This window comes from Salmonella sp. SAL00653, assembly GCF_046552515.1.
GTDB classification, from domain to species: domain Bacteria; phylum Pseudomonadota; class Gammaproteobacteria; order Enterobacterales; family Enterobacteriaceae; genus Salmonella; species Salmonella enterica.
Genome location: NZ_JBGDTY010000009.1, coordinates 57,458 through 115,128, shown reverse-complemented (window position 1 = coordinate 115,128; position 57,671 = coordinate 57,458). Strand labels below are relative to the sequence as shown.

Genomic DNA, 57,671 nt, shown 5'->3' with positions numbered 1-57,671 from the left:
GAGTTCGAAAGAAAAAGAACTCGCATTGCTTGCCGAAGAAATAAATATTCTCTCCCCACTGGTAAAAAAAGGAATTAGCCCATATACCAATTTTCTTAACAAGAAACAGGCGTATATAAAAGTTAAGTCTGAAATTAATGATATTGAAAGTAGCATCACTTTAAAAAAAGATGATATTGAGTTGGTTGTTAATGATATTGAGGCGCTTAATAATGAATTGCGACTATCTTTATCTAAAATAATATCTAAAAATCTTCAGGAACTTGAGGTTGTTAACTCTACATTAAAAGTAATAGAGAAGCAGATAAATGAGGAGGATATCTATTCACCGGTTGACGGTGTAATTTATAAAATCAATAAAAGTGCCACTACTCATGGTGGTGTGATTCAGGCGGCGGACTTACTTTTTGAAATAAAACCAAAAGTAAGGACTATGCTGGCCGATGTGAAAATATTACCCAAATACCGTGACCAAATATATGTAGATGAAGCCGTTAAACTGGATGTGCAGTCAATTATCCAACCAAAGATAAAATCGTATAATGCGACTATCGATAATATTAGCCCTGATTCCTATGAGGAAAATACCGGAGGAACAATTCAGCGTTATTATAAAGTAATTATTGCATTCGATGTTAATGAAGATGATTTACGGTGGTTAAAACCAGGTATGACTGTTGACGCCAGTGTAATTACCGGAAAACACAGCATTATGGAATACCTGTTATCTCCCTTGATGAAAGGCGTGGACAAAGCCTTTTCAGAACCAGTTAATACTAAACGATTAGATACACCTTGAGAGTGAATATAATATTATGGGAAATAAAAGCATACAAAAGTTTTTTGCCGATCAAAATTCTGTAATTGATTTATCTTCTTTGGGTAATGCCAAAGGCGCAAAAGTTTCTCTTTCCGGGCCAGACATGAACATTACCACGCCGCGTGGTTCAGTGATCATTGTCAATGGCGCTCTTTATTCAAGTATCAAAGGCAATAACCTCGCTGTTAAATTTAAAGATAAGACTATTACCGGCGCTAAAATTCTGGGCAGCGTAGATTTAAAAGATATTCAACTGGAGAGAATTGACAGCTCATTGGTTGATTCTGCTCAGGTAGAAAAGAAAGGTAATGGCAAACGACGAAATAAGAAGGAAGAAGAGGAATTAAAAAAGCAGCTTGACGATGCTGAAAACGCAAAGAAAGAAGCTGATAAGGCGAAGGAAGAAGCAGAGAAAGCTAAGGAGGCTGCAGAAAAAGCGCTCAATGAAGCGTTTGAAGTACAGAACTCGTCAAAGCAAATTGAAGAAATGCTGCAGAACTTTTTGGCTGACAATGTAGCAAAAGACAATCTGGCTCAGCAAAGCGATGCTTCCCAGCAAAATACACAGGCTAAAGCAACGCAGGCTTCTAAACAGAACGATGCTGAAAAAGTTCTTCCTCAACCTATTAATAAAAATACCAGTACTGGCAAAAGTAATAGCAGTAAAAATGAGGAAAATAAGCTCGATGCCGAGTCTGTTAAAGAGCCGCTTAAAGTCACATTAGCGCTTGCGGCCGAGAGTAACAGCGGTAGCAAAGATGATAGTATAACTAATTTTACTAAACCTCAGTTTGTAGGTAGCACTGCTCCCAATGCCACGGTTATTATTAAAATTAATGGTATTGCTGTCGGTCAGGCTGTAGCGGATAGTTTGGGTAACTTCACCTTTACAGCGCCTGAAACATTGACTGATGGAACATATAATCTGGAGGCAGAGGCCAAGACTGCTGATGGGAGCGGTAGCGCCAAACTTGTCATTACTATCGATTCCGTTACCGATAAACCAACATTTGAGCTTTCGCCTGAAAGTAGTGTGTCCGGTCATAAGGGCTTAACGCCGACCTTGACGCCTTCAATTGTTGGTACGGCGGAAGAGAATGCTAAGGTTGACATTTATGTAGATAATAAACTGGTTGCCAGCGTTGATGTCGATAAAGATGGAAACTGGAGTTATGAATTTAAGGATAATGAATTATCTGAGGGCGAAAATAGTATAAAAGTCGTTGCTGTAGATAAAGCAGGTAATAAAAACGAAACGACGGATAGTATCATAACCGACACCATTCCTCCGGAAAAGCCGACGATTGAGCTGGATGATAGTAGTGATTCCGGCATTAAAAATGACAACATTACAAATAGCACCCTGCCAACATTTATTGGTGTGGCGGAACCCGGTTCTACAGTCTCTATTTATCTTGGACTTAAACATCTTGGTGAGGTCATTGTTGCTAAAGATGGGACATGGAGCTATACGCTTACTACGCCGCTCAAGGATGGCGAATACAATATAACAGCAACAGCTACTGATATTGCCGGGCATACATCAGCGACGGCAAATCTGCCTTTTACTATTGATACACGTATCAGCTATTTCAGCGCTGAGATTGAAACGACGAATGATAGCGGTATTGTCGGAGATAACGTTACTAACAATACTCGCCCAACCTTTACAGGTAAAACTGAGCCAAATGCTATTATCAGTGTCATAAATAGTGAGACTGGCGAAGAGGTTATTTTTAAAGCGAATGACAAGGGCGAATGGACGTTCAATTTCACTTCCGACTCAGTGGAAGGGATTAACAATCTTACGTTCACTGTTGAAGATGTCGCTGGCAACAAAAAGGATTTTTCCTTTAGTTACGTTATCGATACTATTGCCCCTGTACCTCCGACGGTTTCTTTGGAGGACTTTGTTGTTTTACCGAATGGTATAATTTTATCAGGGAATGATTTACCGGCTTTAGTCGGTACGGCAGAGCCAAAGTCTACCATCTTATTGATGCGAGATGGTAAATTATATGACAGCATTGAGGTTGACTCAAACGGGACCTGGAATTATCAGTTTAGTAATAAATTTCTTCAGGGCGCCTATGATATTGAAATCATTTCTCAGGATGCCGCCGGCAATAAATCCTCTACTGTTAAATATTCTTTTACTATTCAAACTGAAGTTGTACCTCCAAAAGCGGAACTCGATGCCAGCGATGATTCCGGTGCAAAAGGCGACTGGATTACCAATAAACATAATGCTCTGACATTACTGGGAACAGCGGATAGGTTTGCTACCGTAAATATCCTTATTGATGGTAAAACGATAGGCGTGACGACTGCGGATGCAGACGGTAACTGGAATTTTGATATTTCCCGAAATCTGTCTGACAATGTTTATAAGATTACGGTTGAATCCATCGATCCTTTAGGAAGAACGTCATCTGTAGATTATCAGCTTACCATTGATAGCTTTACGCCGATCCCTACTGTTATGTTGCATGATAGCGCTGATTCTGGCGTTAAAGGCGATATGATTACTAAAATTAATACGCCGTTGTTTACCGGGATGGCTGAAGCTAATGCTAAGGTTTCCATCTATGTTGACGGTGTGTTAAGTGGTGAGGCTATTGCTGGCGATGATGGTGTATGGAATTTTCAATTTACCACAGCGTTATCCGATGGCTCGCATGACGTAACGGTAAAAGTAGAAGATATTGCCGGTAATACTGCCTCCTCATCAGCGTATAATTTCCAAATCGTAACGCAAACGCAAAAACCAACAATAGAGTTGGTCAACGATACGGGGGTTGATAATACAGACCATATTATTAATGAAAAGAATCCTGCACTGACAGGAACCGCTGCACCCTATTCAACGGTTAAACTCTATATTGATGGCGCACTGATCGCTGAGGTCAGAACAAATAAAGATGGCAGATGGGAGTATACCCTGAAAGCCGATCAAGGTTTGGTTGATGGCGATCATAGAATAACCGCTTCAGTTGAAGATATCGCTGGCAACATTGCCCATTCGGATCCTTTCTTAATTAGCGTCGATACTGCTATTTCAATACCGATAGTTTCATTGAGCCCGGATTCAGATTCGGGAATTGCAGATGATAATTTAACGAATATCGTTAAACCTACCTTGCACCTAAAAGATATTGATCCGGACATTATCAGTGTTCAGGTATGGGATGCCATGTCTGATACGCAGATCGGTGTTGCCACGCAACAACCTGATGGTTCATGGGCCTATACCTTTACTTCAGATTTAACGGAAGGCTTGCATCAGGTTTATGTCAAGGTTGAGGACATTGCGGGTAATAAAGCGAACAGTGCGGTATTCGATTTTACTATCGATACCACAGTATCAACGCCGGTGATTTCCCTGCTTTCTAAGGATGATACGGGGGTTACAGGCGATAACCTGACCAATATCAATAAGCCAGGTTTTGCTATTTCCGGTGTTGATGCTGATGCGCATCGGGTCGTCGTACAGGTGATGCACAATGGCGTGAGCGAAGAGATCGAACTTTCCCACCTCAATGGTAGTTGGTTATTTATACCAGGGAATACGTGGGCGGATGGCAGCTACACGTTAACGGTGAAAGTAGAAGATAAGGCAGGAAATACCAACTACTCAGCGCCGCTGACGGTCGTTATCGATACCCAAATCGCCATTGATGGGGTGGAACTGGTCAACGATAGCGGCGTGAAAGGCGATAATATGACCAACGACGACCGTCCCCACTTTCGTGTGACGGTACCTACGGATGTCAATGAAGTCCGTCTGAGCATTGACGGTGGTAATTCGTGGGTTCAGGCAACTCCGGGCGTGGCAGGAAGCTGGGAGTATATCTGGCCGACAGACCTGGCAGATGGTCAATACACGCTAACGGTGGAAGCGACTGATAAAGCAGGCAATACAGTGACGAAGACCATCGATTTCGCGGTGGATACCACGCTGTCAGTGCCGGTCATCGTACTGGATAGCGCGGACGACACCGGCATCCAGGGCGATAACATGACGAATAGCACCCAGCCGACATTTGCCCTGCAGCATATTGATGATGATGCCGTTCGCGTTACGGTCAGCGTGGAGCATGGCGGCGTCACCACCACATTTGACGCCACGAAAGGCACAGGCGGATGGAGCTTTACGCCGACAGGGGCGTGGGCGGATGGTGATTATACCCTGAGTGTGTCAGTCGAAGATAAAGCGGGGAACACCAGCCATTCTGCATCGCTGACGGTGACGGTGGACACGCAAATCGCCATTAATAACATTGAACTGGTCAATGACAGCGGTATTCCCAACGATAATCTGACTAATAATGTGCGTCCGCACTTCCAGGTGACGGTACCGACGGATGTCAACGTGGTGCGCCTGAGCATTGACGGCGGCAAGACGTGGTTCAACGCTACCCAGAGCGCGACGACGGGCGTCTGGGATTATATCTGGCCGGATGATGTGGCCGACGGGGGCTATACCCTGACGGTAGAAGCGACCGATGAGGCGGGAAATAAGGCAACACAGACGCTCGATTTCACCATCGATACCACTCTGTCTGTGCCGACCCTCTCGCTGGACAGCGCAGATGACAGCGGCATCGCGGGCGATAATATCACCAGTGTTAAAACGCCGGGCTTTACCCTCAACAATATTGATACCGATGTCAGCCGGGTGATAGCGGAGGTAATGCACAATGGCATTAAACAGGAGGTACCACTGGTTCAGACCGGCGGACAGTGGCGCTTTGCGCCGACCAGCGACTGGGCGGACGGCGACTATATCCTGACGGTGAAGGTAGAAGATAGGGCCGGAAATGTGAAGCAGTCCGCGCCGTTGACGGTGACAGTGGACACGCACATCGCCATTGACCGTATTGAACTGGTTAACGACAGCGGTATCCCCGACGATAATCTGACCAATGAAGCGCGCCCGCACTTTCAGGTGACAGTACCGGCGGATGTTAACGGAGTAAGACTGAGCATTGATGGCGGCAAAACGTGGTTTGACGCCACGCAGAGCGCGACGTCGGGCGTCTGGGATTATACCTGGCTGACGAATGTGGCTAACGGCCCTCACACCCTGATGGTGGAAGCAACCGACAAGGCGGGAAACAAAACGACGCAGAAACTGGACTTCATCATCGATACCCTGCTGTCAGAACCGACTATTACCCTGGACAGTGCGGATGACAGCGCCGCTGGCGATAACATCACCAACGTTAAGATGCCAGGCTTTACCCTCGGTAATATCGACGCCGATGTGACCAAAGTGGTGGTGACGGTGGCGCATGATGGTAAGAACCAACAGATAGAGTTGATTAAGAACGGCGGTGTGTGGCGCTTTACGCCGGGCGCAGCCTGGACCGATGGCGACTATACGCTGACGGTAAAGGTAGAAGATAAGGCGGGTAATACAAATTATTCTGCGCCGCTGACGGTGACTATCGATACGCAAACGTCTATTGATCGCATTGAACTTCTTAATGACACGGGTATTGTCGGGGATAACCTGACCAATGAAGCACGTCCACAGTTTCATATTACGGTACCGACGGACGTGAACTCTGTGCAACTGAGTCTTGATGGCGGCATCAACTGGGTTAACGCAACGCTGACGTCTGACGGCGTTTGGGAGTATATATGGCCGACAGATCTGGTCGAAAATACGTATACCCTGACAGTGAAAGCAACCGATGTTGCAGGCAACACGGCGACGGAAACGCTCAATTTTATCATTGATACCACATTGTCGACACCGACCATCACGCTGGATAGCGCAGATGATAGCGGCACCGCCAACGATAATAAGACTAACGTTAAAACGCCGGGTTTTATTATCGGCGGTATTGATTCTGACGTGACTCAGGTCGTCGTGCAGGTGATGCGCGATGGTCACAGCGAGGAGGTGGAGCTGACGCAGACTAACGGGCAGTGGCGTTTTGTACCCGGCAGCGCGTGGACTGATGGCGACTATACGCTGACGGTAACGGTGAAAGATGAGGCGGGTAATATTCGCCACTCAGCGCTGTTGACGGTCACCATCGATACGCAAATCGCCATTGACCATATTGAACTGGTCAATGACAGCGGTATTCCCGACGATAATCTGACTAATAACGTGCGTCCGCACTTCCAGGTGACGGTACCGACTGATGTCAACGTGGTGCGCCTGAGCATTGACGGCGGTAAGACGTGGTTCAACGCTACCCAGAGCGCGACGCCGGGCGTCTGGGATTATACCTGGCTGGCTGATGTGGGAGAGGGTAAGCATACCCTGACAGTGGAGGCGACCGACAAGGCGGGAAACAAAACGACGCAGCAACTGGACTTCATCATCGATACCCTACTGTCAGAACCGACTATCGTGCTGGACAGCACGGACGACAGCGGAACAAAAGGCGATCACCTGACCAACGTAAATAAGCCGACGTTTTTACTGGGCAATATTGACGCAGACGCGCGGTATGTCACGGTTGAGGTACAGCATGGCGGCACGAAAGAGGTGCTGACGGCCACCAAAGACGCGACCGGCAACTGGAGCGTGACACCGACCGGCACATGGGCAGATGGCGACTATACGCTGACAGTGAGGGTGGAAGATGAGGCGGGGAACGAAAAACACTCAGCGTCGCTGACGGTCACTGTTGATACCCAAATCACCATTGATGTTATTGAACTGGTTAATGATAACGGTATTCCCGGCGACAATATGACTAACGACGCCCATCCGCAGTTCCGCGTGACGGTACCGGGGGACGTTAACGAAGTCAGTCTGAGCATTGACGGTGGCGTGACCTGGGTTAAGGCGACACAGAGCGCGACGCCGGGCGTCTGGAATTATACCTGGCCGGGCACCGTGCCGGATGGCGACTATACGCTGAATGTGAAAGCGACTGACAATGCGGGTAATACGGTGACGGAGACACTCCACTTCACTATTGATACCACGCTGTCGACGCCGGTCATCGTACTGGATAGCGCGGACGACACCGGCATCCAGGGCGATAACATGACCAATCGCACCCAGCCGACATTTAACCTGCAACATATTGATGATGATGCCGTTCGCGTTACGGTCAGCGTAGAGCATGGCGGCGTCACCACCACATTTGACGCCACGAAAGACGCAGGCGGATGGACCTTTACGCCGACAGGGGCGTGGGCGGATGGTGATTATACCCTGAGTGTGTCAGTCGAAGATAAAGCGGGGAACACCAGCCATTCTGCATCGCTGACGGTGACGGTGGACACGCAAATCGCCATTAATAACATTGAACTGGTCAATGACAGCGGTATTCCCGACGATAATCTGACTAATAATGTGCGTCCGCACTTCCAGGTGACGGTACCGACGGATGTCAACGTGGTGCGCCTGGGCATTGACGGCGGCAAGACGTGGTTCAACGCTACCCAGAGCGCGACGCCGGGCGTCTGGGATTATACCTGGCTGGCTGATGTAGGAGAGGGGAAGCATACCCTGACAGTGGAGGCGACCGACAAGGCGGGAAACCAGACGACGCAGCAACTGGACTTCATCATCGATACCATGCTGTCAGAACCGACTATCGTGCTGGACAACACGGACGACAGCGGAACAAAAGGCGATAACCTGACCAACGTAAATAAGCCGACGTTTTTACTGGGTAATATTGACGCAGACGCGCGGTATGTCACGGTTGAGGTGCAGCATGGCGGCACGAAAGAAGTGCTGACGGCCACCAAAGGCGCGACCGGCATCTGGAGCGTGACACCGACCGGCACATGGGCAGATGGCGACTATACGCTGACGGTGAGGGTGGAGGATGATGCGGGGAACGTAAAATACTCAGCGCCGCTGACGGTCACGGTTGATACCCAAATCACCATCGATGTTATTGAACTGGTTAATGATAACGGTATTCCCGGCGACAACCTGACCAATGACGTTCGTCCACACTTCCGTGTCACGGTGCCAGGGGATGTCAACGAGGTACGTCTGAGTATCGACGGCGGTAATACGTGGGTTCGTGCAACACAGGGCACGGCAGGGATCTGGGATTACACCTGGCCGAAAGATGTGACCGACGGGCTACATACCCTGACGGTAGAAGCGACCGATAAGGCGGGAAATAAGACGACGCAGACGCTCGATTTTACCATTGATACCCGGCTGTCAACGCCTACCATCGCTATGGATAGCAGGGACGATACAGGTGCCATTGGCGATCATATTACGAGCGTCAAAAGACCGGGCTTTACCATTGGCAATATTGACGCCGATGCGCACTCGGTCATTTTGCGGATCACACAGGGCGGCAATAGCCAGGAAGTGACACTAACCCAGGTTGGAGGACAGTGGCGCTTTACGCCAGATGCTGACTGGGCGGACGGTAGCTATACGCTAACGGTAGAAGTCCAGGATAACGCGGGGAATGTTCGCCAGTCCACACCGCTGGTGGTGACGGTGGACACGCAAACCAGCATTACTGATATTACATTGGTCAATGATCATGGCGTGCCTGATGACAATCTAACTAACAGCACCCGTCCGCAGTTTGAGATCACGGTGCCGGCGGATGTGAATTCTGTGCAACTGAGCATTGATGGGGGCGCAAACTGGGTGAGCGCGACGCAGGGTATCGAAGGCGTCTGGGGCTATACCTGGCCAACGGATATGGGCGATGGAAAACACACCCTAACTGTCATGGTCACCGACAGAGCGGGCAATACGGCGACGCAAACGCTTGAATTTTTCATCGACACCCGGTTGTCGACGCCGACCATTGAGCTGGATAGCACGGATGATACCGGTACGCCTGGCGATGATATGACCAATCGCACCCGGCCAACTTTTATTCTGCAGAATATCGATTCGGATGTTATCAACGTTACAGTCAGCGTCACGCATAATGGAACGACAACCTCGTTTACTGCGACACAGGGGGCTGGAGGATGGAGCTTTACACCGCCAGCGCCGTGGGGCGACGGTGATTATACGCTGACGGTGACAGTGGAGGATCGGGCGGGAAATACGCGTCCGTCTACGCCGCTGACGGTGACAGTGGATACGCAAATAGCCATTGATCGTATTGAATTAGTCAACGATAGCGGCGTCCCTGGCGATAATGTGACAAAACATGTGCGTCCGCAGTTCCAGATCTCGGTACCGGATGATGTGGAAAAGGTTCTTCTGAGTATTGACGGCGGCACGACCTAGGTTACTGCAATCAAGAGTTCGACGGCTGGCATTTGGGATTACACCTGGCCGACGGATATGCCAGAGGGACAGCATACCCTGACCGTGGAAGTGACTGACGGTGCGGGTAATAAGATGACGGAGACGCTCAATTTCACTATCGATATCACGTTGTTAACGCCAACCATTGAGCTAGCGCCCGATCAGGATACCGGACAGAATAAGAACGATAATCTGACCAGCGTCACTCAGCCGGTATTTGTGTTGGGGAGTATCGATAAAGATGTTCGACACGTGGAATTGAGTATTGAGCATAACGGCACGTTTAAAACGGTGGTACTCACCGAATCAGCCGACGGCTGGCGCTATCGACCGGATTCTGCTTTGGCGGACGGTAGCTACACATTCACCGTGACGGTAACGGATGTGGCAGGCAACCAGCAAACATCCGCGCCTTTAAAGGTGACGATAGACGGTACGTTGACTACGCCGGTGATTGAACTGGCAGCTGGCGAAGATAGCGGTACTGTTGGCGATCGCCTCACCAATCACGATCGGCCTGTGTTCGACATACATCAGGTTGATTCTGACGTTACGCGCGTGATGGTCAAAGTAACTTACAACGGTAAAACGCACGAGGAAGCGGCGGTATTCACCAATGGTCAATGGCGCTTTACGCCTTCTGCGAGCTGGGCTGATGGCTCATATCAGTTAGCCGTTGTGGTGGAAGATCTGGCGGGGAATGTAAAAGAGTCTGCGCCGTTTGAGGTGCGTATTGATACCACGACAACCATTAACAATATCGTATTGCTTAATGATACCGGCGTGCAGAATGATCAATTAACGAATGTTACCAAACCGTCATTCAGAATTGACGTTCCCGGTGATGTCGTCCAGGTACGCGTAACCCTGGATGGTGGCGCTAACTGGAATGTGATACGCAAAAATGCCGACGGACAGTGGATTTTTGACAGCCCGAATACTCTGGTTGACGGCACATATACCCTTCGCGTAGAGGCCACGGATGAGGCAGGTAATATTGCGAATAAAGATTTAGTATTTAATATCGATACTAATATACAGGTTCCTACTATTGCTTTAGACTCAGGACAAGATACCGGAGCGAATACCGCCGATAATATTACTAATATTTCACGACCCACCTTTACGATTGGTAATGTTGACCCCGATGTTATCAAAGTCGTGGTGACGATTGATGGTCATGATTATAACGCGACTAAGGTTGGGGCTGGTTGGCAATTTACACCAGGCAATGCCATTCCGGATGGTTCTTATAATATTACCGTTACGGTTGAAGATAAGGCCGGAAATACCGCGACATCGAAACCATTACCTGTTGTGATAGATACGACGGCTGAAATTGAAAGCGTCACGTTGGTTACAGATAGCGGTGATAGCGATGTAGATAACATTACCAAAGTCGACAAGCCGCAGTTTAGTATTGTTACCGCTGATGATATTACCCATGTGCGCGTTAAAATCGATAACGCCGCTAATTGGATTGAACTCACAAAAGGAGGGGATGGCCGCTGGATATTTAATGTCGGTTCGGCATTACCTGATGGGCAACACACTCTCTTGGTTGATGTGACTGATATCGCCGGCAACGTTGCGCAAGAAACGCTGCAGTTTACGATTGATACGACTCTGCGAGAGCCGACAATTGTACTCGATCCCACCCATGATACTGGTGATGATACTAATGATAATCTTACCAGGATTAACAAACCGGTGTTTATTATCGGTAATGTCGATAATGATGTATCACACATTGTGGTTCATATTGATGGTCGGGATTACACCATTGAAAACACAGGGGGGAATTTAACCTTTACGCCGGATCAACCGCTGTCTGACGGTCAGCATACGATCTCTGTTACCGTAACGGATATTGCTGGTAATACCAAAACATCGGCCGAACTGCGGATTGAAATCGACACGCAGGTTCAGATTGACAGTGTTACGTTAACAACAGATAGCGGCGTCAACGATCACGATAATGTCACCAATGCTACCCGTCCCTCTTTTGAAATTGCAACGCCTGATGATGTGACATCGGTGCTGGTTTCTTTCGATGGCGTAAACTGGACGCCCATCAGTAAAAATGCGGCCGGGCAGTGGGAATTTACTGCAGGTAGCGCATTGCCTGATGGTCATTATACTCTCCATGTCCAGGCGACGGATCGGGCAGGGAATACGGCAAATTCCACGCTGGGCTTCACCGTGGATACGCAGATTGACGGCCTGAGCGTCGTGATGCTGGACGACGCCGGAAAGGATTCTACGGATGGTATTACGAATATTACCTCTCCACGTTTTGAAATTTCAGCCAGAGAACCGCTGCAGAGCGTGACGGTAATTTTAAACGGGAAATCCAGCACACTGACTCAGGGGGCAGGTAATAAATGGCTGTTTACCCCTGATACACCGTTAGTGGATGGAACTTACAAAATAGAAATAGTGGCTGAAGATATCGCAGGTAATAAAATTAGCAAAGAGGTATCATTCACAATAGACACTATTGTTTCTGATCCCAGTATTGATTTGCTGGATGCGGATGATACTGGCGAAAGCGCTGTTGATAATATTACGAGTGTCACTACACCACGTTTCGTTATTGGCAATGTACCCGCCGATATTGATACTGTTGTAATCAGAATTAACGGCGTTTCTTATCCGGTTACGGCAAATGGCAATAACCTCTGGGAATTTCAGGTTCCCGTTGCGTTAAACGATGGCGTATATGAAGCCGTTGTTGTCTTCAGAGATATTGCTGGAAATACTTCTGAAACTAAGCTGCCCTTTACCATTGATACCACGACAAGCGTCAGTGTCAGAATGGAGCCAGCGTCTGATACCGGAAATTCCAATAGCGATAACCTTACGAATAAGCAAAATCCCAAATTCGAAGGTACTGCAGAGCCCAATGCGAAACTGGTGATTACCATTGTTGACGATAAGTCAGGTCGGGAGGTTTTAAAACAAACGATTACGGTTGGCGCTGATGGCAACTGGAGTGTGACGCCGAATATACTGCCGGATGGCATGTATACCATCAACGTCGTCGCAACAGATGTCGCGGGAAATACTGCGCAAACGCAGGAAAGATTCACTATCGATACGGTTACGATCGATCCCACCATTCGCCTTTCGGATCCATCTATTGATGATCAGCATGAAGCAACCAGCCTGCGTCCTGAGTTCAAAGGGTTTGCCGAAGCGTTCTCGACGATTATGATTCAGTGGGATGGGAAAGTGGTCGGCTCGGCAAACGCCAATGCGAATGGCGAATGGAGTTGGACGCCGCCATCAGTATTAGCGCCAGGCTCCTATGTTGTGAGCATTGTTGCCAAAGATAAAGCGGGTAATGAATCGTCGCAGGTCGACTTTCCTGTCGTAATACCTGTTATTGATGTCACGCCTCCAACCATAAAGCTTAGCGAGGAGAGCGATAGTGGTGCCTTAGGAGACTTTACGACGAATAATAAAACGCCGACCCTGATTGGGAGCACGTTACCTAATACGATTGTGAGTATTTATGTGGATGGCGTGAAGGTCGGCGAGGCGACAGCGGATACAGCGGGTCGATATACTTTCCAGTTATCGGAAATGAAAGATGGCCATTATGTCGTCCAGGTGGGTATCGTCAACCCTCGCGATAATAGCGAACTGCGTTCTACCGCCGTTGATGTCACTATCGATACCGAGGTTGCTGAACTGGTATGGAATATATCTGGAATGCATGAGGGCGGATATATCAATACGGTGACGCCGGAGATTGGCGGCACCAGTGAGCCAAACAGCAAAATCACTATCTTTGTGAATGGCGTTGAAAAAGCGATTGCTTATACGACAGGCGCAGGACACTGGGGCGTAGTATTACCCGCTTTGGGTAATGACGGTAATTATGAATTAACGTTTAAAGTTGAAGACGTTGCCGGCAATATCAGAGAGTTTGGTCCGCAGAATGTAATACTGGATACAGTAATTTCGCCGTTAACCGTGGTATTACGCGAAGCTGATGACAGTGGCAAAGTTGGCGACTGGATCACCAATAAATCTCATGTCACCATCGATGGTACTGCCGAAGCCGGAAGTACTTTAACCATCAGGAATCCGCAGGGGGTGGTTATTGCTACCCTGGTGGTAGGCAATGATGGTCGATGGAGCGCAGAATTAGATCTGCGTGAAGGTAGTAATGCCTTTGTCGTGGTATCGGAAGATAAAGCGGGCAACAGCCAACAAAAAGAGATTCTGATAGAACATGATACGCAGATTGAAATCAGCGATATTTCATTAAGTCGGGATACTAATAGCGGTGATAAATATGATCTGATTACCAATAATAAGTCTCCGGTACTGGTTGCCATGACCGATCCCGGCGCGACGGTACAGGTTTATATTAATGGTGTGTTACAAGGCACAGTAGAGGCGAGTTCGTCAGGTAATATTAGCTATACCATGCCGGCAAATAGCGCCGACGGCGAGTATCAGGTGCAATTTGTTGCTACGGATACTGCTGGTAACCGGGTTGAGTCTGCGATTACAACCGTGACAATCGATTCTCAAATTGCTGTCTTTGATATTGATGAAGATTCATTACCGGCCCTCTCTAATAACCGAGCGTTGTCAGTCTCAGGTGTCGGGGAGGCTGGTTCTCAGGTCAGCATCTTTGTCGATGGTAAATTAGTCAACGTTGTTATGGTTGAGGCTGATGGCACATGGCGCGCGCCGATACTGCTGCAAGATGATGGTACGTTTAATATTCATTTCAGCATTACTGACGTTGCTGGCAACACTGAAGTGAGCAAGGATTATAGCGTGGATGTCGATTCATCAACCGACTTCCCAACGCTCAACCTTGAAGATGCAAGCAACTCTGGTTCACTTGACGATCTGATTACTAATCACAACAAGCCTGTATTAGTTGGCACCGCAGAAGCGGGAGCCACAATCCATATTTATGTGGATGAAAAGATCGTGGCAAATGTGCTTGTGCTTGAAGATGGAACCTGGTCCTATCAGTTTGATAATGCGTTAAAAGATGGTGAATATTCTATCCGTGTGGTTGCCGAAGACCCGGCAGGTAATACGGCAGAATCGCCTCGCTTACTCGTCACGATAGATACCAGTACGTTTATCGATAATCCTGCTATGGTGGCAGGTTCTGATAATGGTATTTTCAGTAATGATAGTATAACGAGTCAGACCCGGCCTACGTTTAGTATTTTTGGAGAAATGAACCAGAGTGTTCAGATTTTCATTGATGGAGTGCTAGTCGATACGATCACGGTGACCGACAGAAATCAAGTTTATCGACCTGAGTCACCGTTGGGCGATGGTTCCCATAGCATTTATTATGTTATCACCGATAAAGCAGGCAACACGGCTACCTCGAAAACGCTAAACTTTACTATCGATACCTTTAATACGACGCCTGTCGCCATTGATTCTATCGGTGGACAAACGTTAGCAGAGATGACCGGTAGTGATGGCAAAATATATATAACGGACACGACACGTAACTTATTGTTTAGTGGCAGTGCCGAGCCCAATAGCAAAATAGAAATCATTATTAATGGCTTAAATGTGGGGGAAGTTTGGGTTAATGACAAAGGCCACTGGCAGATGCCGGTGAACCCGCTTTATTTCACAGAAGGCCAGCTGGATATCACTGTTAAATCTACGGACCGTGCTGGTAACGTAAATCAGGAAAAGTATTCCATTTGGGTCGATACGCATATCCAGGTATTTACCAGCGAGCTTGATGACAATAAATCATCATCGAAAACGGACTGGTGGAGTAATAGCTCCACTATTACCATGAGAGGTATGGGGGAAATTGGCGCTACGGTATCATTAATCGTGGCGGGGGTCACGCTGGCAACCGCTGTCGTTGCGGCTAATGGGCAGTGGGAGTTATCGACCGATCAGCTTCCGGAAGGGAAATACGATATCACTTTGAGTATTGAGGATAACGCAGGCAACCGTAAGGAAGAGGTACATGAAATATTTATTGATCGAACGCCGCCAAACGCTCCGGTCGTAACTTATTCAGATATTGTCAACGATCTAATTATTATGCAGGGGACGGCGGAAGCCAAATCTCAGCTAATAATAACCGATAGTAATGGGAATACTTATACGTTAACCGTTCCTGATAATGGTAAATGGAGTATGGCGATCCCGTATCCATCGGAAGGGAAGTTTACCATTACGAGTGTGGATGCGATTGGTAACCGGAGTGATGATGTCCCTCTCGATATCATGAAAGAGGTTCCCGTTATTTCATTATCTCCAGACTCAGACAGTGGTACGGTGGGCGATAATATTACGCGAGATAAGCAACCTACCTTTATTATCGGGAATCTGGAAAGCGATGTTGTGGTCGTTCAGGTCGATATCAATGGGACCGTATATAATGCTGAAAAAAATGCCGATGGCGTTTGGTTCTTTACGCCAGGTACACCGTTAGCTGATGGTTCCTATACGATATCGGTAATCGCAAGCGATGCCGCGGGTAATCAGAAAAACTCGTTACCCATTACCGTTACGATCGACAGTACGCTGACCGTGCCGGAGATTGCGCTGGCAGCAGGTGAAGACAATGGCGCTTCAGACAGCGATAACGTGACGAATCACACCCAGCCTAAGTTCACGCTGCAGCATATTGATGCTGATGTGACCGGGGTGACCGTAAACGTGACGCATAATGGCGTGACAGACATCTATCAGGCGACGCAAGGCGCGGATGGCTGGACCTTCACGCCGCCAGCCGCCTGGAATGACGGTACCTACACGCTGAGCGTGACGGTGGTGGATCGCGCGGGGAACTCACAGCAATCTGCTTCGCTAGCGGTGACGGTTGACTCAACGGTGACGGTAACAGCGGATAGCCAGCATAACGATGCGAGCGATGACGCCACGGCAACAGCGGTTACTCCACCGGAGTCTGAAACAGTGAATGCCGAAAGCGCTACGCATCTTCGTACAGTGCCGTCTGTGGCGGAAGAAAGCGTGGTGAAGGAGACAGCCTATAGTATTACATTGTTAAACGCTGACTCTGGGGATGAAATAGATCGTTCAATTAGTCAGACACCTTCTTTTGAAATATCAGTACCTGAGAATATTGTTAATGTCAGTGTTATGTTTGAAGGAGAAGAGTTTACTCTGCCGATAACTAACCAGAAAGCAATATTCGAAGTTCCGCTATCTTTGGAAGATGGTGAATATACTATGGACGTGAAATTCATTGATAAGGACGATGATTTCCTGATTAAGGAGAAAACATTCTCAGTCGATCACTCCTCGGCGGATATTGTGAACGCAATGAATGCAAGAGGAAAGACCGAGGATGATATTAATGATTCCCCTTCAACGAGTTCTGTAGGGCACAACAATAACGGCGCTATTGATGTTTTCGCCGTTAATGAAGTTACGTTACCTGTAGATAATCAAGAAGAACACGCATAATAACGGAGGCCCCTCACCTTTGGGTGAGGGGGTTTACTTATGGATAAAAAACTAGAACCTTATTATTTAAGTGCGGAAACGGCATTATCTATAGTGTCTAAAAAATTCAACATAAAAATTGACATCAAAGAGGATGATATAAATTTAAGATTTAAAAAGTACGACAGAAATAACACTGACGACTCTATACAAATGAAGAATTTCTTTTTGTCGTTAGGGCTTTCTCTACAGGATATATTATTTAATAATGGTGAGGATTTACTAAATGAGCCTATGCCGATTTTACTATTAACGCCAGAAATGAAGTGGATGGTGTGTGTGAGCGGCGGGCAAAAAATAAAGTTGGTAAACGCGCGCGGTGAACTCTGTTATGTTGAAATTGAAGATGAATATTTAAAAGAGTTATCTGCATTTAGTATACTACCTTTAAATAAAGTTGTTGATAGTATAAGAGTAAAAAATATCATAAAAAACTCTTTATCGATGAACAAGATTTTTTATACTAAATACTTCTTTTCATCTCTTTTTATGGCAATTTTTGCGTTAACTATCCCAGTATTTAGTAATCTATTCTATGATAAGCTTGTTCCAAGTGCTTCGGTTTCATCTTTATTTGGCGTGGCTATAATTGTTGCTGTATTTATTGTTTTTGAGTTTATCCTTCGTACTTCGAAAGATATTTATCAGTCTATCACAGCAAGGCAGGATGACGTCGATATTGATATCGCATTTCTTGAAGCGGTCCTGTATAGTAAAAAGAAAAATGGCAGATCCATGTCATCAGCATTTGTGCTATGGAATGAGTTTCAGAAAATTAAACCCGTTTTATTAAACTCGATCTTTCAACGTATAGCCGATATTCCAATATTTATTATATTTCTCATTGTTATATATGTAAATTTAGGTCTGGTCGTTATTGTACCTGTTACCATGTTTATCGTCTCTATTATTATTTCCCTCGTTAACCACCATTATACTAATGAGTTAATGAACAAACAAAAAGAAGGACAGAAGAACAGGAATATTTTCATCTCAGAAGTTTTCTTATCTATTAAAATGATCCATACCTTAAATAATCAAGGTTTACTTTTTGATTGGGTCAACACATCAAATGAACAGTCGTATCTTAACCTGAAGATAAGGAAATTAAATCTTATCTATCAATCTATATTGGGGAGTATGTCATCTATTACCCAAATAACTATTATGGTAATAGCCTTTTTTATGGTAATTAAGGGTGATGTTACCACTGGCGCAATTGTTTCATCTGTCATTGTCTCTGGTCGTATCTCCGGGATCATTTCGAATTTTTCTTCTACATTAATCTCTATTTTATCAGCAGAAAAAACCGGTAAGGATCTGCTTTCTTTTTTTGATGAAGATCAGGCAGAAAAAACACCGGCATTACAGTCCATATCAAAGTGCAATGGCGATATCTCTATCCGGGGCGTGAGTTATCAGTATGATGCTCAATCTCCGATGATTATTAATCGACTGTCTATAGACATACCTGCGGGGCAGCGTGTCGCAGTGATAGGCGAATGCGGAGCAGGAAAAAGCTCATTACTGGGAATGCTATCTGGCTACCTTTCGCCAACAGACGGCGCCATCTTATATGATGGATATAACTTAGGACATTTATCGCAGAACTTTTTTTCTCAGCATTTAAGCGTGGTGACGACACATGATGTTTTATTCACCGGAACCATTGAAAGTAATTTCGCGTTAAAACCGCAAAACGACAGGGGCCGGGTACTCAAGGCGCTTCAGCTGGCGAACTGTGGTTTTATCTTGCAACATCCTATGGGGCTGAAGTTTCCGGTGAATTTTATGGCTAAAAACCTGTCATCCGGACAGCAGCAGCAGTTATTATTAGCACGTAGTCTGAGCAGTAACGCCAGCGTCTTTTTATGGGATGAACCAACATCAAATCTGGATGAGAATACCGAGAAGCAAATTTTTGATAACTTAGATGAGTTTATTCATGGGAAAACGTTGATCATGGTGACGCATCGTCGATATCTGATAAAGTATTTTGACCGGGTTCTGGTAATGAAAGGTGGAAAAATAATCCGTGATTGTTCTCCGGATAAATTATTAATGTAAAATAAGCAGCGCTTGTCGCTGTTATCAGGTGGTACTGCTTAATAAAAAAGACCCGTTGCACAAACGGGGCTTTTTTGTCATTTAACGAGTCGGCAACGTCTTCAATAAGTTTAGCTCGATTCTGTTAGGGCTATTCCACTTGCCATTTTTGGATAACCACACCTGGCGGCCCTCATCAACGGCAATGCGAGGGACGTGATGGTTCGCAAGGCTACCCCTGGCGCGCGATTCCGCGTTGAGATAACCGGTGGGCGACTTCAGCGGCAGCGATAGCGTATCAGGTCAGCACCATCGGCCATTCTGGTGGGGTCTGGCTCATCGTTTCGACCATTACGGCTTCAATGTTATGCCAGATCGCAGCGAGATCCATCATAGTAATACCGAGTAAACCGGTGGCAAACCAGCAGGCGGATACCACGCCCAGACCGCTACTGATCACCGCCAGACCAATATAATCTGATTTACGGAAACGGATATTGAGCGTGCTGGCTAAAAACATGAGCACGGCGCTCAGCAGTTGCCAACGGAGAAGAACGACACCAGTGGTTATGGCAGCCATGAAACATTTCCTCTGAATAGGCCTTTGTCCAGGACAGCACGGCATTGTTCCCGGGAAACGTGGGACATTCTGGCTATCAACGGACATCACATCAACATCGAATGAAACATTGTTTCTGTTTCATTGCTTTTGTGAACTATATCACAAAAACAGGCTTATTCGCCAGATCGGCAATGTATTTTTTGTGCGTTTTATAACCTTATTTTTTGTGTTACTTCTGTGCGTCCGTAGAGAAACTGCCGGAAAGCAAAGATGTATTATTACTACTCTTTTATTTTTTTTCGTGAAATTCAGACCTGATAAAAATATCAAGTTATTTATCAAAAGAAAGGAGTAAAGATGTATACCCCATCGTTTACTTGAGTATAAATCTGATATTATCAAAAATATTTAGCGTCCTGCCTGGTATGCGAGAGAGATTGCGCGTAGTTATTAATGGTAAATGTTGATCGGTAAAAGTCTGTTGCTAATATTGATAAATTCATGCACCGTAAACCTCCGTTTGGTTCACGTCTTATTTTGCCAACAATAGTCACAAATAATGCAGGGAAATAGGCTGAAAATGAGTCAAAGCACACGACGCAAGGTGTTGAGATTTCTCGGAACGATCATTGTGGTGTTACTTCCTGTATTGCTGGCGATCTGGTTTGCTCATATCCGGGCAGTCTCTGAAACCAGAAATCAGTTACATTCATTTGCGCAGTTGGTATTAGATAAAACGGAGCGGGTTATCCTGCAAGCGGATTTAGCCCGCGATGCCGCTGAACAATATCAGGGGCAAGCCTGTACGCCAGCCCATCAACAGCGAATGCTGAATATTATCCGCGGTCGTTTGTACATTAATGAGTTGATTTATGCTAAGGGCCAGCGTTTTCTATGCTCTACGGTTATGACGCCAACAAGTCCTTATTTTATTCCCCGCGCTGACTATAAACGAAAGCCTGACATCGCTATTTATTACTATCGTGATACGCCTTTTTTCAACGGTTATAAAATGACATATATGCAGCAGGGAAACTATGTCGCGGTTATCAATCCCTTATCTTATAGCGAGGTGATGTCAGACGATCCGGCGTTGGCCTGGGGAATGTATGATACGGTGACCAACACCTTTTTCTCCCTGAGTGAACAGGCGCAGGCTGATCAGCTATTACCTTTGGTACGACGGAGTGAACCTGTGTTCCAACAAGGTGAGCGTTTTTATACTCTGGTTAAATCAGCAAAACGACCGGTTGCCGCGATTGTTTCAACCTCAAAGCAACGCTTTTACCAGAACCTCTTTCATCAGCTTACGTTAACGCTACCGTTAGGGATCATCTGTAGCATTATCATCTTATTTATGTGGTCACGATCCCGGCAGGCATATTACTCACCGCGTCGATTGCTGCAACGGGCCATTACCAGGCACCAGCTTTGCCTTCATTATCAGCCGATCATTGATATCCGAAACGGGACATGTGTAGGTGCCGAAGCGCTATTGCGTTGGCCGGGCTATCACGGTCCGGTGATGAGCCCGTGCGAATTTATTCCGCTGGCGGAAAAAGAGGGGATGATTGAGCAGATCACCGATTATGTCGTCGAAGAGGTATTTAATGATTTAGGTGGTTTTCTGGCCGCGCACCCGCATCTTTATGTCTCTATCAATCTCTCTGCCGCCGATTTTCTCTCTTCCCGGCTAATTGTGATGATTCATGAAAAAACGCGTCAGCATTCAGTGCTTGCGCAACAGATAAAAGTTGAAGTGACCGAGCGCGGATTTATTGATGTGCCTAAAATGACGCCGATTATTCAGGCGTTTCGCCAGGCGGGATACGAGGTGGCAATTGATGACTTTGGTACCGGCTATTCGAACTTGCATAACCTGTACTCATTAAATGTCGACCTTTTAAAAATTGATAAATCTTTTGTCGACACGCTAACCACTAATAGCGCCAGCCATTTGATTGTGGAACATATTATTGAAATGGCGCAAAGTTTGCGGCTAAAAATCATTGCTGAGGGGGTTGAAACGGCTGAACAGGTTAGCTGGTTGCTAAAACGCGGCGTTCAGTATTGTCAGGGATGGCACTTTGCGAAGGCGTTACCACCGCAGGAATTCATCGCCTGGCTACAACAAACGCCCGCGCCTCTGACGATACGCGGGCAGACGCCCTACAGGCGGTGACGGTAATCGCTGGGAGTGCGATCGAACTCGCGGCGGAATACACGCGAGAAGGTTTGCTGCGATACATAGCCCAGGTCCATCGCGATATCAAAAATCGGGCGCTCGGTCGTTCGTAGCTCAACGGCCGCCAACAGGAGACGGCGCTGGCGAATATACTCGCCTAATATTTGATGCGTTACCGTACGAAACATCCGCTGCAAATACCACTTGGAGTAGCCCGATTTTTTTGCCACCACATCAATGTTTAGCGGTTGGTCGATATGTTCATCAATCCATTCGATAAGGGTCTGAATTATCTGCTGATGCGACATATTGTTGCCTCTTAAACAGTATTCGATTCGTCGTTTTGTCTGCGGGCGAGTATAATTCCTCAAGTTAACTTGAGGTAAAGCGATTTATGGAAAAAAAATCTCCCCGTTTAAAAGCCTTACTGACGCCGGGGGAAGTTGCGAAACGTAGCGGTGTTGCTGTGTCCGCCCTGCACTTCTATGAAAGCAAAGGGCTAATTACCAGTATCCGTAATAGCGGTAACCAACGGCGATATAAGCGTGACGTGTTGCGTTATGTCGCGATTATCAAGATCGCCCAGCGTATCGGCATCCCGCTGGCAACTATCGGCGACGCGTTTGGTATCTTGCCGGAAGGGCATACGTTAAGCGCGAAAGAGTGGAAGCAGCTCTCATCGCAGTGGCGCGAAGAGTTAGACCGACGTATTCATACGCTGGTGGCGTTGCGCGATGAGCTGGACGGTTGTATCGGCTGCGGCTGTTTATCGCGTAGCGACTGTCCGCTGCGAAATCCAGGCGACAGGCTTGGCGAACACGGGACGGGTGCCCGGCTGCTTGAAGATGATTAACATGCACTCGGCCATCGGGCTGAGTTCACCTAAAACTAAAGCGCCGCTAAGGGCGCTTTAGTTTGTTTCCGGTCTTTGTCTTTCGCTCTATCCCGCTGATTACAGGAGGGTTTCCCCCGACGTCAACACCCCTCATATCGAGCACGTGGTGGAGGTTCCGGTTTGTGTTGATACTGTAAGTGTAAGCGACGACGCCCTGTTCGCCAGCGAAATGCTGATTTTTTAGCCGAAATTTTTACGGCAACTGCCATAATTTTCTATAGTTAGTTGGCATACCTTACAGGAGACAGCCATGCTGACGGTGCACCATTTAAATCAGTCTCGTTCGCAGCGCATCCTGTGGGCGCTGGAAGAGCTGGCGTTGCCTTACCAGATTGTGCGTTACCAGCGTGAAAAGACCATGCTGGCGCCGCCGGCATTGAAAAAAGTGCATCCGCTGGGCAAGTCTCCGGTTATCGAAGATCACGGTATGGTTATTGCGGAATCGGGCGCCATCCTGGAATATTTGCAGGACACTTACGACAGTATCGGACGCTTTAAACCTGCGGATGCGCAGGGGAAACAACACTATCGCTTCTGGCTACATTACGCTGAAGGTTCGCTCATGCCCTTGCTATTGATGAGACTGCTCTTTACCTCTCTGGGTAAACCGCCGGTACCATTGGGCCTGCGAACGTTGGGCGGCGTTATCGGTAAGGGCGCGCAAAAAGCGTACCTCAATCCGCAACTGGAAACCCATGCGCGCTTTATTGACGGGCATCTGGCAAATCACCCCTGGTTTGCCGGAGAGCAGTTAAGTATGGCGGATATCCAGATGAGCTTCCCGCTATTTGCGCTGCTTGCCCGAGGCGGAATCGCTCATCTCGACCATATCAACGCATGGAAAGCGCGGGTAGAAATGCGTCCAGCCTGGCAGCGAGCGATTCAGCAGGGCGGTCCGTTTACCATTCCCGGCGGATAATGGCGTTTTTGTGAGCAGATTGCGCAACGTATTTGCTAACAGCGATGCGAAAAATTGTTGCTGGATTGCGCAGGGACGATAACGTTTGCGCATCGTCTGGCGATTTATTGAGCATACTAAGCAGAAAAGCATAAAAAGCGGCAAAGTTCAGTTGAAAAAGCGTTTATGATCGCTGGATAATCGTTTGCTTTTTTTTGCCACCCGTTTTGTATACGTGGAGCTAAACGTTTGCTTTTTTGCGGCGCCCCGGTTGTCGTAAATGTAGCACAAGGAGATAACGTTGCGCTGTTAGTGGATTACCTCCCACGTATACCGACGAATAATAAATTCTCAGGGGATGTTTTCTATGTCTACGCCTTCAGCGCGTACCGGCGGTTCACTCGACGCCTGGTTTAAAATTTCACAACGCGGGAGCACCGTTCGCCAGGAAGTCGTTGCTGGCTTAACCACGTTTCTCGCGATGGTTTACTCCGTCATCGTGGTGCCAGGGATGCTGGGTAAAGCCGGGTTCCCGCCTGCCGCCGTCTTTGTAGCTACCTGCCTGGTCGCAGGCGTCGGCTCTATTGTTATGGGGCTATGGGCGAATCTGCCGCTGGCTATCGGTTGTGCTATCTCGTTGACGGCGTTTACCGCGTTTAGCCTGGTCCTGGGGCAGCATATTAGCGTCCCGGTCGCGCTTGGCGCCGTATTCCTGATGGGCGTACTGTTTACCGTTATCTCCGCCACCGGCATTCGTAGCTGGATTTTGCGTAACTTGCCGCAGGGCGTGGCCCACGGAACCGGTATCGGTATTGGCCTGTTTTTGTTGCTGATTGCCGCCAACGGCGTCGGCCTGGTCATTAAAAACCCGCTGGATGGCCTGCCGGTCGCGCTGGGCGATTTCGATACCTTCCCGGTGATTATGTCGCTTGTGGGTCTGGCTGTTATTCTCGGTCTGGAAAAACTGAAAGTCCCCGGCGGCATTCTGTTGACCATTATTGGCATTTCTATTGTGGGTTTGCTCTTCGATCCTAACGTCCATTTTTCCGGCATTTTCGCCATGCCTTCGTTGAGCGATGAAAACGGCAACTCACTGATCGGCAGCCTGGATATTATGGGCGCGTTAAACCCTGTCGTTCTGCCAAGCGTGCTGGCGCTGGTGATGACGGCGGTGTTTGATGCGACCGTCACGATCCGTGCGGTCGCAGGGCAGGCTAATCTGCTGGACAAAGACGGACAAATTATCGATGGCGGCAAAGCGCTAACCACCGACTCACTGAGTAGCGTTTTCTCCGGCCTGGTCGGGGCGGCGCCAGCCGCGGTGTATATCGAGTCTGCGGCCGGTACGGCGGCGGGCGGTAAAACGGGCCTGACGGCGATTACCGTGGGCGTGCTGTTTTTGCTGATCCTGTTTCTTTCGCCGCTCTCTTATCTCGTTCCCGTCTACGCAACTGCCCCGGCGCTCATGTATGTCGGTCTGCTGATGCTGAGTAACGTGGCGAAAATCGATTTTGCTGATTTCGTCGATGCGATGGCGGGGCTGGTAACGGCCGTATTTATTGTACTGACCTGTAACATCGTCACCGGGATTATGATCGGCTTTGCCACGCTGGTCGTCGGGCGTCTGGTTTCCGGTGAATGGAGTAAGCTGAATATCGGAACTGTCGTCATTGCGGTCGCGCTGGTCGCTTTTTATGCCGGCGGCTGGGCTATCTAGTTCTGCCTTCATTCTGAAAAACGGGCGGCGTTGGTCGCCCGTTTTCATTTTCAGGACACATCACGTTACCTTTTGCGTTAATCTGAAGAAGGTGAAACCGAGGCATGATGCCTCTCTCCATCATAAAAAACATCGCAAACAGGGAACGCATGGAAATTTTCTTCACAATACTCATCATGACCCTTGTGGTCTCGCTGTCGGGGGTATTTACGCGTGTATTACCCTTCCAGCTTCCTTTACCCCTTATGCAGATCGCCATTGGCGCGCTGTTGGCGTGGCCGACGTTTGGTTTGCATGTGGAATTCGACCCGGAACTCTTCCTGGTGCTGTTTATTCCGCCGCTGCTGTTTGCGGATGGCTGGAAAACGCCGACCCGTGAATTTCTTGAGCATGGACGAGAGATTTTCGGGCTGGCGCTGGCGCTGGTCCTGGTAACGGTTGTGGGAATCGGCTTCCTAATTTATTGGCTGGTGCCCGGCATTCCGCTGATCCCCGCCTTTGCGCTGGCCGCCGTGCTGTCGCCGACCGATGCGGTAGCGCTCTCCGGAATTGTGGGCGAGGGGCGTATCCCGAAAAAAATCATGGGCATTCTGCAGGGAGAGGCGTTAATGAACGACGCCTCCGGTCTGGTATCGCTGAAATTCGCCGTCGCGGTGGCGATGGGGACGATGGTCTTTACCGTCGGCGGCGCGACGCTGGAATTTTTTAAGGTCGCTATCGGCGGTATTCTGGCGGGTTTTGTAGTCAGTTGGCTGTATGGCCGCTCGCTGCGTTTTTTGAGCCGCTGGGGCGGCGATGAACCCGCGACGCAAATTGTCCTGCTGTTTCTGCTGCCCTTCGCGTCTTACCTGATTGCCGAACATATTGGCGTCTCAGGCATCCTGGCCGCGGTTGCCGCCGGGATGACCATCACCCGTTCTGGCGTAATGCGCCGCGCGCCGCTGGCAATGCGTTTGCGTGCGAACAGTACCTGGGCGATGCTGGAATTTGTCTTTAACGGTATGGTCTTTCTGCTGTTGGGACTGCAATTGCCGGGTATTCTGGAATCTTCGCTGGCGGCGGCGGAAGCTGACCCGAATGTCGAAACCTGGATGCTCTTTACCGATATCGTGCTGATTTATGCGGCATTGATGCTGGTTCGCTTCGGCTGGCTGTGGACCATGAAAAAGTTCAGCCTGCGCTTTTTGAAGAAGAAACCGATGGAGTTCGCCAGCTGGACGTCGCGTGAAATTCTGATTGCTTCCTTCGCTGGCGTTCGTGGGGCGATCACCCTGGCTGGTGTGCTCTCTATACCGTTACTTTTGCCGGATGGCAGCGGATTTCCGGCGCGTTATGAACTGGTATTCCTGGCGGCTGGCGTCATTCTGTTCTCGTTGTTTGTCGGCGTGATCATGCTGCCGCTGCTGTTGCAACATCTGGAAGTCGCCGATCATGCGCAACAGTTGAAAGAGGAGCGTATCGCCCGCGCGGCGACGGCGGAAGTGGCGATTGTCGCCATTCAGAAAATGGAAGAGCGTCTGGCGGCGGATACCGAAGAAAACATCGATAATCAGTTGCTTACTGAAGTAAGCTCGCGTGTCATTGGTAACTTGCGTCGCCGTGCCGATGGGCGAAACGATGTCGAAAGCTCCATACAGGAAGAAAACCTGGAGCGACGTTTCCGTCTGGCGGCGCTGCGTTCCGAGCGCGCCGAGTTGTATCATCTGCGCGCCACGCGAGAAATCAGCAATGAAACATTGCAAAAGCTGCTGCACGACCTGGATTTGATGGAAGCGCTACTGATAGAAAATCAGTAGTCCTTGTGGCCCGGTGGCGCCATGCTTATCGGGCCTACAAGTAGGCCGGATAAGGTGCTTGCGCCGCCATCCGGCAAGGGTTTTAACCTATGGCTTACGGTTGTTTCAGCCAAAACCCTTCGCAACAGGTTAACCATGCCCGGGCGCTGTGCGACAGATACACGCCCTCGCGCCAAATCATGCCCAACTGCCAGCGGAGATCGCTTTCCAGCGGCAGCCAGCGCAGCGTGGCCTTATCCAGACGCTGACAAATTGGCTCCGGCAAAATGGCGATACCGACGCCCGCTTGCACCATGGCGGCGAGAAAATCCCATTGCCCGCTGCGCACGGCAATCCGTGGTTTTACGTCATGCTGGCTAAATAAGGTCATCAACTGGCGGCTCAGGGCAAAGTCTTCGTTATAGATAAGAAGAGGATGCTCCGCCAGAGCTTCAGGCGCGATGGAGTCGCAGGTTGTCCACTGACCGGAACGGGGAACCAGCACGCACAGCGGATGACTGAACAGCGATAACGTCGTCAGCCCGCTCGCTTCTTCCACCGGGAGCGCGGTCATCGCAACATCCAGCTCGCCATTCATTACCGCCTGCTGTACCGTCAGGCCGCCAAACTCCGAAATTTTGAGTTCAACGCCAGGGTAGCGTTGTCGAAACAAACTGATTGGCCCGGCCATCAACATGCCGACCATCGGGGGAATACCCAGCCGCAGCACGCCCTTATTGAGATGGTTAATATCGCTCAACTCGGCCTCTAACTGGCGAAACTCAGCGAGGATCGCCAGACCGCGTTCAAACACCACGCGTCCGGTATCGGTCAGCAATAACTTACGTCCGTCGCGGATCAGTAGCGTACAGTTAAGCTCATCTTCAAGATTTTTCAGCATCTTGCTAATGGTGGGCTGGGTGACAAATAACTTCTCCGCTGCGCGGGTGAAACTTTGCTGGCGCACCACCTCGACAAAATAACGCAGCGTTCTGATATCCATGATTATTCCTTCCGACTATGCCTGCAATGATTTTAATTCATTTCTGCCCGTGACGGAGGTTCTCTATACTGGCGCTCCGTATTATTTTTCAGGACATTCCCTCATGGCTGTGGCGATAAGCCGCGTTACGCCTGCCGTTGTGCAACGACTCCAGGTACCGGTTCAGGTACTGCTCTATGCAGGTTTATTCATTTTTTCCCAATATCTTGTCTCCTGGCTGCACCTGCCGTTGCCCGCGAATCTGGTCGGCATGGTACTTATGTTGGCGCTGATCGTTTGCCGGATTATTCCGCTTAGCTGGGTACGCGCAGGCGCACGCTGGCTGCTGGCGGAGATGCTGTTATTCTTTGTTCCCGCCGTCGTGGCGGTAGTGAACTATGCCCATCTGTTACTGGTGGACGGCTGGCGCATTTTCTCGGTGATAGCGATCAGTACCTTAATGGTACTCGGCGCGACGGCGTGGGTGGTGGATAAAGTGTATCGCTATGAGATGAGCAGGCTAAACCGTGAATAACGTTCAGTTAAGCGTACTGTGCCTGGTGATTACGCTGGGAATTTACTTCGCCAATAAGCGCCTGTATCGCCGTTTTCGCAAACTGCCGTTGATGCCATTAGTGTTGACGCCGGCACTGCTGGTGTTAATGCTGGTGTTCGGTCATATCTCCTGGCAAAACTATATTGGCGAATCGCACTGGCTATTGTGGCTGCTCGGCCCGGCGACCATTGCCTTTGCGGTGCCGGTGTACGATAACCTCGCGATTATCAAACGTCACTGGATGTCGCTCACCGCGGGCGTAGTGACGGCGACGGTGGTGGCGGTCACCAGTTCCGTTTGGCTGGCGCGTCTGTTCACGTTATCGGATGAGATTCAGCGTAGTCTGGCGGTACGTTCCGTTACCACTCCATTTGCGCTGGCGGCGGCAGAACCCCTGGGCGGGCAGCCAGATCTGGTGGCGCTGTTCGTGGTCGTCACTGGCGTGTTTGGCATGGCGGTCGGCGACGCGCTATTTTTGCGTCTCTCTATCCGGGAAGGCATGGCAAAAGGAGCAGGATTCGGCGCGGCGTCACATGGGGCGGGCACGGCGCGTTCCTATGAACTTGGTCAGCAGGAGGGCGTCGTCGCCAGTCTGGTAATGATGCTGTCCGGCGTGGTGATGGTACTGGCTGCCCCGCTGGTGGCGAGGGTGATGTTCTGATTTTCCTCCGACCCACGGGGCCGGAGGAAACGGTAAGATTAATGCGCACGCCCTTGTTGTACGCCGAATCCCGTTTGGGAGCGGATAAACTGAGCGCGGAACTGCTCACGTTCACGGTTGCCTTCTGCCGAGTTATCGGTGGCCGAGAAAAACCAGATCCCCAGGAACGCCACGCTGATAGAGAACAGCGCCGGATACTCATACGGGAAGATCGCTTTTTCGTGGCCGAGGATCTGCACCCAAATGGTAGGGCCAAGAATCATCAGCACCACCGCTGTCAGTAAACCTAACCAGCCGCCCAGCATAGCGCCGCGCGTGGTCAGTTTTGACCAGTACATGGAAAGCAGAATGATGGGGAAGTTGCAGCTCGCGGCGATAGCAAACGCCAGGCCCACCATAAAGGCGATGTTCTGATTTTCAAACAGGACGCCGAGGATAATGGCGATCACGCCCAGCACCAGGACGGTGATTTTCGACACCTTCAGCTCTTCACGTTCGGTTGCGCCTTTGCGGAACACGTTGGCGTACAAGTCATGCGACACCGCCGATGCGCCCGCCAGCGTCAGACCGGCGACCACTGCCAGAATGGTGGCAAACGCCACTGCCGAAATAAAGCCGAGGAACAGGTTGCCGCCTACCGCGTTGGCCAGATGCACCGCCGCCATGTTATTGCCGCCAATCAGCGCGCCCGCCGCATCTTTATAGGCGGGATTCGCCCCCACCAGCATGATAGCGCCGAAACCGATAATAAAGGTCAGAATGTAGAAATAGCCCATAAAACCGGTGGCATAGAACACGCTCTTGCGCGCTTCGCGAGCATCGCTGACCGTAAAGAAACGCATCAGAATATGCGGCAAGCCGGCGGTGCCGAACATCAGTCCCAGACCCAACGACAACGCCGAAATCGGATCTTGCACCAACCCTCCTGGGCTCATAATAGCCGTGCCTTTCGGGTGTACCGCCATGGCTTCGGTAAACAGATTATTGAAGCTAAAGCCGACGTGTTTCATCACCATAAAGGCCATAAAACTGGCGCCAAACAGCAACAGGACGGCTTTGATAATTTGCACCCACGTTGTCGCCAGCATCCCGCCGAACAGCACGTACATCATCATCAGCACGCCGACCAGCACCACGGCGATGTGATAGTTGAGGCCGAACAGCAGTTCAATCAGTTTACCGGCGCCGACCATTTGGGCGATGAGATAAAGCGCCACCACTACCAGGGAGCCACAGGCCGAAAGAATACGGATTGGCCCCTGTTTCAGGCGATAAGAGGCAACGTCAGCAAAAGTATAACGTCCCAGATTACGCAGGCGCTCGGCAATCAAAAACAGGATGATTGGCCAGCCGACAAGGAAGCCCAGCGAATAGATCAGCCCGTCATAACCGGAGGTAAACACCAGCGCGGAAATGCCGAGAAATGACGCGGCGGACATATAGTCGCCGGCAATCGCCAGGCCGTTCTGGAACCCGGTGATATTGCCGCCTGCGGTGTAGTAGTCGCTACGGGAACGTACGCGTTTAGAGGCCCAGTAGGTAATACCGAGCGTAAACACGACGAAAATCAAAAACATGATAATCGCCTGCCAGTTGGTGGGCTGGTGTTCAACCGCGCCGCTAATGGCATCCGCCGCATGAGCGGCGAAGGGGAGTGCGGCGGCAAGCGCCGTCAGAACTCTCTTCATAATGCTTTCACCTCATGCAGTACGGCGTTATTAAGACGATCGAATTCGCCATTCGCCCGCCAGATATAAATTCCGGTCAACACAAAAGAAATCACAATCACCCCGACGCCAATGGGAATTCCTCGGGTGACGCTGGTTCCCGCATGTAGAGGCGTGCCCAGCCAGCCAGGCGCGAAGGCGATCAGTAAAATAAAGCTGATATAAACCGCCAGCATGATAACCGACAGAATCGTGGCAAACCGTTGCCGTTTTTCAACTAATTCCCTGAAACGCGCACTGTCTTCTATCCGCTGATAAATTTGGTCATTCATCACAGAGCTCTCCAGAGGTCCCCCTGCGTCTTTCGCGCTACAGGCGCGTTGGCCGCACTCGCGCGCCCCAGCCACATAGTGAACTATGCTGCTGAGGGTGTGCTCGCTTGCCGCCTTCCTGTAACACGAAATCCTTTGGGGGAGGGTTTTTTATATTTCCCTCTCCCGGTTTGAGAGAGGGCAGGGGTAGGGTCGTAGGCCGGATAAAACGCGTTCGCGTTGCCATCCGGCATTTATGGTTATGACGGCATCGCGATGGCCTGCTTCTCTTCGAGCAGTTTCTCCACCACGCCAGGATCGGCGAGAGTCGAGGTATCGCCCAGATTGCTGGTATCGCCCGCCGCGATTTTGCGCAAAATGCGGCGCATAATTTTGCCGGAACGGGTTTTTGGCAGTGAGTCGGTCCAGTGCAGCACGTCCGGCGTCGCCAGTGGGCCAATCTCTTTACGTACCCAGTTGCGCACCTCCGCGTACAGTTCTGGCGACGGCTCCTCGCCGTGGTTGAGCGTCACATAAGCGTAAATCGCCTGGCCTTTGATAGCGTGTGGAATACCCACCACCGCCGCTTCGGCGATCTTCGGATGCGCCACCAGCGCCGATTCGATTTCCGCCGTACCCAGACGGTGGCCGGAGACGTTTAACACGTCATCCACGCGACCGGTGATCCAGTAATAGCCGTCTTCATCGCGACGAGCGCCGTCGCCGCTGAAATACATATTCTTAAAGGTAGAGAAATAGGTCTGCTCAAAACGTTCATGATCGCCGAACAGAGTGCGCGCCTGGCCCGGCCAGGAATCGGTGATGACCAGATTGCCTTCCGTCGCGCCTTCTTGCGGATGGCCTTCGTTATCCACCAGCGCAGGCTGTACGCCAAAGAAAGGACGGGTGGCGGAACCGGCTTTCAGTTCGATAGCGCCTGGTAGCGGCGTGATCATAAAACCGCCTGTTTCAGTCTGCCACCAGGTGTCGACGACCGGACATTTTTCCTTGCCGATCTTCTTCCAGTACCATTCCCACGCTTCGGGATTGATCGGCTCGCCGACGGAACCCAGAATGCGCAGTGAAGAACGGTCGGTGCCTTCAATGGCTTTATCGCCTTCCGCCATCAGCGCGCGGATAGCCGTCGGGGCGGTATAAAGAATGTTGACCTGGTGTTTGTCGACCACCTGGCACATGCGAGCGGGCGTTGGCCAATTCGGCACGCCTTCAAACATTAAGGTGGTCGCGCCGCAGGCCAGCGGGCCATACAACAGATAGCTGTGCCCCGTCACCCAACCCACATCGGCGGTACACCAGTAAATATCGCCAGGGTGATAATCAAAGACATACTTAAAGGTGGTCGCGGCGTAGACCAGATAGCCGCCGGTGGTGTGCAGCACGCCTTTCGGCTTGCCGGTGGAGCCGGAGGTATAAAGGATAAACAGCGGATCTTCGGCATTCATCGCTTCAGGCTGGTGCTCAGGGCTGGCTTTTTCAATCAAATCGCGCCACCACAGGTCGCGGCCTTCTTGCCAGTCAATGTCGCTGCCGGTGCGCTTCAGGACGATCACATGCTCAACGCTAGTGACATTCGGGTTTTTCAGCGCGTCATCGACATTCTTTTTCAGCGGGATACTGCGTCCGGCACGTACACCTTCGTCAGCGGTGATCACCAGCCGCGAGCTGGAGTCGATAATGCGTCCGGCGACGGCTTCCGGCGAGAAGCCCCCGAAGATCACCGAATGCACCGCACCGATGCGGGCGCAGGCCAACATTGCCACCGCCGCTTCCGGCACCATCGGCATATAAATCGCTACCACATCGCCTTTTTTAATGCCCAGATCCAGCAGCGTATTCGCGAAACGGCAGACATCGCGATGCAGTTCGCGATAAGAGATATGTTTACTCTGCGACGCGTCATCGCCTTCCCAGATAATGGCGGTGCGATCGCCATTTTCCTGCAAATGGCGGTCAAGACAGTTCGCCGCCAGATTCAGCGTGCCGTCCTCGTACCATTTAATCGACACATTGCCTGGCGCAAAGGAGGTGTTTTTCACTTTTTGGTACGGCGTGATCCAATCGAGAATTTTTCCCTGTTCGCCCCAAAACGTATCGGGGTCGTTAATAGACTGTTTATATTTAGTCTCATACTGCTCTGGATTTATCAGGCAACGATCCGCAATGTTGGCGGGAATGGCGTGTTTATGTGTTTGGCTCATGCTGTTGTTCTCCTTGTGGGATGTTAATAATATGTCGCATAAACGTTAAATGTAGGGTCTTAATAAGTTTTGTTTAGTATTTGGGCGACAGATCACGCAAAAAGGGAACTGTGCAAATAAGCAGCAATCTATTTTTTGATTGTGTCCCGCAAAATTAGATAAATTTTCGGGATAACATGACGTTATATGAAATTTTTTAAAAAAGTGATCCGTGTCCGGAAATCAGAAAAGAGAGGGAGTTTTGTCCAGGTTACTAACTCTAAAGTGGTATTTTGCATACACTTACAATTGATTAAAGACAACATTTTAAGTGTGGTTATTTGTTACACATAGAGGAGATCAATGTAATAACAGTATTTGTGCGGTTGCTGTTATGGAAAACGATAAAAAATCGCCATTAAAGATAATGGCGCAATCTGGATGAGAGCTCTATGGCAAGGAAAACACTACGCGCACGCCGTTTCTTCAGCCTTATATTTCCTTTTTTCTTCATTACCTCTGTTTACGCTGAGCAAACGCCTGTATCCGCAAAAACCGTTACTGTGGAAGCGAAAAATGAAACGTTCGCGCCTCAACACCCCGACCAATATCAGTCATGGAAAGCGACGTCAGAACAGTCTGCCCGTGAAGATGCGCTGGCGGAAGACCCTCGTCTGGTGATCCTGTGGGCGGGCTATCCCTTCTCCCGTGACTACAACAAACCACGCGGCCACGCGTATGCGGTAACTGACGTGCGCGAAACGCTGCGTACCGGCGCGCCAAAAACGGCGGAAGACGGCCCGTTGCCGATGGCCTGCTGGAGCTGTAAAAGCCCTGATGTCGCGCGCCTTATCCAACAAGAAGGCGAAGACGGCTACTTCCATGGCAAATGGGCGCGCGGCGGCCCGGAAATTGTCAACGATTTGGGCTGTGCCGACTGTCATAACACCGCGTCGGACGATTTCGCCCAGGGGAAGCCAGCGTTAACGTTGTCGCGCCCCTATGCTGAACGGGCGATGGAGGCTATCGGCAAACCGTTTGAGAAAGCCGGTCGCTTTGATCAGCAATCGATGGTCTGCGGTCAGTGCCACGTGGAGTACTACTTTGACGGTAAAAACAAAGCCGTTAAATTTCCGTGGGACGAAGGCATGAAGGTCGAAAATATGGAGCAATACTACGACGCCATCGCCTTCTCTGACTGGACTAACTCGCTGTCGAAAACCCCGATGCTCAAAGCGCAGCACCCGGAATATGAAACCTGGAGCGCGGGCATTCACGGTAAGAACAACGTGACCTGTATCGACTGTCACATGCCGAAAGTACAGAACGCCGAAGGCAAGCTCTACACCGACCATAAAATCGGCAACCCGTTCGACAATTTCGCGCAAACCTGCGCCAACTGCCACACCCAGGACAAAGCGTCCCTGCAAAAAGTGGTCGCCGAGCGTAAACAGGCGATTCATGACCTGAAAATCAAGGTTGAAGATCAGCTGGTACATGCGCACTTCGAAGCGAAAGCCGCATGGGATGCGGGGGCGACAGACGCGGAAATGAAACCGATTCTGAACGATATTCGCCACGCGCAGTGGCGTTGGGATCTGGCGATTGCGTCACACGGTATTCATATGCATGCCCCGGAAGAAGGTCTACGGATGTTAGGCAGTGCGATGGATAAAGCCGCGGATGCCCGTACTAAACTGGCGCGACTGCTGGCGACCAAAGGCATTACCCATGAAATTCCGCTGCCGGATATTTCGACGAAAGAGAAGGCGCAGAAAGCGATTGGTTTGAATATGCAACAAATCAACGCGGAGAAGCAGGACTTCCTGAAAACGGTCGTACCGCAGTGGGAAGATCAGGCGCGTAAAAACGGTCTGTTAAGCCAATAACCCCATTCCGCCCCGTAAGGGGTGGATAACTCAACGGAGTGAATATGAGCGTATTACGTTCGTTATTAACTGCTGGGGTGCTGGCGTCAGGCCTGTTCTGGAGCCTGAGTGGAATTACTGCCACGCCAACGCCGCAGGAGTCGGATCAACGCTGGACGGTCACCCAGCAGCGTAATCCGGATGCTGCCTGTCTGGACTGTCACAAGCCGGACACCGAAGGTATGCACGGTAAACATACGGGCGCTATCAACCCGAACAATAAATTGCCGATAACCTGTACCAACTGCCACGGTCAACCGTCGCTTCACCACCGTGAAGGGGTGAAAGATGTGATGCGTTTTAACGACCCGATGTATACGGTAGAGCAGCAGAACAGCGTCTGTATGTCCTGCCACTTGCCTGAACAACTGCAAAAAGCGTTCTGGCCGCACGATGTTCATGTTACTAAAGTGACCTGCGCCAGTTGCCATTCCCTGCATCCGCAGCAAGACACGATGCAGACGCTAAGCGAGAAAGGGCGGATCAAAATATGCGTGGATTGCCACAGCGATCAGCGTACTAACCCGCACTTTAATCCGGCGTCCGTTCCGTTGCTTAAGGAGCAGCCATGAGTTGCACCCGACGTCAATTTATTACCCGCGTCGGCGCGCTGGCGGCGGTCAGTGGGATGGCAGGACGCGTTGTAGCGAACACGTTGAATATTAACGGCGTGCGTTATGGCATGGTACACGATGAGTCATTATGCATCGGCTGCACGGCCTGCATGGATGCCTGTCGGGAAGTCAACAACGTGCCGGAAGGCGTATCGCGCCTGACGATTATTCGCAGCGAGCCGCAGGGGACGTTTCCTGATGTGAAATATCGCTTCTTCCGCCACTCGTGCCAGCATTGCGACCATGCCCCCTGCGTTGACGTCTGCCCGACGGGGGCATCATTCCGCGATGCCGCCAGTGGTATTGTCGACGTGAACCCGGACCTTTGCGTCGGCTGTCAGTACTGCATTGCCGCGTGTCCCTACCGCGTGCGCTTTATCCATCCGGTCAGTAAGACGGCGGATAAGTGCGATTTCTGCCGGAAAATCAACCTGAAAGCGGGCAAACAGCCCGCCTGCGTTGAGTCATGTCCAACGAAGGCGCTGACGTTTGGTAATCTGGACGATCCCAACAGCGATATCTCCCGTTTGTTGCGGCAAAAAACCACCTATCGTTACAAGCTGGCGCTGGGCACAAAACCGAAGGTCTACCGCGTTCCCTTTAACTATGGGGAGGTGAGCCAATGACATCCGCTTCTCCATTTCATTTTGCATCACTGGTGTGGGACTGGCCCATCGCCATCTATCTGTTTCTGATTGGCATCTCCGCCGGACTGGTCACGTTGGCGATTCTGCTGCGTCGCTTCCATCCGGAGGCGGGCGGTTCGGACAGCACGCTGCTGCGCACTACGCTGGTGTTAGGGCCGGGGGCGATTATCTTCGGTCTGCTGATTCTGGTCTTCCACCTGACGCGCCCGTGGACCTTCTGGAAGCTGATGTTCCACTACAGCTTTACCTCGGTGATGTCGATGGGGGGGATGCTGTTCCAGCTCTACATGGTGGTGTTAGTGCTGTGGCTGGCAAAAATCTTTGAAAAAGAGGTGATTGCCCTGCAGCAGCGTTGGCTGCCGCGGTTAGAGCTCGTGCAGAAAGTGTTGGCGCTAATAACGCCGTTTCATCGCGTGCTGGAGACGTTAATGCTGGTACTGGCGGTTCTGCTCGGGGCGTATACCGGCTTTCTGCTGTCGGCGCTGAAATCCTATCCGTTCCTGAATAACCCGATCCTGCCGGCGCTGTTCCTGTTCTCCGGCATCTCCTCCGGCGCGGCGGTGGCGCTGATCGCTATGGCGTTACGCCATCGTAGCAACCCGCACAGCACCGAGGCGCGCTTTGTACATCGCATGGAAACCCCGGTGGTATGGCTGGAGATCTTCCTGCTGGCGGCCTTTTTTATCGGGCTGGCGCTGGGCGATGACGGCAAAATGCGCGCGCTGGCGGCGGCGCTGGGCGGCGGATTCTGGAGCTGGTGGTTCTGGCTTGGGGTCGTAGGGCTGGGATTGATTATCCCGCTGCTGCTGAAGCCCTGGGCAAACCGTAGCGTCACGTTTCACGGCGTGCTGCTGCTGCGCTTTTTCATTCTTTATGCGGGACAGCTAACGGTTGCATAATCTGGACATCTTCCTTCCTGAAGCCGGATTTCTGGCGCTGTTGTTGAGTCTCGGGGTCAACGTGCTGACCCCGCTGGCGACGTGGTGCGGGATGGGGCTGCACTGGCGCGGCGTCATGCGCCTGACGACCTGCGGCGCGTGGACGGCGTTCACGCTGCTGCTACTGGCGTTTGCGATTCTGGTTAGCTGTTTTCTGACCAGCGATTTTTCGGTCGTTTATGTTGCGCAGCATAGCCATAGTCAGTTGTCATGGGGACTGAAACTGGCGGCGGTATGGGGCGGTCATGAAGGCTCGCTCCTGCTGTGGGCGCTGCTTCTTTCGGGATGGACGGCGCTATTCGCCTGGCGCTCCCGGCATGAATCTGACGCGCTTTTTCCGCTGACCCTGAGCATCTTGTCCCTCATTATGGCTTCGCTGCTGCTATTTATTGTGCTGTGGTCCGATCCGTTCCTGCGTATTTTCCCTCCCGCCATGGAAGGGCGCGACCTTAATCCCATGCTGCAACATCTGGGGCTGATCTTACATCCGCCGCTGCTCTATCTGGGTTATGGCGGCCTGATGACCGCGGCGAGCGTAGCGCTGGCTTCGCTACTGTGCGGCGGCTTTAACGCCGCAACCGCCTGGGTTTGCTGGCGCTGGGCGTTACCCAGTTGGTGCGCTCTGACGCTGGGGATCATTCTCGGATCGTGGTGGGCGTATTGCGAACTGGGCTGGGGCGGCTGGTGGTTCTGGGACTCGGTGGAAAATGCCTCATTGTTGCCGTGGCTTGCCGCCAGCGCGTTGCTGCACAGTCTGTATGTCAGCCGCCAGCGCGGGGGCTTCCGTCACTGGTCGTTGCTGCTGGCGATACTGACGCTGATCCTCTCGTTGCTGGGAGCGCTGATTGTGCGTTCCGGCATTCTGCTTTCCGTCCATGCTTTTGCGCTGGATAACGTGCGCGCGGTGCCGCTGTTTACCCTTTTTGCCGCGTTAAGTCTGGCATCGCTTGCTCTGTACGGCTGGCGGGCGCGGGAGCCGTATCCGGCGACGCGTTTGGGCGGCGGAAAGTGCGAAACGCTCATTCTGACGACGCTGCTGCTCTTTAGCGCCGTCTTGTTGATCGTGCTGGTCGGGACGCTCTACCCCATGATTTATGGTTTGATGGGCTGGGGAAGGCTTTCGGTGGGCGCGCCCTATTTTAATCGCGTCACGCTGCCGTTTGGCCTGCTGATGCTGGTAGTTATCGTGCTGGCGACAATCAGAAGCCGCAAAGTCTCTGTGCGTTGTCAGCTTCCGGCATTGCTGGCGCATACGGGCGTATTTATCTTCGCCGCCGGGATCATGGTTTCCAGCGGTAGTCGGCATGAAATCAGCCTTAACCTCAGCCCCGGTCAGCAGGTAGTACTGGCGGGCTATACCTTTCGTTTCGAGCGTCTGGATCTGGAGGCCAAAGGCAACTACACCAGTGAAAAAGCGCGGATCACGTTGTGGCGAAATGAAAAACGCATTGGCAGCCTGCAGCCTGAAAGGCGCTTCTATGCCGCGCGTCGTCAACAGATGATGGAGCCGGGGATTCACTGGAACCTGCTACATGACTGGTACGCGGTGATGGGCGAAAAAACCGGACCGGATCGTTACGCCATGCGCTTATACGTGCAGACCGGCGTGCGCTGGATCTGGGGTGGGGGATTGTTGATGGTGTGTGGCGCGCTGCTGAGCGGATGGCGGGGGAGGAAGCATCCTGAGTTATTGCCTGATGGCGCTGCGCTTATCAGGCCTATGAGTGAAAAGCATGGTAGGCCGGATAAGGCGTTTACGCCGCCATCCGGCAAGACGATGTTACTTGTGGCTTTTCTGATTTTTCTGCCTTTTAGCACCCACGCCCAGGTGGTGGATACCTGGCGCTTTGACAATCCACAACAGCAGGAAAAAGCGCTATCTATTGCCGGTCAACTGCGCTGTCCGCAGTGTCAGAACCAGAATTTGCTGGAATCCAATGCGCCCGTGGCGGTCAGTATGCGCCATCAGGTTTACAGCATGGTGGCCGAAGGTAAAAACGAAGCGGAAATCACCGCCTGGATGACCGACCGTTATGGTGATTTCGTACGCTACAACCCGCCGTTGAATGAGCAAACGCTGCTGTTGTGGACGCTGCCGTACCTGCTGTTATTGCTGGTGGGTGTGGTGGCCTGGCGGGTGAGAAAGCGTCAGCACGCAGAAAAGGGGGAACAATGAGCCAGTCTGAACACTCCACTGCGCCGTTACGTCCCATGCCCGTAAAGCGCCTGGCGGCTGCGGCGGTATTGATGGTGGCTGCCTGTGTCGGCGGCTATCTGTTGACGCCGAAATGGCAGGCTGTACGTAGCGAGCAACAGCGTCTGGCCGATCCGCTACGTGACTTTACGAACCCGCAAACGCCAGAGGCGCAGCTTTCCAGGCTGCAAGAAAAAATCCGCGCCAATCCGCAGGATAGAGAGCAATGGGCACGGCTGGGCGAGTATTATCTCTATCGCAATGCGTATGACAATGCGCTGCTGGCATATCGTCAGGCGTTGCGTCTGCGAGGCGATAACGCGCAGCTTTTCGCCGCGCTGGCAACGGTGCTGTATTACCAGGCCGGGCAACATATGACGCCTGCGACGCGTGAAATGATTAATAAAGCGTTAGCGCTGGATGCGACAGAAGTGACCGCGCAGATGCTGCTGGCGGCGGATGCGTTTATGCAGGCGGATTATGCGCAAGCCGTGTCGCTGTGGCAAACCTTACTGGATGCCAACTCGCCGCGAGTGAACCGCGCGCAGCTGGTAGAGGCCATTAATTTGGCTAAATTGTTACAAAATCGGCAGAAATAATTTTTTCTTTTTTGTGACTTTTGTCATGTGTGCTGTTTAAAAAAACGGCGAATGAGACACAAGTAAAAATTAATTACCTCAGTGTATTATTCGTTTTTGACGAAGTAAAAAACTTTCCATAACAAATAGTTATTCATTATTAACGCCATAAAATCGCGTTATTATGCATAAAAACAGCCAAAAGCCCTGTTATGAAAGGGTTGCGCAAGACGCTATGCAAATGATACTGATTATGCGCGTTAAAAAACTCTACAAACCAACGCAACACAAATCATACCCTTTCAGTATGTATTGCTCTCATGCTTTCGGCGGAGAGCAACGCTTCATCGAGGAAGTCTGTTGTTATGAAAAATTTGAAAGTCAGCCTGGCCTGGCAAATTTTGCTGGCTATGGTGCTGGGCATTCTGTTGGGCAGCTATCTGCATTATCACAGTGACAGTCGTGAATGGCTGATTGCCAACCTGCTGTCGCCTGCTGGCGATATCTTTATCCATCTGATTAAAATGATCGTCGTGCCGATCGTGATCTCGACTCTGATTGTCGGCATCGCCGGCGTTGGCGATGCAAAACAGCTAGGCCGTATCGGCGCCAAAACCATTCTCTATTTTGAACTGATCACCACGGTGGCGATTATCCTCGGCATTACGCTGGCGAATGTCTTTCAGCCAGGCTCAGGCATTGATATGTCGCAACTGGCGACCGTCGATATTTCGAAATACCAGAACACCACGGCGGAAGTACAAAGTCATGCGCATGGGCTGATGGGGACGATACTGTCGCTGGTGCCGACCAATATCATCGCATCGATGGCCAAAGGGGATATGCTGCCAATTATCTTTTTCTCGGTCCTGTTTGGGCTGGGGTTGTCGTCCCTGCCGGCAACGCACCGCGAACCGCTGGTGACGGTATTTCGTTCCATCTCTGAAACCATGTTTAAAGTCACCCATATGGTGATGCGCTATGCGCCAGTGGGCGTTTTTGCGCTGATCGCCGTCACGGTGGCGAATTTTGGTTTCGCGTCGCTGTGGCCGCTGGCGAAACTGGTGCTGCTGGTACACTTTGCCATTATCTTCTTTGCGCTTGTAGTGCTGGGCATCGTGGCGCGCCTGTGCGGGTTAAGTATCTGGATTCTGATTCGCATTCTGAAAGATGAATTGATTCTGGCGTACTCGACCGCCAGCTCCGAGAGCGTACTGCTGCGCATTATCGAGAAGATGGAAGCTTACGGCGCGCCAGCCTCTATCACCAGTTTCGTGGTACCGACCGGTTACTCATTTAACCTCGACGGCTCCACGTTATACCAGAGCATCGCCGCCATTTTTATCGCGCAGCTATACGGTATCGACCTGTCGCTGTGGCAGGAAATTGTACTGGTGCTGACGCTGATGGTGACGTCGAAAGGGATTGCCGGCGTGCCAGGCGTTTCCTTCGTGGTGTTACTGGCGACGCTGGGCAGCGTGGGCATTCCGCTGGAAGGGCTGGCGTTTATCGCTGGTGTCGACCGTATCCTCGACATGGCGCGTACTGCGCTAAATGTGGTGGGGAATGCGCTGGCGGTGCTGGTGATCGCCAAGTGGGAACACAAGTTTGACCGCAAAAAAGCGCTGGCCTACGAGCGCGACGTGCTGGGCAAATTTGATAAAACCGCCCAATAACGGATTGCCGGATGGCGCTTTGCTTATCCGGCCTACAGCGAAAGAGAATGTAGGCCGGATAAGGCGTTCACGCTGCCACCCGGCAACCTACTCCGGGTTGCCTGATGGCGCTACGCTTATCAGGCCTACAACGACTACGTTCATCCGACAATAAACATCAGCCATTTGTTAGCGTTTCGAACTCTTCGCAACCGGTATCAAACCCTTCCAGACAGCTTAGATTCAACCAGTGCAACGCCTTCTGCTTATTCTTTTCAATAAAGCCCGGTTCACCGTTTAAAAACATCATTCCCGCCCAGTATTCTGAATAGCCGGTACGGGAAATGGCGGAACTGCGTTTGAAATACCAGGCGGCTTTTTCATCATCGGCGGCAATGCCCACGCCGTTGGCGTAAATCAGGCCAAGCAACATTTGCGCATCCACCGCGGAGTCGTTATCCAGATCTTCAGAGGCCTTTTGCAGCAGCGAGATGGCTTTTGGGTAGTCCGGGCGCCCGGCCTGGGTGTTGACCAGGATCCGCGCCAGCGTAATTTCTCCCGCTTTACTGCCCGCGTTAGCCGCCTTTTCAGCCAGCTTTTTCGCGTCGGGATAATCCAGGCTTACCGGATTAGTGATTTTGATTTGCGCCAGTAGCGCGCAGGCGTCGGCGTCGCCACTGTCGGCGGCTTTTTGCGCCCAGTATTCAGCTTTGTTCAAATCGCCATAGCTCAACCAACTGTCGGCCAGAAAATATTGTGCGCGTCTGTCACCTGCCTCTGCTGCCTGCAAATACTGGCTACCCGGCTCAGGATCTGCGGCATGGGCAAAGAATGTCATAAACAACATCAATGCAAGAAGTAGTTTCATTTTGAATTTTATTTAGGGTACGGAAAAGACAGTATAAAGAGATCGTATGGATAAAAAAACAGCCTCCGGGCGGAGGCTGTTATAGGGAAAATGCCTGATGGCGATGCTAATGCATCTTATCAGGCCTACAGTAGACGCAGGCCGAATAAAGCATTCTGATGCCGCCATCCGGCAGATCAACCCATTGCGCTTTCGCGCAGGCGGGTTTTCAGCTTGTTGTACTCATCAATCACATACTGCTCGGCGGCTCGCTGATCGGCGATCGGCTCAACGCGTACGGCGCAGTATTTGTACTCCGGCGTTTTGGTAATCGGGCTGAGGTTTTCAGTCACCAGCTCGTTACAGGCGCCAATCCACCACTGGTAGGTCATGTAAATCGCCCCTTTGTTCGGGCGATCGCTGACCTGCGCGCGGGTGATGATTTTACCTTTGCGCGAATGAACCCACACCAGCGCTTCATCTTCAATGCCCAGACGCGCGGCGTCGGCGGTATTGATTTGCGCATAGCCCGGTTCATCGGCCAGCGCGGCCAGCGCCGCACAGTTACCGGTCATTGAGCGGCAGGAGTAGTGGCCGACTTCGCGCACCGTCGACAGTACCAGCGGGTACTCTTCGGTGAGTTTATCGATAGGCGCTACCCAGTCGCAGGTGAAGAACTGCGCCAGACCGTTGGGGGTATCGAACTTCTCTTTAAAGAGGTACGAGGTTCCCTGATCGGCATCCGACGTGTCGCGGCACGGCCACTGGATATAGCCCAGCTCGCCCATTTTCTCGTAAGTGGCACCGTAGAAATCCGGGCACAGATGACGCAACTCATCCCAGATCTCCTGGGGGTTGTTGTAGTGCATCGGATAGCCCATCCGGGTGGCGATTTCACTGATAATCTGCCAGTCGGTTTTCAGGTCCCACTTCGGTTCAACGGCTTTAAAGAAGCGCTGGAAGCCACGGTCAGCCGCAGAGAAGACGCCTTCATGCTCGCCCCAGGAGGTGGAGGGTAAAATCACATCCGCCGCCGACGCGGTTTTGGTCATGAAGATATCCTGCACGATGACCAGTTCCAGATCCTCAAACGCTTTACGTACTGCAGAGAGTTCCGCATCGGTTTGCAGCGGATCTTCACCCATAATGTACGCCGCGCGCACTTCGCCATGCGCCGCACGGTGCGGCAGCTCGCTGATGCGATAGCCGGTATGCGCAGGCAGACTTTCTACGCCCCAGGCTTTAGCGAACTTCTCGCGGTTTTCCGGGAACTTAACGTACTGGTAGCCCGGATAAGTATCCGGGAGCGCGCCCATATCGCACGCGCCCTGAACGTTGTTCTGGCCGCGAACCGGGTTAACGCCCGCGCTTGGCTTGCCGAGGTTGCCGGTCAGCATCGCGAGGCTGGTCAGTGAACGCACGGTTTCCACACCCTGATAGAACTGGGTGACGCCCATACCCCACAAGATCGCTGCGCTTTTCGCGCTGGCATACATCCGCGCCGCCTGACGAATCTCCTGTGCGCTCACGCCAGTGATCTCTTCGACGGACTCCGGCGTATAGCCTTCGACAATCTTACTGTACTCTTCAAAACCTTCGGTACGGCTGGCGACAAACGCTTTGTCGTACAGGTTTTCTTCAATAATGACATGCCCCATGGCGTTGAGCAGCGCGATATTCGAGCCGTTTTTCAACGCGATATGCATGTCAGCGATGCGCGCGGTTTCAATTTTGCGCGGATCACAGACGATAATTTTCGCCCCGTTGCGTTTAGCGTTAATTACATGATTCGCCACGATAGGGTGGGAATCCGCCGGGTTATACCCGAAGACGAACACTAAATCAGTGTTATCAATTTCGTTAATCGCATTACTCATTGCGCCGTTACCGACCGATTGGTGCAGACCTGCAACCGATGGGCCGTGTCAGACGCGAGCGCAGCAGTCAACGTTATTGGTACCAATAACGGCGCGTGCGAATTTTTGCATTACATAGTTGGTTTCATTTCCGGTACCGCGAGAGGAGCCGGTTGTCTGGATTGCATCCGGACCGTACTTCGCTTTGATGGCGCTCAAACGTTCAGCGACGTAATTGAGCGCTTCATCCCAGGAAACAGATTCCAGTTTGCCGCCACGCTGGCGACGGATCATTGGGGTTTTCAGGCGCGGGGTCAGGATCTGGGTATCATTAATAAAATCCCAGCCGTAGTAGCCCTTCAGACACAGGGTACCCTGGTTGGTTTTCCCCTGCGCCGCCTCAGCCCGGACGATTTTGCCGTTATCGACCACCAGATTGATTTTGCAACCTGATGCGCAATACGGGCAAACCGTGACGACTTTTTTCATCGGTTTCGCTCCAGTTAATCAAATCGCGCATACGCGCTGTCGCCCTCAGTATGCATGTTTTATGCCACTTTTTTAGTATGGGCTTTCCCTGATATTACGGGCGAATTTTGCTCAAAACCCTGACGAAAAACAGGCTATCGTCAGTTTTGACGTGTCGAAAGAAAATACCGCATGACATTTATTATGGGGAGAAACGCTGAGCGCAGGCCAGATAAGGCGGAGCCGCCATCCGGCAATCTGCTCTGCCTGAAGTGGAAATTACCCGGATGGATAGACTCAAGGCCAGGGAACGCTTTGAGACTAACGCCAGGATAGAACAGGCCGCGGCAGGCAGTTCCATACCGCGGCCCGGCTTCAGAGGAGGCTGAAAAGGATTATCGCGGCAAAAATAGCGGCAATAACGAGATATTTCAGCGCGTAATAGAGAGTGCGGTTTTTCTTTTTCAGCCGTTGCCCGGCATCGCGTGCTGCGTGAACGTATTTAAAGATGCGATTAATCGCACCGGTGCGATCGTTCTCGTCGTTTGGCGAACTGGCGGCGGACATCAACGATGCGCCGACCCAGTGGTTTACGCTCTGCGCCCAGCGCCATTTCATTGGACGCTCAATATCGCAAAAGAGGATAATACGCGTCTGCTCAGTTTTATTTTCCGCCCAATGAACGTAGGTTTCGTCGAAGATGACGGCTTCGCCGTCGCGCCAGCTATGGCGCTGTCGATCAACTTCAATAAAACAGCGGTCGTCATTCGGTGTGCTTAATCCAAGATGGTAACGTACTGAACCGGCATAGGGGTCGCGATGTTTTCCCAGATAGGCCCCGGGAGGCAACTCGGCGAACATCGCCGCTTTAATAGAGGGGATGTTGTTGACCAGCTTTGTCGTTATCGGGCATAACGTTTCCGCCGACGGGTGGGCATCGGAATACCATTTAAGGTAAAACCGTTTCCAGCCGCGCTTGAAAAAGGTGTTGAATCCGGCGTCGTTATTGGCCTGCACGGCTTTTATGTGATGCTGAAGCCGTAGCGCCTCTTCACGAATCACCTGCCAGTTTTCCGTCAGCTTCTGCAGTTCTGGAAATGCCGTGGTATCAAAGTACGGCTGCTTTGCCGGTAACGTTGAGAAGCGAGTCATGAACATATTGATCGGCGCCATAAACGTCGAGTGGTCAAAGAGTTGACGGGAAAGTTTTTGTTTTTCCACACCGCGTGAATGCGCATAAATGACGCTGATAATAAAAATACCGATAATGATTGCTGCGAACATAACGTCACTGTCCTTCTAAGAAAACCTCATCCCGGGATTTTCAGGCAACCCTCCCGGTGATGCCAAAGAGAAAAGTGTAGTTCGTTGACAATAAATTTACATTTCTACAACTTAAAAGGGCCATTTTTGCTAAAGAAGCGAGTCAGCCCGTTTAACCTTTATCCAGGCTTGTCGACAGTAGAATTGAGATGACTCCGCTACTTCACCCGGTGATGGCTGATTACGTTATGCCTTATCTCCCGATGACGGCTGCCAGATCACAATGCTTTCGTAAACCGAAAATGACTTTGCTTGTAACCTTCGCGAAGATAAAAACGGTGTGCATCGCGGCGTTTAATATTTGTGGAAAGCTCCGTTAGCTCGGCGCCCGCCTGACGTGCTTCTTCTTCTGCCCAGGCCAGAAGCTGACTGCCAATTTTTTGTCCCCGCATCGGCGGTAATACCACCAGCTCCTGAATTTCGCCAATCCAGTTGGCATGATGGAGATGAAACTGCATATGCAGGCTGATCATGCCGACCACCTCTCCGTTGCGCAGCGCTAAACGATAATGAACGTTGGGGTCCAGTAAATTAGCGGCGAATCCATCCCTGAAAGCCTGATAATCAAGCTCATTTTTAAGTAACTCACAGATAAGCGCGTAAACAGAATCGGTATCCTCTGTTGTCGCGTGGCGTAATTCACAGACTGGCATAACGTCCTCCCGACGCCTCATCAGGATCAACCATCTTTCGCCAGACTGTAGCAAACTACCGTCATTATTTATTCTATGACAGTTAAACGGCGGATAACGTGCAGCCAAAGATCACTCTGATGGCAAGGGGGAGGGCGAGCCTCCCGGGGAGTTAGGTGGCAGGCTGATGTTTAACCACGTTAATCATCCACGGCACACCGAAACGATCGCTGACCTTGCCGAAACCCTGCGCCCAGAAAGTCTCCTGCCAGTCCATTTCGATTTGCCCTTGTGCGGCAAGGTTATCAAACCAGCGCTTCCCTTCTGCTACATCCTGGGTATCAAGCACCAGCGTAAAGCCGGAATAATGCGCCGTTCCCGACGCGCTGGCATCACTCATCATGATATCGCTGCCGGCAATACGCATGTTGGCGTGGGCGATAGCAGTATCGGGAAAGCGCATTCCTGACGGGCAGCCCTCTTCGTTATCCGCCGCCGAGGGGGGCATTTCACCGAAGCTGAGTTTATAAAGCAGTTCTGCGCCTAACGTTTGTTGATAATACGCGATGGCGTCGGCACAGTTGCCGGCAAAAGAGAGATAGGGACTTAACGGCATGATGGTTACCTCAGGTAAGAGATGCTCGTTAAGTGTAGTTCGAAATTGGCACAATATTGTCGGTGGCAGGGCCGCTCAGGCCCGGTAAGCGAGGCGCTACCGGGCAATGACACGGTAAATCAGTTCTTTTTCACGAACTCGGATTTCAGTTTCATCGGGCCAAAACCATCGATTTTGCAGTCGATGTTATGGTCGCCTTCAACCAGACGAATGTTCTTCACTTTGGTGCCGATTTTCAGCATGGAAGAGCTGCCTTTTACTTTCAGATCTTTCACGATGGTGACGCTATCGCCGTCTGCCAGCAGGTTGCCGTTGGCGTCTTTGACAATCAGCTCATCGCTCTCCTGAGCGGGTTCCGCATCGTTCCATTCGTGAGCGCATTCCGGGCAGATGAACATGCCGTTATCTTCGTAGGTATATTCGGAGTTACATTGCGGGCAGTGGGGTAATGACATGTTGATATCCTCAAAAAGTCAGCGGGGGCAAACGCGCCCAAAAATGGCAGATCGCCGAAAAAGGCCGCAATTATACACAAAATCCTTAGCGTTGTCGGGACTATTGCCGCTTTTATAAAAGGGTCTGCGCCACGCCAGTCAGCAATGGTTTACACTCAAATAACCGCTTTTTTATTGTCACCACAGCGCATTAGGGCGTCCTTATTTACACCTTTTGACCGAATTGACATATATGTGTGAAGTTGATCACATATTTAAACCCTGTTAGGGTAAAAAGGTCATTAACTGCCCATTCAGGCGTCAACAGGTTCGGTTGTACAGTCCGTAACCGGACAGTGTAAGTAAACCTGCTACGCTTGTATGAGGGATAGCGTTCGCGCCCCTCCCTCCGCTCGACGGCGACGCTGGCGCGGTATGCGAGTGCCCGCCGTATATAGCGCTACAGGGCTTAGCCTATGAGGACAGCTATGCTGAAAAGGAAAAAAATAAAACCGATTACACTGGGCGATGTGACCATCATTGATGATGGTAAACTTCGCAAAGCGATTACCGCCGCCTCGCTGGGCAACGCGATGGAGTGGTTTGATTTTGGTGTTTATGGATTTGTTGCCTACGCGTTGGGTAAAGTCTTTTTCCCCGGCGCCGATCCCAGCGTCCAGATGATTGCCGCGCTGGCCACGTTTTCCGTTCCCTTCCTGATTCGTCCGCTCGGCGGGTTATTCTTTGGTATGCTCGGCGATAAATACGGGCGCCAGAAGATCCTGGCGATCACGATTGTGATTATGTCGATCAGTACCTTCTGTATCGGGTTAATCCCCTCTTACGCGACGATCGGTATCTGGGCGCCAATACTGTTGTTGCTGTGTAAAATGGCGCAGGGCTTCTCGGTTGGCGGGGAATATACCGGCGCGTCGATCTTTGTCGCGGAATATTCGCCGGATCGTAAACGCGGATTTATGGGAAGCTGGCTGGATTTTGGTTCTATCGCCGGGTTCGTGCTGGGCGCGGGCGTGGTGGTCTTGATCTCGACGATTGTCGGCGAGGAGAATTTCCTGGAGTGGGGCTGGCGTATTCCGTTCTTTATCGCCCTGCCATTGGGGATTATTGGTCTCTACTTACGTCATGCGCTGGAGGAGACGCCAGCGTTTCAGCAGCACGTGGATAAACTGGAGCAGGGCGACCGCGAAGGGTTGCAGGATGGGCCGAAAGTCTCCTTTAAAGAGATTGCCACCAAACACTGGCGTAGCCTGTTGTCATGTATCGGTCTGGTGATTGCCACCAACGTGACCTACTACATGCTGCTCACCTACATGCCGAGCTACCTGTCGCATAACCTGCACTATTCTGAAGATCACGGCGTGTTGATTATCATCGCCATTATGATCGGGATGCTGTTTGTGCAGCCGGTGATGGGGCTGCTGAGCGACCGTTTCGGTCGACGTCCATTTGTTATTATGGGCAGCATTGCGCTGTTCGCGCTGGCGATCCCGGCCTTCATCCTGATTAACAGTAACGTTATTGGCCTGATTTTTGCCGGTTTGTTGATGCTGGCGGTGATTCTGAACTGCTTTACCGGGGTGATGGCCTCGACATTGCCGGCGATGTTTCCGACGCATATTCGTTACAGCGCGCTGGCGGCGGCTTTTAATATCTCTGTATTGATTGCCGGTCTGACGCCAACGCTGGCGGCCTGGCTGGTGGAAAGCTCGCAGGATCTGATGATGCCGGCGTATTATTTGATGGTCATCGCGGTGATAGGCTTGGTTACCGGTATTTCCATGAAAGAGACGGCCAATCGTCCGCTAAAAGGCGCAACGCCAGCGGCGTCGGACATCCAGGAAGCGAAGGAAATTCTGGGTGAGCATTACGATAATATTGAGCAGAAAATCGACGACATCGATCAGGAAATTGCGGAGCTGCAGGTCAAACGTTCGCGTCTGGTACAGCAACATCCGCGTATCGATGAATAAATTTCGCGCTTAAGGTTCGCTTAATCTCTCGCGGGCATACTCTCCTCCATACCTTTGGAGGAGAGCGTCATGAAAAGCTATATTTATAAAAGTTTGACGACCCTGTGTAGTGTGCTGATTGTCAGCAGTTTTATCTATGTGTGGGTCATGACGTATTAAACGCCTGTTATGCCTTTTTCAACAGCACCCAGGCACGGGTGCCTGTTCTTTCCGTACGGTTTTGCAGGAAAAACTGTCCCTGATGTAGCTGGGTGATGCGGCTGACGATACTCAGCCCCAGGCCAATTCCGCCATAACGGCTGTCCATCCGCACGAACGCTTCGCTTAGCTTCCCGCATTTGCTTTCATCAATACCCGGCCCCTCGTCTTCGACCGCCATAATAGCGTCGGGGTCGGCGCTAATGTGGATAGTGATATGGGTTCCTTCAGGGCTATAGCGATGCGCGTTTTCCACCAGATTTCGCAACAGCATACGCAGTAACGTCGCATCACCGCGCACCACCACGTCCGCCGCGCTTTCCGGCAGCAACAGAGTTTGCTGGCGCGTTTCCAGCATGGTGTTCAGCTCATCGTAGGAGGGGAGGATCACATCTTCCAGCAGTTTTACTTCCTGATAATTCCCGGAAGAGAATGACTGGCCCACGCGCGCCAGTTGCAGAAGCTGGGAGACGCTATCCATCATCTGGTCAAGACGGGCGATAAGCGGCGCGACATCAACATTGTGGGTTTTTGACAATAATTCCAGGTGCAAACGCACCCCCGACAGCGGCGTGCGTAGCTCATGGGCCACATCGGCGGTAAAAAGGCGTTCATTGTCGAGCGTGGTGGTCAAACGCGTAACCAGTTGATTGATCGCCGAGACGACGGACTCAATCTCAAGCGTGGAGCTGTGAATGGCGATCGGCGCCAGATTATCCGCCGTCCGCGCTTCCAGCTCTTTTTGCAGTTCGGCGAGCGGACGGGTAATACGCCGTACCGCCTGGTAACAAATTAGCAGCGTCAGGCTAACCATAAATACGCCGGGGACGATCAGGCTGGCGACCGCCTCGCGAATTTCGTGCATGATATGGCGATCGTTGTTGCGATTATCCCGCAGCGCCTGCTCGAACAATTGGATTTGCTCAGTGCTTTCATGCCATAACCAGAAGGTACTGATTAACTGGAACACCAGCAGAATAAGACCAATTGTCAGCATTAAACGCTGGCGAAGGGTCATCGCTCTTCGCTGAAAACGCATCAGGCTCACTTAGCTTTCCTCAGTGGCAACCAGCATGTAGCCAAACCCGCGAACCGTGCGAATGCGCGACTTGCCGACTTTGTCGCGCAAATTATGTATATGCACTTCCAGAGTGTTGGTCGAGGGTTCGTTATCCCAGTTGTAGATATCGTTATAAAGAATTTCCCGGTGCACCGGACTGCCTGCCTTGAGCATCAACCGTGAGAGCAACGCGTACTCCTTAGGCGTCAGGGTCAGTTCCTGTCCATCCCTCCATGCCTGATGGCGGCCTATATTGAGCGTCAGATTGCCAACCGTCAGTTCACTTTCACCCTGGTTATTATGGCGGCGCAGCAGTGCGCGGATGCGGGCGTGCAGCTCCTCCAGGGCGAAGGGTTTAACCAGATAATCATCTGCGCCGACATCCAGCCCGGTAATGCGGTCATTGAGCGTATCGCGGGCGGTCAGAATGAGTACTGGCAGGGTATATTTTTTCTGTCGGATTCGCGTCAGGAAATGCAGGCCATCCTCATCGGGCAGCCCTAAATCCAGCACCATCAGACTGTAATGACCAGACTCCAGACTATGCTCGGCGGCACGCACTGTCGAAAAGCCATCACACGCATAGCCTTCGGTTTGCGCGGCGAGTATTAACCCCTGTAATAATAGCGTGTCGTCTTCAACAATCAGTATCTTCATTCGCTTAGTCTCCTGCACGGTTGCAGAATATCATCTGCGGCCTGGTAATACGTCGTTTGTACGCCGGTTAATCCCAGCATGGTTGAGAAAAGATTGTCCTGTGAATAATCCAGCGTGCTCGCCCGTTTTTGCAGGCAGGCCTGATCCACCTGATAACGCTGTTGATAATCTTTAGAAAGCCAAATGAGCATCGGGACATGTTTTTGCGTATCCGGCGCAATGGAATACGGCAAACCGTGTAAATAAACGCCATTTTCACCCAATGATTCGCCGTGATCGGAAAGATAGACCAGGCTGGTGGTGAATTTATCCTGATGAGATTTCAGCAGGTTAATGGCTTTATCTACAATATAGTCCACGTACAGCACGGTATTATCATAGGTGTTGATCAACTGCTGTTGGGAACAGTTCTGAATTTCGTTAGTGTCACAGGTTGGGGTAAATTTTTTAAACTGCGGTGGATAACGGTTGTAATAGGTTGGGCCGTGGCTGCCGATGGTATGTAATACAATAACGCCATCGCCTTTCAAATGGTCGATATAGTCTTCCAGACCGTGAAATAACACTTCATCGTAGCACTCGCCGTCGATACATTGTCCGGGCAGGTTTAGCTCGGTGACATTTTGATGCGGAACGCGATCGCATGCGCCTTTACAGCCGCCGTCATTATCATTCCACAGTACGTTAATCCCCGCGCGCTGGATAATATCCAGCAGCCCTTCCTGGTGATGCGCCAGCTCTTCGTCATAATGTTTGCGCGGCATATCAGAAAACATGCAGGGAACGGAGATCGCGGTCGCCGTACCGCAAGAGGTGGTATGCGGGAAATAGATTACATCGTCTTTCGCCAGCCGCGGATTGGTGTCGCGCGGATAGCCGCCAAGAGAGAAATCATCGCCGCGCGAGGTTTCGCCAACGATGAGAATCGTCAGGTTTTTGCGATCGCCTTTCAGCATTAATGGATTGCGATGGGCATCCTCGCCAATGCGTACCAGCGGCAAATTCGCCAGCCGTTGATGTGAATACCATGACCAACTGGCGACAATACTGTTCGATGGGCTTAACGCTTTGATCAACTGTTTATTATTTCGAAATAGCGAGGCGTAATCTTTATAGAAAAAGGCGGCGACCAGAATAACTAATAAAATAGAGATCAGGACGCTGGCCAGGCGGTAAAGCCCGCTACGTAAGCGCGGCGTCGCCGGACGGATTTTGACCCAGAAGGCAATCACGGCTGCCAGAACGCCGCTTAATCCCAGAGTCAGCACCATTTGCGGCGTCATCAGCGCAAAGGTTTCCGCGGGCGTGGTATCCATCATATTGGCGATCATGGAGCGATCGATGATGATGCCGTAAGTCAAAATAAAATACTGCGCGGCAGCGCCGACCAGAATAAAAACGCAGGCCAGCAGTCGGTTTAGCCAAATAAATGAGGCCAGCGTCAGCACACTATTGACCACGCTAAACGCGACGACCGGCATGGAAATAAACACCAGCACATTGCGCAGCGAGTTTAACGGTAGGTCTTGTAGTACCTGCTTGTAGAACGCAATGTTCAGGCAGACGGCAATATAAAAGGAAAAAAGCAGAAGCCAGGCGATTTGCCCAAGAACAGGTCTTTTAAGAAAGCGCTTTAACATGTTGATGCGTCCATCGATTCGGTGACGCTAATCGTGACAAAGTAAAATTAAGTGAACCTTAAGAACTTAATGTTGGTGGCGGCCGGATAACCTGCGCTATCCGGCCTGTTGCGATAACATTAACTACACGTGGTCAATCCTGTTTAACCGGCGCATCCAGCGGATACGGGTTTTTGTGAATGCGGTTGTAGTTCAACGCATACAGCGCGGTGATCACCATCAACGTGACGAACGACCACATCACTTCTTTGGCGCCGGAACCGATGACCGCCCAGATGCAATACACAAACGCGACGAAGGTAATCAGCAGATACAGCGGGCGCGCTTTACCAAAGTGACCGTGGCCCAACAGTAACAGCGCGGCACAGGTGTAAAGATAAGGCACTAGGGTGAAGATAACCGACACGGAGGAGACCAGACCAAACTCTTTCGCGGCGTTCGGCGACATACTGCTGAACTGGAAGATAGTCATCAGCACGCCGACGATAAGCAACCCAGCTACTGGCGTACCGGCTTTATTAACCCGCGCGAAGATCGGCGGGAAGAGACCATCGTCCGCCGCCGCTTTTGCGGTTTGACCGGCAAGCAGCGTCCAGCCGCCGAGAGAGCCCAGGCAACCCGCTGCCGCACAGAAGGAAACAATAGCCCCTGCGGTATCGCCCAGCGCCATACGCGCCGCGTCACCGAAAGGCGATGCCGACACACGCAGCGCCGCGTTGGGGATCATCCCCATAATCGCCGTTGTGGAGAGCACATAGCAGACGGCGGCGATCAGTACCCCGCCGATGGTGGCAATAGGCACGTTGCGTTTCGGGTTTTTGACCACACCGGCCGCAACGGAGGCGCTTTCTACCCCGATGAATGACCATAGCGTGACGTTCAACGTGCTTTGAATCGCCCCGAAGGTATTCATGCCGCTCACGTTCCAGGCCGCCATATAGGTTTCGCCTTTAAACCAGAACCAGCCGAAGACCGCAATCCCTACGATAGGCACCAGCGCCAGTACGGTGGCGACGGCCTGTACGCGGGTAATCATTTTCGGCCCGACGATGTTCAGCAGAACAAAAATCCACAGCACCGCGACGCAGGTAAGCGTTAATACCAGCGGATCTTTCAGAATCGGGAAGAAATAGCTCAGATAGCCGACGCCGATAACGACCATCGCGATATTACCGATCCAGCATGCCAGCCAGTACAGCACGTTCGTTTGATAGCCCAAAAACGGCCCGAAGCAGTGGCGTGCGTAGGCATAAGAACCGCCGGGACTGGGATCTAAGGACGACATTTTGGCATAAACCATCGACAGCGCCAGGGCGCCGATGATAGTGACCAGCCATCCGTAGATTGCAATCCCGCCAGTGGCCGCCAGGTTGGCAGGGAGTAAGAATACCCCTGAACCCATAATATTCCCCGATACCATTAAGGTGACGGGGATTAGGCCCACTTTGTGAGCATCAGCATCCGAAGACATAATTTGGACTCCTGAAAAGGTGACTTCGTTACGATAAATTACGTCGTATCATACCCCCTCAGAATGCCGCTGAATTATGTCGGAGACGGGTTATCGCCAATGCTGTTATTATCGTGTCTTATCGTTGAGTGTAGAAAAATTAGGCAGCCGATCGTTCCCGATGTTGGCTAACATAATGCAGGGGGGTCATACCATAAAACTCTTTAAACACGGAAATAAAGTACGATGTGCTGTTATACCCACACAGCTGTGAGACTTGAGAGATATTCTTTCCGTCCATTAATAATTGGTTTACGGCATAACGCATTCGGCAGGTCGTGATTATTTGGCTATAACTGGTATTCTCGTTTTTGAGCTTTTTCTTTAACAAGCTTGGACTCAGGCACAGGCAGCTGGCAACGGCGCTCAGATTCCAGTCTTTATGAATATCGCTCTGAATGATGTGGTAAACGCTGTCACTGATGCGGCTGCGCAGCATGTGCATTAACAAAGAAATAAATTTTTTGTGGTCAAGAAAGCGGGATAAAACGGTGAAAAGGAGCGCACGGGTACGTTCACTAACAATTTCATCCGGTGTTTCCATCGCGCTGTAGCGGGCGGCGACCCTGAAGATATCCGGCGTCAGACAGTTGGCGGTCAATAAGGGATCGGCGTTGCGTTGCCAGACGGGAAGGTGTGAGAGATCTTTATTCAGGAATTGTAAATAGTCTTTAATATTATTGCGACTCACTTGTATTACTAGCACGCTATTTAATGATGAAATGTCAATAACGTTATTTTCACAAGCCAGGAATGGCCATATGATTCGCTTTTAAGCTGATTGGCTCCTTACCATTTACTCGTAACCATGTATCTTTTTCGGTTAATAACACTATGCAAGGTTCGTTGCTGCAAATCCTCATACCCGAACTCCTGGAATATGAACATAAAAGACCGGATCTCGCCAAACGGGAGAGATAACGGGGACTGAGTCAATTGTGTGATGAATTGAAACTGCACTAAAATAACTTTCCTGAATAATATTACAATATTTGTACGATGAATTAGGGTGTACAAAAAGTTGTACGCGAGTGGAAACTTGTCATTTTTGTATAAAAAAAGCGCGGGATGGGGCCCGCGCAAAAAGGTATGACAGTATTATTGTTTTGCAGCAATACTCAGGGAATACATGCCATCCTCAAAAAAAGACTCTTTGTGATTAGGCTTTCACGCACATAACGTGATATACGCCATCAATAATTTCCGTGCCTTCGGTTTCATGCTCAAAGCCAGGGAAGTGATGATCCCAGGATTGCAGTGAGTGTAAGTAACCCACCTGCGGACTGTTTTCATCGCCAAAGTTTTCGCCGGAGAGCAGCATCGGGATTCCTGGCGGGTAAGGAATAACGGAGTTCGCCGCAATGCGACCCGGTAGATTTTCAATCGCCACCATTTCAATATTGTTGTTCACAATAGCGTTGTAGGCGTCGCGCGGGGTAATCTCCGCAACCGGCAGGGTGGAATAGGCGGCGTTGAGACGGGCGCCCGGGTTATTTTCACGTAGCCAGGCAAACATTTTATCGCCCAGGTCATGAATACCCATGTTCGCGTAAGTGTCAGGATAATCCTGCACCAGTTCCGGCATCACCTGCGCCAGCGGCGTATTCGCGTCGTAATGATGTTTGAAGGAGCACAGCGTGTTGATCAGCGTTCCCCATTTCCCGCGAGTTACCCCCATAGAGAACAGGAACATAATCTGAAAGTCGGTGGTGCGGGTCGGCACGATACCGTGGCGGCCAAGCCATGCTGTGACCAGCGCAGCAGGTACGCCGGATGCTTCCAGTTCGCCATCGTCGCCCATACCCGGCGCCAGGATACTGACTTTAATCGGGTCCAGCATACTCCAGTTATCCGGCAGGTCTTTAAAGCCGTGCCAGGTTTCCCCGGGGCGCATGACC

Annotated in this window: 35 protein-coding genes and 2 pseudogenes (2 of these 37 running past the window's edge); 19 read left to right on the top strand and 18 right to left on the bottom strand. The window is 50.9% G+C overall.

The genetic code is table 11. The annotated features are described in order from the left end of the window. The 3 genes and pseudogenes from siiD to siiF form a co-directional block, all read left to right on the top strand. Positions 1-799: the 3' portion of an SPI-4 type I secretion system protein SiiD gene (siiD, locus tag ACLJRU_RS12360; RefSeq protein ID WP_001081935.1), read on the top strand. Its footprint begins 479 nt before the window's first position; 799 of the gene's 1,278 nt are visible here — the last part of the coding sequence; its start codon lies off the left edge, out of view; it ends in the stop codon at positions 797-799. 16 nt (positions 800-815) lie between these two features. Next, positions 816-17,495, top strand: a pseudogene (gene siiE / locus ACLJRU_RS12355) (non-fimbrial adhesin SiiE). A 39-nt stretch (positions 17,496-17,534) separates the two neighbouring features. Further along, complete coding sequence (siiF, locus tag ACLJRU_RS12350; RefSeq protein WP_000358576.1) at positions 17,535-19,601, top strand: SPI-4 type I secretion system protein SiiF; 2,067 nt, start codon at positions 17,535-17,537, stop codon at positions 19,599-19,601. A gap of 277 nt (positions 19,602-19,878) precedes the next feature. Here the strand turns inward: siiF and ACLJRU_RS12345 are convergent, their stop codons facing one another. Next, positions 19,879-20,160, bottom strand: a complete 282-nt coding sequence (locus ACLJRU_RS12345; RefSeq protein WP_000719058.1) for a YjcB family protein — start codon at positions 20,158-20,160, stop codon at positions 19,879-19,881. A gap of 562 nt (positions 20,161-20,722) precedes the next feature. Here ACLJRU_RS12345 and ACLJRU_RS12340 point away from each other — a divergent pair. Further along, a complete protein-coding gene (locus ACLJRU_RS12340; protein WP_000083645.1) occupies positions 20,723-22,324 on the top strand; it encodes an EAL domain-containing protein in 1,602 nt (533 codons plus the stop codon). Here the strand turns inward: ACLJRU_RS12340 and soxS are convergent. Beyond that, a complete protein-coding gene (gene soxS / locus ACLJRU_RS12335; RefSeq protein ID WP_023235464.1) occupies positions 22,312-22,635 on the bottom strand; it encodes a superoxide response transcriptional regulator SoxS in 324 nt (107 codons plus the stop codon). The genes ACLJRU_RS12340 and soxS overlap by 13 nt on opposite strands. A gap of 86 nt (positions 22,636-22,721) precedes the next feature. On the opposite strand from soxS, the gene soxR reads away from it, so the two are divergent. The 4 genes from soxR (at position 22,722) to ACLJRU_RS12315 (ending at position 27,633) form a co-directional block, all read left to right on the top strand. Continuing rightward, a complete protein-coding gene (soxR, locus tag ACLJRU_RS12330) occupies positions 22,722-23,180 on the top strand; it encodes a redox-sensitive transcriptional activator SoxR (protein WP_000412686.1) in 459 nt (152 codons plus the stop codon). A 292-nt stretch (positions 23,181-23,472) separates the two neighbouring features. Next, complete coding sequence (locus ACLJRU_RS12325) at positions 23,473-24,141, top strand: glutathione S-transferase family protein (RefSeq protein ID WP_000958575.1); 669 nt, start codon at positions 23,473-23,475, stop codon at positions 24,139-24,141. A 346-nt stretch (positions 24,142-24,487) separates the two neighbouring features. Continuing rightward, on the top strand, positions 24,488-25,837 hold the full coding sequence (gene ghxP, locus ACLJRU_RS12320; protein WP_011264454.1) for a guanine/hypoxanthine transporter GhxP: 1,350 nt from the start codon (positions 24,488-24,490) through the stop codon (positions 25,835-25,837). Positions 25,838-25,986: 149 nt separating this feature from the next. Beyond that, the gene (locus ACLJRU_RS12315; protein WP_000402189.1) at positions 25,987-27,633 is read left to right on the top strand and encodes a Na+/H+ antiporter; all 1,647 of its coding nucleotides are present in this window, start codon (positions 25,987-25,989) and stop codon (positions 27,631-27,633) included. 94 nt (positions 27,634-27,727) lie between these two features. On the opposite strand, the gene ACLJRU_RS12310 is transcribed toward ACLJRU_RS12315, so the two are convergent. Next, positions 27,728-28,615 carry a LysR family transcriptional regulator gene (locus tag ACLJRU_RS12310; protein WP_000354962.1) on the bottom strand — a complete coding sequence of 296 codons (888 nt, stop codon included), beginning with the start codon at positions 28,613-28,615 and terminating at the stop codon, positions 27,728-27,730. 103 nt (positions 28,616-28,718) lie between these two features. Between ACLJRU_RS12310 and ACLJRU_RS12305 the strand changes: the two genes are divergently transcribed. Next, the gene (locus ACLJRU_RS12305; RefSeq protein ID WP_000257347.1) at positions 28,719-29,129 is read left to right on the top strand and encodes a CidA/LrgA family protein; all 411 of its coding nucleotides are present in this window, start codon (positions 28,719-28,721) and stop codon (positions 29,127-29,129) included. Beyond that, positions 29,122-29,811 carry an LrgB family protein gene (locus ACLJRU_RS12300; protein ID WP_001067096.1) on the top strand — a complete coding sequence of 230 codons (690 nt, stop codon included), beginning with the start codon at positions 29,122-29,124 and terminating at the stop codon, positions 29,809-29,811. Before ACLJRU_RS12305 ends, ACLJRU_RS12300 begins: the two co-directional genes overlap by 8 nt. 38 nt (positions 29,812-29,849) lie before the next feature. Here the strand turns inward: ACLJRU_RS12300 and actP are convergent, their stop codons facing one another. From actP to acs, 3 genes are all read right to left on the bottom strand, one after another. Beyond that, the gene (actP, locus tag ACLJRU_RS12295; protein ID WP_001541314.1) at positions 29,850-31,499 is read right to left on the bottom strand and encodes a cation/acetate symporter ActP; all 1,650 of its coding nucleotides are present in this window, start codon (positions 31,497-31,499) and stop codon (positions 29,850-29,852) included. Beyond that, a complete protein-coding gene (locus ACLJRU_RS12290; RefSeq protein ID WP_000999620.1) occupies positions 31,496-31,810 on the bottom strand; it encodes a DUF485 domain-containing protein in 315 nt (104 codons plus the stop codon). The genes actP and ACLJRU_RS12290 overlap by 4 nt, the downstream gene beginning before the upstream one ends. Before the next feature lie 239 nt (positions 31,811-32,049). Then, positions 32,050-34,008: an acetate--CoA ligase gene (gene acs, locus ACLJRU_RS12285; protein ID WP_000083877.1), complete on the bottom strand. Its 1,959-nt coding sequence runs from the start codon at positions 34,006-34,008 to the stop codon at positions 32,050-32,052. Positions 34,009-34,439: 431 nt separating this feature from the next. Here acs and nrfA point away from each other — a divergent pair, with 431 nt between their 5' ends. From nrfA to gltP, 7 genes are all read left to right on the top strand, one after another. After that, on the top strand, positions 34,440-35,876 hold the full coding sequence (nrfA, locus tag ACLJRU_RS12280) for an ammonia-forming nitrite reductase cytochrome c552 subunit (RefSeq protein WP_001541317.1): 1,437 nt from the start codon (positions 34,440-34,442) through the stop codon (positions 35,874-35,876). Positions 35,877-35,920: 44 nt separating this feature from the next. Further along, positions 35,921-36,487 carry a cytochrome c nitrite reductase pentaheme subunit gene (gene nrfB, locus ACLJRU_RS12275; protein ID WP_000115065.1) on the top strand — a complete coding sequence of 189 codons (567 nt, stop codon included), beginning with the start codon at positions 35,921-35,923 and terminating at the stop codon, positions 36,485-36,487. Further along, positions 36,484-37,155, top strand: coding sequence for a cytochrome c nitrite reductase Fe-S protein (gene nrfC, locus ACLJRU_RS12270; protein WP_001278022.1), 672 nt, complete (start codon positions 36,484-36,486; stop codon positions 37,153-37,155). The genes nrfB and nrfC overlap by 4 nt, the downstream gene beginning before the upstream one ends. After that, entirely contained in the window at positions 37,152-38,075 is a 924-nt protein-coding gene (gene nrfD / locus ACLJRU_RS12265) for a cytochrome c nitrite reductase subunit NrfD (RefSeq protein ID WP_023235465.1), read from the top strand. Before nrfC ends, nrfD begins: the two co-directional genes overlap by 4 nt. Next, positions 38,068-40,290 carry a heme lyase NrfEFG subunit NrfEF gene (nrfEF, locus tag ACLJRU_RS12260; RefSeq protein ID WP_023235466.1) on the top strand — a complete coding sequence of 741 codons (2,223 nt, stop codon included), beginning with the start codon at positions 38,068-38,070 and terminating at the stop codon, positions 40,288-40,290. The genes nrfD and nrfEF overlap by 8 nt, the downstream gene beginning before the upstream one ends. Further along, on the top strand, positions 40,287-40,907 hold the full coding sequence (gene nrfG, locus ACLJRU_RS12255; protein WP_000083231.1) for a heme lyase NrfEFG subunit NrfG: 621 nt from the start codon (positions 40,287-40,289) through the stop codon (positions 40,905-40,907). Before nrfEF ends, nrfG begins: the two co-directional genes overlap by 4 nt. Before the next feature lie 344 nt (positions 40,908-41,251). Beyond that, positions 41,252-42,562 carry a glutamate/aspartate:proton symporter GltP gene (gltP, locus tag ACLJRU_RS12250; protein WP_000793277.1) on the top strand — a complete coding sequence of 437 codons (1,311 nt, stop codon included), beginning with the start codon at positions 41,252-41,254 and terminating at the stop codon, positions 42,560-42,562. 157 nt (positions 42,563-42,719) lie between these two features. Here gltP and yjcO read toward each other — a convergent pair whose 3' ends face one another. The 6 genes from yjcO to ACLJRU_RS12220 all read right to left on the bottom strand — a co-directional run bounded on the left by yjcO (position 42,720) and on the right by ACLJRU_RS12220 (position 48,738). Beyond that, positions 42,720-43,409, bottom strand: a complete 690-nt coding sequence (gene yjcO, locus ACLJRU_RS12245; protein ID WP_000771454.1) for a Sel1 family TPR-like repeat protein YjcO — start codon at positions 43,407-43,409, stop codon at positions 42,720-42,722. 176 nt (positions 43,410-43,585) lie between these two features. Further along, on the bottom strand, positions 43,586-45,733 hold the full coding sequence (locus ACLJRU_RS12240; RefSeq protein WP_001541321.1) for a formate dehydrogenase H subunit alpha, selenocysteine-containing: 2,148 nt from the start codon (positions 45,731-45,733) through the stop codon (positions 43,586-43,588). Positions 45,734-46,087: 354 nt separating this feature from the next. After that, positions 46,088-46,996: a lipid A hydroxylase LpxO gene (gene lpxO, locus ACLJRU_RS12235; protein ID WP_000457036.1), complete on the bottom strand. Its 909-nt coding sequence runs from the start codon at positions 46,994-46,996 to the stop codon at positions 46,088-46,090. A 257-nt stretch (positions 46,997-47,253) separates the two neighbouring features. Next, positions 47,254-47,688: an aminoalkylphosphonate N-acetyltransferase gene (gene phnO / locus ACLJRU_RS12230; protein WP_001526214.1), complete on the bottom strand. Its 435-nt coding sequence runs from the start codon at positions 47,686-47,688 to the stop codon at positions 47,254-47,256. 151 nt (positions 47,689-47,839) lie between these two features. Beyond that, the gene (gene yjdN / locus ACLJRU_RS12225) at positions 47,840-48,283 is read right to left on the bottom strand and encodes a VOC family metalloprotein YjdN (RefSeq protein WP_001131301.1); all 444 of its coding nucleotides are present in this window, start codon (positions 48,281-48,283) and stop codon (positions 47,840-47,842) included. A 119-nt stretch (positions 48,284-48,402) separates the two neighbouring features. Next, positions 48,403-48,738: a zinc ribbon domain-containing protein YjdM gene (locus ACLJRU_RS12220; protein ID WP_000056482.1), complete on the bottom strand. Its 336-nt coding sequence runs from the start codon at positions 48,736-48,738 to the stop codon at positions 48,403-48,405. Positions 48,739-49,205: 467 nt separating this feature from the next. Here ACLJRU_RS12220 and proP point away from each other — a divergent pair, with 467 nt between their 5' ends. Beyond that, complete coding sequence (proP, locus tag ACLJRU_RS12215; protein WP_000919711.1) at positions 49,206-50,708, top strand: glycine betaine/L-proline transporter ProP; 1,503 nt, start codon at positions 49,206-49,208, stop codon at positions 50,706-50,708. Between the two features lie 69 nt (positions 50,709-50,777). Next, positions 50,778-50,867, top strand: a complete 90-nt coding sequence (pmrR, locus tag ACLJRU_RS12210; protein ID WP_000844398.1) for an LpxT activity modulator PmrR — start codon at positions 50,778-50,780, stop codon at positions 50,865-50,867. 7 nt (positions 50,868-50,874) lie between these two features. Here the strand turns inward: pmrR and pmrB are convergent, their stop codons facing one another. The 6 genes and pseudogenes from pmrB to adiA all read right to left on the bottom strand — a co-directional run. Further along, positions 50,875-51,945 (bottom strand): two-component system sensor histidine kinase PmrB, encoded by a 1,071-nt coding sequence (gene pmrB / locus ACLJRU_RS12205; protein WP_001212189.1) that lies wholly within the window; start codon positions 51,943-51,945, stop codon positions 50,875-50,877. 9 nt (positions 51,946-51,954) lie between these two features. Then, a complete protein-coding gene (gene pmrA, locus ACLJRU_RS12200; protein ID WP_001541322.1) occupies positions 51,955-52,623 on the bottom strand; it encodes a two-component system response regulator PmrA in 669 nt (222 codons plus the stop codon). Beyond that, positions 52,620-54,263 (bottom strand): phosphoethanolamine transferase EptA, encoded by a 1,644-nt coding sequence (eptA, locus tag ACLJRU_RS12195; protein WP_000919290.1) that lies wholly within the window; start codon positions 54,261-54,263, stop codon positions 52,620-52,622. The genes pmrA and eptA overlap by 4 nt, the downstream gene beginning before the upstream one ends. Positions 54,264-54,396: 133 nt before the next feature. Continuing rightward, positions 54,397-55,734 carry an arginine/agmatine antiporter gene (adiC, locus tag ACLJRU_RS12190; protein WP_023235467.1) on the bottom strand — a complete coding sequence of 446 codons (1,338 nt, stop codon included), beginning with the start codon at positions 55,732-55,734 and terminating at the stop codon, positions 54,397-54,399. 139 nt (positions 55,735-55,873) lie between these two features. Further along, positions 55,874-56,636, bottom strand: a pseudogene (locus tag ACLJRU_RS12185) (AraC family transcriptional regulator). Between the two features lie 296 nt (positions 56,637-56,932). Next, positions 56,933-57,671 carry the final stretch of an arginine decarboxylase gene (gene adiA, locus ACLJRU_RS12180; protein ID WP_023235469.1) on the bottom strand. The gene runs 1,529 nt beyond the window's last position, so only the last 739 of its 2,268 coding nucleotides appear in the window; its start codon lies beyond the right edge, outside the window; it ends in the stop codon at positions 56,933-56,935.

Coding starts and splice junctions, on each gene's coding strand:
- ACLJRU_RS12345 (WP_000719058.1), bottom strand. CDS start 20,160: ATGGCTGCCATAACCACTGGTGTCGTTCTTCTCCGTTGGCAACTGCTG.
- ACLJRU_RS12220 (WP_000056482.1), bottom strand. CDS start 48,738: ATGTCATTACCCCACTGCCCGCAATGTAACTCCGAATATACCTACGAA.
- pmrB (WP_001212189.1), bottom strand. CDS start 51,945: ATGCGTTTTCAGCGAAGAGCGATGACCCTTCGCCAGCGTTTAATGCTG.
- actP (WP_001541314.1), bottom strand. CDS start 31,499: ATGAAGAGAGTTCTGACGGCGCTTGCCGCCGCACTCCCCTTCGCCGCT.
- acs (WP_000083877.1), bottom strand. CDS start 34,008: ATGAGCCAAACACATAAACACGCCATTCCCGCCAACATTGCGGATCGT.
- adiC (WP_023235467.1), bottom strand. CDS start 55,734: ATGTCTTCGGATGCTGATGCTCACAAAGTGGGCCTAATCCCCGTCACC.
- ACLJRU_RS12315 (WP_000402189.1), top strand. CDS start 25,987: ATGGAAATTTTCTTCACAATACTCATCATGACCCTTGTGGTCTCGCTG.
- nrfD (WP_023235465.1), top strand. CDS start 37,152: ATGACATCCGCTTCTCCATTTCATTTTGCATCACTGGTGTGGGACTGG.
- nrfB (WP_000115065.1), top strand. CDS start 35,921: ATGAGCGTATTACGTTCGTTATTAACTGCTGGGGTGCTGGCGTCAGGC.
- phnO (WP_001526214.1), bottom strand. CDS start 47,688: ATGCCAGTCTGTGAATTACGCCACGCGACAACAGAGGATACCGATTCT.
- yjcO (WP_000771454.1), bottom strand. CDS start 43,409: ATGAAACTACTTCTTGCATTGATGTTGTTTATGACATTCTTTGCCCAT.
- gltP (WP_000793277.1), top strand. CDS start 41,252: ATGAAAAATTTGAAAGTCAGCCTGGCCTGGCAAATTTTGCTGGCTATG.
- ACLJRU_RS12325 (WP_000958575.1), top strand. CDS start 23,473: ATGCTGACGGTGCACCATTTAAATCAGTCTCGTTCGCAGCGCATCCTG.
- ghxP (WP_011264454.1), top strand. CDS start 24,488: ATGTCTACGCCTTCAGCGCGTACCGGCGGTTCACTCGACGCCTGGTTT.
- eptA (WP_000919290.1), bottom strand. CDS start 54,263: ATGTTAAAGCGCTTTCTTAAAAGACCTGTTCTTGGGCAAATCGCCTGG.
- proP (WP_000919711.1), top strand. CDS start 49,206: ATGCTGAAAAGGAAAAAAATAAAACCGATTACACTGGGCGATGTGACC.
- ACLJRU_RS12290 (WP_000999620.1), bottom strand. CDS start 31,810: ATGAATGACCAAATTTATCAGCGGATAGAAGACAGTGCGCGTTTCAGG.
- yjdN (WP_001131301.1), bottom strand. CDS start 48,283: ATGCCGTTAAGTCCCTATCTCTCTTTTGCCGGCAACTGTGCCGACGCC.
- nrfA (WP_001541317.1), top strand. CDS start 34,440: ATGGCAAGGAAAACACTACGCGCACGCCGTTTCTTCAGCCTTATATTT.
- pmrA (WP_001541322.1), bottom strand. CDS start 52,623: ATGAAGATACTGATTGTTGAAGACGACACGCTATTATTACAGGGGTTA.
- lpxO (WP_000457036.1), bottom strand. CDS start 46,996: ATGTTCGCAGCAATCATTATCGGTATTTTTATTATCAGCGTCATTTAT.
- ACLJRU_RS12310 (WP_000354962.1), bottom strand. CDS start 28,615: ATGGATATCAGAACGCTGCGTTATTTTGTCGAGGTGGTGCGCCAGCAA.
- soxS (WP_023235464.1), bottom strand. CDS start 22,635: ATGTCGCATCAGCAGATAATTCAGACCCTTATCGAATGGATTGATGAA.
- ACLJRU_RS12305 (WP_000257347.1), top strand. CDS start 28,719: ATGGCTGTGGCGATAAGCCGCGTTACGCCTGCCGTTGTGCAACGACTC.
- pmrR (WP_000844398.1), top strand. CDS start 50,778: ATGAAAAGCTATATTTATAAAAGTTTGACGACCCTGTGTAGTGTGCTG.
- siiF (WP_000358576.1), top strand. CDS start 17,535: ATGGATAAAAAACTAGAACCTTATTATTTAAGTGCGGAAACGGCATTA.
- soxR (WP_000412686.1), top strand. CDS start 22,722: ATGGAAAAAAAATCTCCCCGTTTAAAAGCCTTACTGACGCCGGGGGAA.
- nrfG (WP_000083231.1), top strand. CDS start 40,287: ATGAGCCAGTCTGAACACTCCACTGCGCCGTTACGTCCCATGCCCGTA.
- nrfC (WP_001278022.1), top strand. CDS start 36,484: ATGAGTTGCACCCGACGTCAATTTATTACCCGCGTCGGCGCGCTGGCG.
- ACLJRU_RS12340 (WP_000083645.1), top strand. CDS start 20,723: ATGAGTCAAAGCACACGACGCAAGGTGTTGAGATTTCTCGGAACGATC.